Source organism: Actinophytocola sp. (genome assembly GCF_035634895.1).
GTDB lineage: Bacteria > Actinomycetota > Actinomycetes > Mycobacteriales > Pseudonocardiaceae > Actinophytocola.
Genome location: NZ_DASQCC010000189.1, coordinates 1 through 56831, shown reverse-complemented (window position 1 = coordinate 56831; position 56831 = coordinate 1). Strand labels below are relative to the sequence as shown.

55 protein-coding genes, 2 tRNA genes, 1 other RNA gene and 1 pseudogene (1 of these 59 running past the window's edge) are annotated in these 56831 nt (G+C 68.1%); 37 read left to right on the top strand and 22 right to left on the bottom strand.

Going from position 1 to position 56831, the window contains the following annotated elements; translation table 11 throughout:
• A protein-coding gene (locus VET29_RS27870) for an AfsR/SARP family transcriptional regulator (RefSeq protein ID WP_324925747.1) crosses the window boundary here: on the bottom strand, positions 1–1443 show its 5' end (the start). 1479 nt of this gene lie to the left of the window's left edge; only the first 1443 of its 2922 coding nucleotides appear in the window; it begins with the start codon at positions 1441–1443; its stop codon lies beyond the left edge, outside the window.
• Between the two features lie 62 nt (positions 1444–1505).
• Between VET29_RS27870 and VET29_RS27865 the strand changes: the two genes are divergently transcribed.
• The 5 genes from VET29_RS27865 to VET29_RS27845 all read left to right on the top strand — a co-directional run bounded on the left by VET29_RS27865 (position 1506) and on the right by VET29_RS27845 (position 5001).
• Entirely contained in the window at positions 1506–2162 is a 657-nt protein-coding gene (locus VET29_RS27865; protein ID WP_324925745.1) for a hypothetical protein, read from the top strand.
• Complete coding sequence (locus tag VET29_RS27860) at positions 2159–2986, top strand: protein phosphatase 2C domain-containing protein (RefSeq protein WP_324925743.1); 828 nt, start codon at positions 2159–2161, stop codon at positions 2984–2986. The genes VET29_RS27865 and VET29_RS27860 overlap by 4 nt, the downstream gene beginning before the upstream one ends.
• A complete protein-coding gene (locus tag VET29_RS27855) occupies positions 2983–3780 on the top strand; it encodes a hypothetical protein (RefSeq protein WP_324925741.1) in 798 nt (265 codons plus the stop codon). Before VET29_RS27860 ends, VET29_RS27855 begins: the two co-directional genes overlap by 4 nt.
• 133 nt (positions 3781–3913) lie before the next feature.
• Entirely contained in the window at positions 3914–4075 is a 162-nt protein-coding gene (locus tag VET29_RS27850; RefSeq protein ID WP_324925739.1) for a hypothetical protein, read from the top strand.
• Between the two features lie 71 nt (positions 4076–4146).
• Complete coding sequence (locus VET29_RS27845) at positions 4147–5001, top strand: hypothetical protein (protein WP_324925737.1); 855 nt, start codon at positions 4147–4149, stop codon at positions 4999–5001.
• 50 nt (positions 5002–5051) lie between these two features.
• Here VET29_RS27845 and VET29_RS27840 read toward each other — a convergent pair whose 3' ends face one another.
• Positions 5052–6068, bottom strand: coding sequence for a LacI family DNA-binding transcriptional regulator (locus tag VET29_RS27840; RefSeq protein ID WP_324925735.1), 1017 nt, complete (start codon positions 6066–6068; stop codon positions 5052–5054).
• Positions 6069–6548: 480 nt separating this feature from the next.
• Between VET29_RS27840 and VET29_RS27835 the strand changes: the two genes are divergently transcribed.
• The 4 genes from VET29_RS27835 (at position 6549) to VET29_RS27820 (ending at position 11423) form a co-directional block, all read left to right on the top strand.
• The gene (locus VET29_RS27835) at positions 6549–8756 is read left to right on the top strand and encodes a glycoside hydrolase family 3 N-terminal domain-containing protein (protein ID WP_324925733.1); all 2208 of its coding nucleotides are present in this window, start codon (positions 6549–6551) and stop codon (positions 8754–8756) included.
• 173 nt (positions 8757–8929) lie between these two features.
• Positions 8930–9451, top strand: coding sequence for a SigE family RNA polymerase sigma factor (locus VET29_RS27830; RefSeq protein WP_324925731.1), 522 nt, complete (start codon positions 8930–8932; stop codon positions 9449–9451).
• Positions 9448–10542 carry a hypothetical protein gene (locus VET29_RS27825; RefSeq protein WP_324925729.1) on the top strand — a complete coding sequence of 365 codons (1095 nt, stop codon included), beginning with the start codon at positions 9448–9450 and terminating at the stop codon, positions 10540–10542. The genes VET29_RS27830 and VET29_RS27825 overlap by 4 nt, the downstream gene beginning before the upstream one ends.
• Before the next feature lie 98 nt (positions 10543–10640).
• Positions 10641–11423 (top strand): helix-turn-helix transcriptional regulator, encoded by a 783-nt coding sequence (locus VET29_RS27820; RefSeq protein WP_324925727.1) that lies wholly within the window; start codon positions 10641–10643, stop codon positions 11421–11423.
• Between the two features lie 27 nt (positions 11424–11450).
• On the opposite strand, the gene pcaC is transcribed toward VET29_RS27820, so the two are convergent.
• The 3 genes and pseudogenes from pcaC to VET29_RS27805 all read right to left on the bottom strand — a co-directional run bounded on the left by pcaC (position 11451) and on the right by VET29_RS27805 (position 13345).
• Entirely contained in the window at positions 11451–11825 is a 375-nt protein-coding gene (gene pcaC, locus VET29_RS27815) for a 4-carboxymuconolactone decarboxylase (RefSeq protein WP_324925856.1), read from the bottom strand.
• Positions 11826–11861: 36 nt separating this feature from the next.
• Positions 11862–12575 (bottom strand): annotated as a pseudogene (gene pcaD, locus VET29_RS27810) (3-oxoadipate enol-lactonase); the annotation flags it as partial.
• Positions 12572–13345: a PIG-L family deacetylase gene (locus tag VET29_RS27805; RefSeq protein ID WP_324925725.1), complete on the bottom strand. Its 774-nt coding sequence runs from the start codon at positions 13343–13345 to the stop codon at positions 12572–12574. The gene VET29_RS27805 and the pseudogene pcaD, both read right to left, overlap by 4 nt.
• A 41-nt stretch (positions 13346–13386) precedes the next feature.
• Here VET29_RS27805 and VET29_RS27800 point away from each other — a divergent pair, with 41 nt between their 5' ends.
• The gene (locus VET29_RS27800; protein WP_324925723.1) at positions 13387–14583 is read left to right on the top strand and encodes a DUF4241 domain-containing protein; all 1197 of its coding nucleotides are present in this window, start codon (positions 13387–13389) and stop codon (positions 14581–14583) included.
• Positions 14584–14640: 57 nt separating this feature from the next.
• Here VET29_RS27800 and VET29_RS27795 read toward each other — a convergent pair whose 3' ends face one another.
• The 3 genes from VET29_RS27795 to VET29_RS27785 form a co-directional block, all read right to left on the bottom strand.
• On the bottom strand, positions 14641–15906 hold the full coding sequence (locus tag VET29_RS27795; protein WP_324925722.1) for an MFS transporter: 1266 nt from the start codon (positions 15904–15906) through the stop codon (positions 14641–14643).
• Between the two features lie 124 nt (positions 15907–16030).
• Positions 16031–17671, bottom strand: coding sequence for an ABC transporter permease (locus tag VET29_RS27790; RefSeq protein ID WP_324925720.1), 1641 nt, complete (start codon positions 17669–17671; stop codon positions 16031–16033).
• Positions 17668–18591, bottom strand: a complete 924-nt coding sequence (locus VET29_RS27785; protein ID WP_324925718.1) for an ABC transporter ATP-binding protein — start codon at positions 18589–18591, stop codon at positions 17668–17670. The genes VET29_RS27790 and VET29_RS27785 overlap by 4 nt, the downstream gene beginning before the upstream one ends.
• Positions 18592–18676: 85 nt before the next feature.
• Here VET29_RS27785 and VET29_RS27780 point away from each other — a divergent pair, with 85 nt between their 5' ends.
• A complete protein-coding gene (locus VET29_RS27780) occupies positions 18677–19171 on the top strand; it encodes a GbsR/MarR family transcriptional regulator (RefSeq protein WP_414636626.1) in 495 nt (164 codons plus the stop codon).
• 10 nt (positions 19172–19181) lie between these two features.
• Positions 19182–20831, top strand: coding sequence for a DUF885 domain-containing protein (locus VET29_RS27775; protein WP_324925714.1), 1650 nt, complete (start codon positions 19182–19184; stop codon positions 20829–20831).
• Between the two features lie 21 nt (positions 20832–20852).
• Here the strand turns inward: VET29_RS27775 and VET29_RS27770 are convergent, their stop codons facing one another.
• A complete protein-coding gene (locus VET29_RS27770; RefSeq protein ID WP_324925712.1) occupies positions 20853–21896 on the bottom strand; it encodes a hypothetical protein in 1044 nt (347 codons plus the stop codon).
• A 221-nt stretch (positions 21897–22117) separates the two neighbouring features.
• Between VET29_RS27770 and VET29_RS27765 the strand changes: the two genes are divergently transcribed.
• The 4 genes from VET29_RS27765 to VET29_RS27750 all read left to right on the top strand — a co-directional run bounded on the left by VET29_RS27765 (position 22118) and on the right by VET29_RS27750 (position 24474).
• Positions 22118–23323 carry a thioester domain-containing protein gene (locus VET29_RS27765; protein ID WP_324925710.1) on the top strand — a complete coding sequence of 402 codons (1206 nt, stop codon included), beginning with the start codon at positions 22118–22120 and terminating at the stop codon, positions 23321–23323.
• Between the two features lie 108 nt (positions 23324–23431).
• Complete coding sequence (locus VET29_RS27760) at positions 23432–23629, top strand: antitoxin (RefSeq protein WP_324925708.1); 198 nt, start codon at positions 23432–23434, stop codon at positions 23627–23629.
• A 2-nt stretch (positions 23630–23631) separates the two neighbouring features.
• Complete coding sequence (locus VET29_RS27755) at positions 23632–24216, top strand: putative glycolipid-binding domain-containing protein (protein ID WP_324925706.1); 585 nt, start codon at positions 23632–23634, stop codon at positions 24214–24216.
• A 72-nt stretch (positions 24217–24288) separates the two neighbouring features.
• Positions 24289–24474: a PspC domain-containing protein gene (locus VET29_RS27750; RefSeq protein WP_324925704.1), complete on the top strand. Its 186-nt coding sequence runs from the start codon at positions 24289–24291 to the stop codon at positions 24472–24474.
• Positions 24475–24685: 211 nt separating this feature from the next.
• Here the strand turns inward: VET29_RS27750 and VET29_RS27745 are convergent, their stop codons facing one another.
• Positions 24686–25120: a nucleoside deaminase gene (locus tag VET29_RS27745; protein WP_324925854.1), complete on the bottom strand. Its 435-nt coding sequence runs from the start codon at positions 25118–25120 to the stop codon at positions 24686–24688.
• A 10-nt stretch (positions 25121–25130) separates the two neighbouring features.
• A complete protein-coding gene (locus tag VET29_RS27740; protein WP_324925702.1) occupies positions 25131–25628 on the bottom strand; it encodes a tRNA adenosine deaminase-associated protein in 498 nt (165 codons plus the stop codon).
• A gap of 120 nt (positions 25629–25748) precedes the next feature.
• On the opposite strand from VET29_RS27740, the gene VET29_RS27735 reads away from it, so the two are divergent.
• Positions 25749–26969, top strand: a complete 1221-nt coding sequence (locus tag VET29_RS27735) for a M20 family metallopeptidase (protein ID WP_324925700.1) — start codon at positions 25749–25751, stop codon at positions 26967–26969.
• An 11-nt stretch (positions 26970–26980) separates the two neighbouring features.
• Positions 26981–27934 (top strand): prephenate dehydrogenase, encoded by a 954-nt coding sequence (locus tag VET29_RS27730; protein ID WP_324925698.1) that lies wholly within the window; start codon positions 26981–26983, stop codon positions 27932–27934.
• A 202-nt stretch (positions 27935–28136) separates the two neighbouring features.
• Here VET29_RS27730 and VET29_RS27725 read toward each other — a convergent pair whose 3' ends face one another.
• Complete coding sequence (locus tag VET29_RS27725) at positions 28137–29015, bottom strand: hypothetical protein (protein WP_324925697.1); 879 nt, start codon at positions 29013–29015, stop codon at positions 28137–28139.
• A gap of 970 nt (positions 29016–29985) precedes the next feature.
• Between VET29_RS27725 and VET29_RS27720 the strand changes: the two genes are divergently transcribed.
• Positions 29986–30186: a hypothetical protein gene (locus tag VET29_RS27720; RefSeq protein WP_324925695.1), complete on the top strand. Its 201-nt coding sequence runs from the start codon at positions 29986–29988 to the stop codon at positions 30184–30186.
• Between the two features lie 73 nt (positions 30187–30259).
• Positions 30260–30604: a PIN domain-containing protein gene (locus tag VET29_RS27715; RefSeq protein WP_324925851.1), complete on the top strand. Its 345-nt coding sequence runs from the start codon at positions 30260–30262 to the stop codon at positions 30602–30604.
• 104 nt (positions 30605–30708) lie between these two features.
• On the opposite strand, the gene VET29_RS27710 is transcribed toward VET29_RS27715, so the two are convergent.
• Positions 30709–31002 carry a hypothetical protein gene (locus tag VET29_RS27710; protein ID WP_324925693.1) on the bottom strand — a complete coding sequence of 98 codons (294 nt, stop codon included), beginning with the start codon at positions 31000–31002 and terminating at the stop codon, positions 30709–30711.
• 686 nt (positions 31003–31688) lie between these two features.
• Between VET29_RS27710 and VET29_RS44160 the strand changes: the two genes are divergently transcribed.
• The 3 genes from VET29_RS44160 to VET29_RS27700 all read left to right on the top strand — a co-directional run bounded on the left by VET29_RS44160 (position 31689) and on the right by VET29_RS27700 (position 34157).
• Positions 31689–31952: a helix-turn-helix domain-containing protein gene (locus VET29_RS44160; protein ID WP_414636625.1), complete on the top strand. Its 264-nt coding sequence runs from the start codon at positions 31689–31691 to the stop codon at positions 31950–31952.
• A 58-nt stretch (positions 31953–32010) separates the two neighbouring features.
• A complete protein-coding gene (locus VET29_RS27705; RefSeq protein WP_324925691.1) occupies positions 32011–32439 on the top strand; it encodes a hypothetical protein in 429 nt (142 codons plus the stop codon).
• Between the two features lie 452 nt (positions 32440–32891).
• The gene (locus tag VET29_RS27700; RefSeq protein WP_324925689.1) at positions 32892–34157 is read left to right on the top strand and encodes a helix-turn-helix transcriptional regulator; all 1266 of its coding nucleotides are present in this window, start codon (positions 32892–32894) and stop codon (positions 34155–34157) included.
• A gap of 251 nt (positions 34158–34408) precedes the next feature.
• Here the strand turns inward: VET29_RS27700 and VET29_RS27695 are convergent, their stop codons facing one another.
• The 3 genes from VET29_RS27695 to VET29_RS27685 form a co-directional block, all read right to left on the bottom strand.
• Positions 34409–34753 carry a hypothetical protein gene (locus tag VET29_RS27695; RefSeq protein ID WP_324925687.1) on the bottom strand — a complete coding sequence of 115 codons (345 nt, stop codon included), beginning with the start codon at positions 34751–34753 and terminating at the stop codon, positions 34409–34411.
• A 296-nt stretch (positions 34754–35049) separates the two neighbouring features.
• Positions 35050–35955: a phosphotransferase gene (locus VET29_RS27690; RefSeq protein WP_324925685.1), complete on the bottom strand. Its 906-nt coding sequence runs from the start codon at positions 35953–35955 to the stop codon at positions 35050–35052.
• A 398-nt stretch (positions 35956–36353) separates the two neighbouring features.
• The gene (locus tag VET29_RS27685; protein WP_324925683.1) at positions 36354–36839 is read right to left on the bottom strand and encodes an abortive infection family protein; all 486 of its coding nucleotides are present in this window, start codon (positions 36837–36839) and stop codon (positions 36354–36356) included.
• Positions 36840–37991: 1152 nt separating this feature from the next.
• Here VET29_RS27685 and VET29_RS27680 point away from each other — a divergent pair.
• Positions 37992–38117, top strand: coding sequence for a hypothetical protein (locus VET29_RS27680; protein ID WP_324925681.1), 126 nt, complete (start codon positions 37992–37994; stop codon positions 38115–38117).
• 308 nt (positions 38118–38425) lie between these two features.
• On the opposite strand, the gene VET29_RS27675 is transcribed toward VET29_RS27680, so the two are convergent.
• Positions 38426–38512: transfer RNA gene (locus VET29_RS27675), tRNA-Ser, on the bottom strand.
• 119 nt (positions 38513–38631) lie between these two features.
• On the opposite strand from VET29_RS27675, the gene VET29_RS27670 reads away from it, so the two are divergent.
• Entirely contained in the window at positions 38632–38769 is a 138-nt protein-coding gene (locus VET29_RS27670) for a hypothetical protein (protein ID WP_324925679.1), read from the top strand.
• An 802-nt stretch (positions 38770–39571) separates the two neighbouring features.
• Here the strand turns inward: VET29_RS27670 and VET29_RS27665 are convergent.
• Positions 39572–40840 (bottom strand): ISAs1 family transposase, encoded by a 1269-nt coding sequence (locus VET29_RS27665; RefSeq protein ID WP_324925677.1) that lies wholly within the window; start codon positions 40838–40840, stop codon positions 39572–39574.
• Between the two features lie 189 nt (positions 40841–41029).
• Between VET29_RS27665 and VET29_RS27660 the strand changes: the two genes are divergently transcribed.
• The 3 genes from VET29_RS27660 to VET29_RS27650 are packed head-to-tail and all read left to right on the top strand — an operon-like array spanning position 41030 to position 42830.
• A complete protein-coding gene (locus tag VET29_RS27660) occupies positions 41030–41323 on the top strand; it encodes a hypothetical protein (RefSeq protein ID WP_324925674.1) in 294 nt (97 codons plus the stop codon).
• Positions 41320–42510: an EndoU domain-containing protein gene (locus tag VET29_RS27655; protein ID WP_324925672.1), complete on the top strand. Its 1191-nt coding sequence runs from the start codon at positions 41320–41322 to the stop codon at positions 42508–42510. Before VET29_RS27660 ends, VET29_RS27655 begins: the two co-directional genes overlap by 4 nt.
• Positions 42510–42830, top strand: coding sequence for a hypothetical protein (locus tag VET29_RS27650; RefSeq protein WP_324925671.1), 321 nt, complete (start codon positions 42510–42512; stop codon positions 42828–42830). Before VET29_RS27655 ends, VET29_RS27650 begins: the two co-directional genes overlap by 1 nt.
• Positions 42831–43003: 173 nt before the next feature.
• Here the strand turns inward: VET29_RS27650 and VET29_RS27645 are convergent.
• From VET29_RS27645 to ffs, 3 genes are all read right to left on the bottom strand, one after another.
• A tRNA-Ser gene (locus tag VET29_RS27645) sits at positions 43004–43090 on the bottom strand.
• Between the two features lie 85 nt (positions 43091–43175).
• Positions 43176–45326: a terpene synthase family protein gene (locus VET29_RS27640; RefSeq protein WP_324925669.1), complete on the bottom strand. Its 2151-nt coding sequence runs from the start codon at positions 45324–45326 to the stop codon at positions 43176–43178.
• Between the two features lie 256 nt (positions 45327–45582).
• Positions 45583–45677: signal recognition particle sRNA small type (gene ffs, locus VET29_RS27635), an RNA gene on the bottom strand.
• Positions 45678–45751: 74 nt separating this feature from the next.
• Between ffs and VET29_RS27630 the strand changes: the two genes are divergently transcribed.
• On the top strand, positions 45752–47836 hold the full coding sequence (locus tag VET29_RS27630) for a DNA polymerase III subunit gamma and tau (protein WP_324925667.1): 2085 nt from the start codon (positions 45752–45754) through the stop codon (positions 47834–47836).
• Positions 47837–48549: 713 nt separating this feature from the next.
• On the opposite strand, the gene VET29_RS27625 is transcribed toward VET29_RS27630, so the two are convergent.
• The gene (locus tag VET29_RS27625) at positions 48550–49368 is read right to left on the bottom strand and encodes an N-acetylmuramoyl-L-alanine amidase (protein WP_324925665.1); all 819 of its coding nucleotides are present in this window, start codon (positions 49366–49368) and stop codon (positions 48550–48552) included.
• A 63-nt stretch (positions 49369–49431) separates the two neighbouring features.
• Between VET29_RS27625 and VET29_RS27620 the strand changes: the two genes are divergently transcribed.
• From VET29_RS27620 to VET29_RS27585, 8 genes are all read left to right on the top strand, one after another.
• Positions 49432–49773: a YbaB/EbfC family nucleoid-associated protein gene (locus VET29_RS27620; protein WP_324925663.1), complete on the top strand. Its 342-nt coding sequence runs from the start codon at positions 49432–49434 to the stop codon at positions 49771–49773.
• A gap of 3 nt (positions 49774–49776) precedes the next feature.
• Positions 49777–50373: a recombination mediator RecR gene (recR, locus tag VET29_RS27615; RefSeq protein ID WP_324925661.1), complete on the top strand. Its 597-nt coding sequence runs from the start codon at positions 49777–49779 to the stop codon at positions 50371–50373.
• Positions 50374–50387: 14 nt separating this feature from the next.
• Entirely contained in the window at positions 50388–50909 is a 522-nt protein-coding gene (locus VET29_RS27610) for a uridine kinase family protein (RefSeq protein ID WP_324925659.1), read from the top strand.
• Positions 50910–51090: 181 nt separating this feature from the next.
• The gene (locus VET29_RS27605; RefSeq protein WP_324925657.1) at positions 51091–52092 is read left to right on the top strand and encodes an ABC transporter permease; all 1002 of its coding nucleotides are present in this window, start codon (positions 51091–51093) and stop codon (positions 52090–52092) included.
• A 118-nt stretch (positions 52093–52210) separates the two neighbouring features.
• Positions 52211–53929 (top strand): ABC transporter substrate-binding protein, encoded by a 1719-nt coding sequence (locus VET29_RS27600; RefSeq protein WP_324925655.1) that lies wholly within the window; start codon positions 52211–52213, stop codon positions 53927–53929.
• A gap of 84 nt (positions 53930–54013) precedes the next feature.
• Positions 54014–55027, top strand: coding sequence for an ABC transporter permease (locus VET29_RS27595; RefSeq protein ID WP_324925653.1), 1014 nt, complete (start codon positions 54014–54016; stop codon positions 55025–55027).
• Positions 55024–56103: an ABC transporter ATP-binding protein gene (locus VET29_RS27590; RefSeq protein WP_324925651.1), complete on the top strand. Its 1080-nt coding sequence runs from the start codon at positions 55024–55026 to the stop codon at positions 56101–56103. The genes VET29_RS27595 and VET29_RS27590 overlap by 4 nt, the downstream gene beginning before the upstream one ends.
• Before the next feature lie 9 nt (positions 56104–56112).
• Positions 56113–56831 (top strand): ABC transporter ATP-binding protein (locus VET29_RS27585; protein ID WP_324925649.1); only part of this gene is annotated, 719 nt, incomplete at its 3' end.

The following is a 56831-nucleotide window of genomic DNA, read 5'->3' as shown; positions in this document are numbered from 1 at the left end:
GCACGCGACGTAGGCCTGCGCCGGGAACAACGCGTCCGGACTGACCGGCGACGCCTCCCGCAGCAGGTCGAGCAGGTGCGTCAGGGGCCACCGCAGGTGGCGGCGGAACTGCGCGGCGACCAGGTGGATCAGCAGCGGGACGTGCCCGCAGAGGCGGACGACCTCACGCACCTTGTCCGGATGGCCGTGTATCCGTTCCTGGGGCACGAGCCGCCGGAACAACTCGACCGCCTCGTGTGCGGACAGCGGTTCGAGGCGGATGTGGTCGGTGGGCACCAAGGCGCCCTGCTCACGGCTGGTGACCAGGGTGAACGTGGCGCCGAGCAGCGGTTCGACCTGTTCCTCGGACGCCGCGTTGTCCAGCACCACCAGCGTGCGGGTGTCGGCCAGCGCCGTCCGGTAGAGCTCGGCGCGGGCCGCCGTGGTCTGCGGGATGGCCTCCGGCGGGACGCCCAGGTCGGTGAGCAGGCGTTCCAGCGCGGACGCGGGCTCGGCGTGGGCGACGTTCGGCGTGAACCCGGTGAGGTCCACGAACAGGCGCGCGTCCGGGAACACGTCGGCCAGCCGGTGCGCGGCGCTGATCGCGAGTGCGGTCTTACCGACGCCGGGCATGCCGGAGATCCACAGCACCGCGGGACCGTCCTCCACCGCGGACGCGGCCACCGAGTCCACGAACGCCAGCTCGTCGGCGCGACCGCTGAACCGCGGCGGCCGGATCGGCAGCGAGGACAGCCGGTCCCCGTACTGCGCCAGCCGCATCATGTCCCGCAGCTCCCGGGACACGTCCATGCCGTGCTCGTCCAGCGCCTCGCGGGACTGGTGGTACACCTCGACCGCCCGGACGTGATCACCCGCGGCGATCAGCGCACGCATCAACGGGACCGCGAGCCGCTGCTGGGTGCGGTCCTCCTCCCACACCGCACGCAGCCGGTCCCGGATGTCCCGGTGCCGGCCCCCGGCCAGCTCCAGGTTCGCCAGATCCACCAACGCGTCGATCCGCTGGTCCTCGGGCGGGGCGACGGACGGGCCGCCGACGCGGTCGATGTCTATGTCGGACAGAAACGGGCCGCGCCACAGATCCAACGCGTCATAAAACAACTTCGGGTCTTTGTCGCGCCGCGCCTGGTCGGACAAACGGGTGAACCGGACTTTGTCGATCAAGTTCTCGTCGACGCGGAGTACGTAACCCGTCGGGGTTTTGTCGAAGGCGATGTCCTCGACTTCCTGGAAAACCTTCTTGAGCCGCGCGACGTAACTGGTCACAAGGTCTGACCGGGGTGTCTTCTGGCCCCGCCAGACGTATTCCTGCAGGTATTCCTTGGTCACCGTGTGGTTGGCGTGCAGCAGCAGGATCACCAGCACTAGGCGCTGCTGGTGGTCGCCGGGATCCAGCTGGCGGCCCTCGTGCCACACCTCGAACGGGCCGAACAACCTGAAGTCCATGTCTGATCCAGATCTGGTGCGGGGCACCGCGTCATCCTCCCCCCAGTAGGAGGAGACAAAGAATGCCAGAAGAAATACTGCCTTTCTACGTGGTGTGCGACCAGTCATATTCGATGGCCGATCACCTCGATGCGTTGAACGACGGGCTGGCGCAGCTGCACGCCGCGGTCGGCACCGATCCCGTGGTCGCCGACAAAACCAGATTCTGCCTCATCGGATTCTCCGGCGAGGCCGTCGTGCTGCAGGCGTTGTGCCGCCCGAGCGACGTCGTCGGCCTCACCGATCTCACCACCCATCCGGCCACCAGCTTCGGCGAGGCGTTCACCCTGCTACGCGAGACGATCGAGAACGACGTCGACGAACTGAAGGCGCGCGGCGACCAGGTGTACCGGCCGGCGGTCTTCTTCCTGTCCGACGGGCATCCGACCGACCACACGACCTGGGAAGCGGCCTACGAGCGGCTCGTCGACCCGGACTGGCCGGCCCGGCCGAACATCATCGCGTTCGGCATCGGGGACGCGGACGCCACGACCATCCGCCAGATCGGCACCGTCCAGGCGTTCATGAGCCAGGGCGGTGTCAGCCCGGCGGCCGCGCTGCACGGCTTCGCGCACGCGCTGACCACGTCGGTGGTCGGCGCCAACGACGAGGGTGACGTGGCGTTGCGGGTACCCACCCGGATCGACGGCTTCACCACGCTGCGGGTGGACCAGCTATGACGGCCATGAAGGAGTTCTGGGGGGACACCGGGGTCTTCCGGCCGCGCGAGCTGGGGCCGCCGTCGCGTACGGCCGGTGTGCCGTGGCGGCTGGACCCCGTGGCGGACGTGCCCGACACGGTCATCGACGCGGGACGGGTCGGTCAGCTGGAGATCCGCGCCGCCTCCGCCCGCGGCGCCACGCACCGCGAACGCGGCGAGGTCCGGCAGGACGTGTTCGGGGTGACCTCCGTCGGCGACCGGTACGTGCTCGCCGCGGTGGCGGACGGCCTGGGCGCGGCGTCCCACGCGCACCGCGGCGCGCAGCTCGCCGTCCGGCACGCGATCGGCTACCTCGCGTGGGCGCTGCCGGGGTCGGACCTCGACGTGGTGGACATGGTCAGCGCGCTGCGCAAGGCCGACGAGGCGGTGCGGAACGCCGGGCCGGCGCCGGAGTCCCGCTCGACCACGCTCACCATCGCGGCCATCGAGCTGGGCTGGGCCGGGCAGGGACACCGGTTCCGCGCCGTCCGGGTGGGGGACAGCCCGGCGCTGGTACTGACCGGCGGGACGTTCCTGCCGCTGTTCGTCAAGCGGACCCAGGCGGACGAGTGCCTGCCGTCGCCGCGCGGGCCGGCGGACGGGGCACGCGGCGTGTTGCATGCGGGGGAGGCACTGGTGCTCGCGACGAGCGGGATCGGCAGGCCGGTCCGGGAGACGACGGTCGGCACGTACCTGGCGCAGTCGTGGGCGGAGCCGCCGGGGCCGGTCGCGTACCTGCACCAGCTGCACTTCGACCTGCGTGGGTTCGACGAAGACAGGACGGCCGTGGTGGTCTGGGCATGACGGATGTGGCCCTGGCCGACCTGACCGCCTCGACCAGGGTCGCGGACGGCGGTCAGGGCACGGTGTTCCGGCTCGCCGACCCGCCCGGGATGATGCTGAAGCTGTACCACCCCGGGCTCGCGGTCCTGTCCGAAGAGCTGGGCCGGCTGATCGAGACGGGCCGCGGCGAGCTGCGTGCGGTGCCGGTCGCCTGGCCCAGTGGGCGGGTGTTCGACGGCGGCCGATGCGTCGGGCTGCTCATGCCGGAGGTGCCCGCGCGGTTCGCGACGTCGCTGGCCGGGCGGCGGCGGTTGCTGGAGCTGCAGTTCCTGCTCTACCCGCGGCGTGCGATGTGGGCGGACCTGGCGCTGCCGGACGCGGCGCAACGGCGGCGGATCGCGGCGGCGTATGTCGAGCTGTTCCAGGCACTGCACTCGGGCGAGGTCGTGGTCGGGGACGTGTCGATGCGCAACCTGCTGTGGACACTCGTCGGCGGGCCGTCGGTGTTCGCCATCGACTGTGACGGGTTCCGGCTGGCGGGCCGGCCGCCGGCGGTGCGGCCGGCCGGGACGGCGGGTTGGGTGGACCCGGCCGGGCCGAGCGAGGCGACGGTCGACACCGACCGGTACAAGCTCGCGCTGGTGACGTTGCGGGTGCTGCTCGGCGACCACGCGGTGACGCCGGAGGACGTGTGCCAGAAGGAGTCCCTGCGGCGGCGGCTCGACCCCGACCTGGTGGCACTCGCGCGGTACGCGGCCCTGCCAGGGCGGCGGCCACCGCCCGAATGCTGGCTCGGCGGGCTCGGGAACGCGTGATGTGGCTCGTAGGGGTGGTCACATCACGCGTTTCCCGTTTCCAATTCCGCGCGGCATCGGGGAACCGGTATTCAGGGGTGCGCGGGGAGCGCATTCTGGAATTCGGTACTCGGGATGTTTCGTGGAGGCTCCGATGAAGATTGTCGTCTCAGCCGCGGGAATGACGCGGTTGCTCACGCTCTGTTTCGTGCTCGGGATCGTGCTCGGGATGTACTTCGGCTTCGCGGGCGGCTCGCCGAACGTCGGGCCGCCCGTGGTGGACCACTCCGTGGGAGTCGACGCCACCGCGCCGTGAGTGGACACCGTTGGAACGTTTTGCCGCCGCAGGGCGACTGTCGAACTGAATTCGTTGTGGAGGAGTGCACGATGGCCGCACACGCCGAGTTGGTCAGTGACCTCAAGGCGTTGCGCAAGGGGCGTGGCCTGTACGTCAACAATGTCGGCGAGCGGGTCGGGCACACGCTGCGCGATCTTTGTGGGGTGACCGAAAAGGACGGTCCGGGGGAAATTCGGGTGCGGGTCGCGCAGCGGCTCGAGCACTTGGCGGTCGACCTGCCGGACGACCTGAGGATAGCGGTACTGGCGGCGATGGGGTTGATTCCCGCGGCCCGCCACCCGCTGTACCAGGAACGCGTCGGCTGGATCGCGGAGCGCATCGGCCGCGACCCGCGCACCGCCCGCCGCCGGATAGACGACGCGATTCACCAGCTCGCGCAGCTGGCATTCGCGACCATGCGGTTGCGTGGCGCGGCCGAGCCGGCGGCGGGGTGGCACACGGCGACGACACGGGTGTTCGTGACGCTGGAGGGACCGGTCACGGAGGCACTGGAGAACCACCGGATCGTCGCGGCTCACGACGGTCTGCGGGAGATCGAGCTGGCGACGGTGTTCGGTCAGCCCGCGGTGCTGAGCGGCGGCACGCTGCGCGGCGGGATGCTGGTGCTGCCGGCCCCGCTGCCCGCCGGCGAGTCGCACGACTTCTGGGTGCGGTCCCGCAATCCCGTGCGGCCACGGCAGTTCACGTACGTGCCCCGCCGCCGGTGCGACTACCTGGAGCTACGCGTCCACTTCGACTGCGACAGCCTGCCGCACACGGTGTCCCGCCTGCAGGGCCGCCCACCCCGCGACCGCGGCCGCGTCCCGCTCAACCACTCCGGCGAGGTCCAACTCGTCTTCCGCGACGCGGTCCGCGGCGTGGCCTACGGCGCCCGCTGGGACTAGGGGGAACCGAACGGCGCGCCCGGTGCACGGGACGCGCCGTTCGGCACGAGTCAGGGTGTGGTGTGTGGGGCTGTGCTGTTGCGGACGATGAGGTCCGTGGCCAGCTCGACGCGCGGACTCTCCGTCTCCTCTCCGCGCGACAGCCGCAGGAGCATCCGGGCCGCCAGGGTCCCCATCTCCGCAAGGGGTTGCCGGACCGTCGTGAGTGGTGGTGACGCCCACCGGGCCTCCGGCAGGTCGTCGAAGCCCACCACGCTCACGTCCTCCGGCACCCGCAGCCCGCGCTGCCGCAACCCCTCGTACACCCCGAACGCCATCTGGTCGCTCGACGCGAAGATGGCCGTCGGCGGGTCCGCGACGGTCATCAGCGACGACGCGCCCCGGAAGCCGGACTCGTGGTAGAAGTCGCCCGGCTGGATCAGCTCGTCCGACACCGGTAGGCCGGCCGCGTCCAGTGCCGCTCGGTAACCATCCATCCGTGCGCGGCTGCACAGCAGGGACGGCGGGCCCGCTATGAAGCCGATCCGCCGGTGTCCCAGCGACGTCAGGTGCTCCGTCGCCGCTCGGCCGCCCGCCCAGTTCGTCGCGCCGATCGTCGGAACTTCCAGGGCTGGCCCGCCGGCCGGGTCGATCACCACGGCCGGCACGTTCAACCGCTTCAGCTCCGCCTGGTGGGACGGCTGCAGCGTCGACGTCACCAGGATGACCCCGTCCGACTTGCGTGCCCGCAGGTTGTCCAGCCACTGCCTGGTCGCCGCCGAGTGGCGGTGGATGGCGCTCACGACCGTGCCCACCTGCGCCGCGTGCGCGACGTCCTCGACGCCGCGGATGATCTCCACGGCCCAGGGGCTGTCCAGGTCGTTGAACACCAGGTCGACCAGGCCGGCGTGCTCCCCGCGCCGCGACCCGCGCCGCTGGTACCCGTGTTGGGCCAGCAGCGCCTCGATCCTGGCGCGGGTCGTCGGGGACACGTCCGAACGGCCGTTCAGCACGCGGGACACGGTCGGCACCGACACGCCCGCCTCGGCCGCGATGACGTTGATCGTCACCTTGCGTTCTCTTGCCACAGTCGCTCCCGAGCCAGTTCCGAAAGTTCCGGAAAGTCTACTTGCTACCCATCTCGGCGAGCCCGCGATCAGCCATCGACGCGCCATCGGGTACAGCACGAACACCGGCCGCGCGGTCGGCGGCACCGCCATGATCGTTCCCGGCACGTTGCGCTGGAACTGGCTGGTCAGCGACAGTACCCGGGTGGACGGGACGGACACCGGGGCCCGGCGCGCGGAGCAAGCCGGGGAAGGACCTTCTGGGGAGCCGCTGGGGGACCATGGCCGTGCCTTTCGATTTACTGGCCCGCGCACAGAGGCTGGACACGAATCGCCCCAGTGCGATCGACATGTCGAAAGTTTCGGAATTCATCCGGTACTTAGGAGGGAGATTACGACGGGCGTTACCGTGGGGTCAATCCCTTGCTACCAGTAGTTCTCGCCGTTAGCTTGGGAAACGACCTAGTATGTGGGTCGAAACTTTCGGGATTGGAGTGCGGGATGCGCGACGAGCCGTGGCGCGATCCAGCGCGCCCCGCCGCCGAGCGGGTCGCCGACCTGGTTGGCCGGATGACGCTGCGGGAGAAGCTGGCGCAGCTGTACGGGGTGTGGCTCGGACAGTCCTCTTCGGACGGCGAGGACGACGTGGCGCCGTTCCAGCATGATCTGGTCGACGACGACCTGAACTGGCTGGAGCTGATCAAGAACGGGCTGGGGCAGCTGACCCGGCCGTTCGGCAGCGCGCCGATCGAGCCGGCCGCCGGCGCGGCCAGGCTCGCCCAGCTGCAGGCGGAGATCACGGCGGCGGGGCGGTTCGGCATCCCGGCCATCGCGCACGAGGAGTGCCTGACGGGGTTCATGACCCACTGCGCGACGGTCTACCCGACGCCGCTGGCATGGGGCGCCGCGTGGTCGCCCGACCTGGTCGAGGAGATGGCCGCGACGATCGGCGCCAGCATGTACGCGGTGGGGATCCACCAGGGGCTCGCGCCCGTGCTGGACGTGACGCGGGACGTGCGCTGGGGCCGCACCGAGGAGACCATCGGCGAGGACCCGCACCTGGTCGCGACCATCGGCACTGCCTACGTCCGCGGCCTGCGGTCGGCCGGGATCATGACCACTCTCAAGCACTTCGTTGGCTACTCGGCGTCCCGCGACGCCCGCAACTTCGGCCCGGTCGCGATCGGCCCGCGTGAGCTGGCGGACGTGCTGCTGCCGCCGTTCCTCGCGGCGGTGCGCGCGGGTGCGGAGTCGGTGATGCACTCGTACGCGGACGTCGACGGGGTGCCGCCGGCGGCCAACCGCGCGCTGCTGACCGAGCTCCTGCGGGAGAAGTGGGGATTCGACGGGACGGTCGTCTCGGACTACTTCGGCGTCACGTTCCTCGAGACTCAGCACAAGCTCGCGGCGAACCAGGGCCACGCGGCGGGGATCGCGCTCGCCGCCGGGCTGGACGTCGAGCTGCCGAACGTGCGCTGCTACGGCACCCCGCTGCTGGACGCGGTGCTGGCCGGCGACGTGCCGGAGTCCGATGTGGACATCGCGCTGACCAGGGTGCTGCGGCAGAAGTGCGAGCTCGGCCTGCTCGACCCCGGCTGGGAGTCGCCACAGCCGTCCGCCGTGGACTTCGACCCGCCGGCCGCCCGGGCGCTGGCCCGCCGGCTCGCCGAGGAGTCGGTGGTGCTGCTGTCGAACGACGGCGTGCTCCCGCTGCGGCCCGGGGTCCGGGTCGCGCTGGTCGGCGCGCAGGCGGACACCGCGTCGGCCATGCTCGGCTGCTACACGTTCCCGCAGCACATCCCGTCGGCCAAGGGCGGCGTCGCGATCCCCACCCTGCGGGAGTCACTCGACGTGACCTACGCCGAGGGTGGCGACGAGGCGGTCGCGGCGGCCAGGGACGCGGACGTGTGCGTGGTCGCCGTGGGTGACACGTCCGGGTTGTTCGGGCGCGGCACGTCCGGCGAGGGCACCGACGCCGCCAACCTGGTGCTGCCGGGCGCGGACCTGCTGGACGCGATGCTCGCGACGGGCACCCCGGTCGTGCTGGTGCTGCTGACCGGGCGCCCGTACGCGCTGGGGGCCTACCAGGACCGGTGCGCCGCGATCGTGCAGGCGTTCTTCCCGGGGGAGGAGGGCGGGCCAGCCGTCGCCGGGGTGCTGACCGGGCGTGTCTCCCCGAGCGGCCGGCTGCCCGTCAGCGTGCCGGCGGACCCGCACATGACGCCGACGTCCTACCTCACGCCGCCGCTCGGCCGCCTCAACGACGCGAGCTCGGTCGACCCGACGCCGGCCTTCCCGTTCGGGCACGGGCTTTCCTACACGAAGTTCGACTGGTCCGGCTTCGAGGGCGACGGGATGAACGTGGCGGTGACCGTGACCAACACCGGGCCGGTCGCCGGCGCGGAGGTCGTCCAGTTGTACCTGCACGACCCGGTCGCGCAGGTGGTCAGGCCGGTCGTGAAGCTGCTGGGGTACGCGAAGGTGCGGCTGGCGCCGGGGGAGTCCCGGCGGGTGTCGTTCACCGTGCCGCCGGAGGCGACCGCGTTCACCGGCCTGTCCGGCCGGCGGATCGTGGAGCCGGGCGAGGTGGAGCTGCGACTGGCCGCCTCCGCCGCGGACGTGCGGCAAACGTTTGCCGCGACCATTTCCGGTCCAGTGCGGGAGATCGGCCCGAGCGAGGAGCGCGACGTCTCGATCACCGTGAGGTGACCCCACCGGCGTCGACGCGCTGACGGCACCCGTGGCTGGCGCTGTGCCGCCACGACGGCAGTGGCCGCACGTCGACGCCGGTTTTCGTGGAACGCGTGCCAACAGTGGTCTTCACCCAACCGTGATGCAATGTCCCGGGCGGCCCGTGCGTGGGTACCACTGGAGGTGGTCGCATGGGGAACAGTGAGGATCCACCGGACTTCCAGTCCTGGGTCAGAACGCACGGCGACGCGTTGATGCGGTTCGCGTATCTGGTGATCGGTGACCGCGACCGTGCCGCCGACGCGGTACAGGACGCGCTGGTGTCCGCCTGTCAACGCTGGCAGCGCATCGTCACGCACGGCAGCCCGGACGCCTACCTGCGTCGGTGCGTCGTGAACGCGGACAACTCGCGCTGGCGGCGGTTCCTGCGCAGGGAGCGGCTGGAACCCGACCCGACGTTGTTCGCCCGTCCGAGCACGACGGTCGACACCGCCGGCCAGGTCGTCCTCGAGGACGCCATGTGGTCGTTGTGCCGGCAGCTCCCGCCCCGGCAACGCGCCGCGATCGTGCTGCGCTACTACGACGACCGAGCCGACGCGGAGATCGCGGCGATACTGGGATGTTCGGCGAACACCGTCCGTTCCCAGATCCACCGTGGCCTCGCCACCCTCCGCACCAGCATCCACGCAACCGAGGAGGCGGCCACGCCATGACCAGTCCAGACGACGAGTTGACAGCCGCACTGACGCACACGCTGCGGCACCACGCCGAGGAGGCACCGTCGACGGACGGCCTCCCCGAGAAGGCCATGGCGATCGCCACCCGGCGCCGCCGGCGCCGCGTCAACGCCTCCATCGCGGCGATCGTGGTGCTCGTGGTGGGCGTTCCGGTGGCGGTCATGCGGACGGTCGACGGCGGCAACGGCACCCCGTCGGGACCCGCCGTCGCGGCCAAAGCGGACCAGGCCGACCCGGGGCGGCGGTGGGAGTCCTACCACGGCGTCGAGGTCCAGGTGCCGGAGGACTGGGGGTACGGCATCTTTCAGCTGACCCCCTGTCTTTCACAGGAAACACGCGAGAAGTGGCATGCCCAGCCCGGCGTCGTCGGACGCCCAGGGCCCATCGCCGCAGTAGGGTGCACGATCGATTGGCGGCCTTCCGACTTCTGGGAGAACTGGCTCGTCTTCGCCGACAACGGCAAGGTCGGGAAAGACGAGTTCGAGGGCGGCTGGGTCAAGGAGACGCGCCGGATCAACGGGGTGTTCGTCAGCGTCTTCAGCAAGGACGCCGCGCTGCGCAAGTCGATCTTCGACACCGCTCGGCCCGTCGGGGGTATCGACGCGAACGGCTGCCCGAGTGATCATCCGGTCACCGCGGACCCGGGTTCCTACCGGCCTGACGCCGGAGGAGGGCTGCCCCCGACCGACACGGTCACCTCGATCTCCGTGTGCCGGTACGCACTGAAGTCGCTCTCCACGCCCTCGCTGCTGTCGTCCGGCCGCATCACCGGCAGGACGGCGGAAGAGGCCGTGGACGCCCTCCGGTCGGCACCCGAGGGGGTGGGTCCCGACTCCGAGAACGGCACCCCGGGCCGCTTCGGGGAAGAGATCTCCGTCGTGCGGCTCAACACCGCCGGCGGCACCCACGAGGTGGTCGTGCGTTACGGCAATGAGGTGGGGAACGGTTTCGACGACGGGACTACGAAGCGCAGGCTCACCGCCGACACACTCCGCCTACTGTTCAGCAAAGGCAACCACCCGGGGACATTCAACGTGTCCGTCGCCGACCTGATGCCGAGACAGTAGGAGTCCCGCGCCGGAGTCTCCGTAGTGGATGTACCGCCACTGCAGTTTCACGTACGTATCTGTGGGCGTTTCATCCGCTCTTGTCCCCTGTGGCCGACTTGACCGCACGTGACCTACGACGCGCCCTCGACCTGTTGCGACAGCTGAACTCCGACGACACCGACGACGAGGTGGCGCGCACGAGCCTGGCCGCCTTCGAGCGGCTGGTCGGCTGTGACATGTCCGGCGTGATCGGCAGCGACCACGTGTCCCGCCGGCTGACGACCGTCAGCATCACCCGGCCGGAACGCAACATGCTGGCCCGGCCGGGGTTCGCGGCCGCGGTCATGCAGCATCCCGGTTTCGCGGCCTACCGGTCCGGTCGCCTGTGGATGGGCAGCTCCGCCGCGCTCACCGACCTCACCGACCTGCGGACGCTGAGAAGTCTCCCGCTCTACGTCGACTTCTACCGTCCGGAAAGGACAGTCGACCAGCTGCTGTGCGTGGTGGGCCTCAGGGGCAGGCGCGGCAGCGTGCTCGTGTTCAACCGGTCCCGTCCCGGTTTCTCCCGCCGCGACAAGGCGGTCGTCGACCTGCTGGCACCGCATTTCTCGCAGGCCATGGCCCGCCGGGAGACGGTCGGCGCGCTGCTCGCGGCGGCGCGCCACGCCGAGCGGGACACGACACGGGCGGTCGGACTGGCCGACCTCACCTCGCGAGAGCTACAGGTCGCGGCGCGCGTCGCCGTCGGCGCGACCGACCAGGAGGCCGCACGCACGCTCGGCATCAGCGCGCGGACCGTCCACAAGCACCTCGAGCAGATCTACCGCAAGCTCGACCTCACCAGCCGGGCGGGCCTCACGGCGCTGGTCCACGGGACCGGTCCGGCTCAACGGAGCTGACGGTGTGTCGAGTGCGGATGCCGTGACCTACTCGGCTTCCTCCAGTGTCCGCTTGGCGATGGCGAACGCCGCGTTCCCCGCCGGCGCGCCGGCGTAGACCGCGGTGTGCAGCAGGATCTCGGCGATCTCCGCCTCCGACAACCCGTTGCGCCGGGCGGCGCGGATGTGCATCGGGAGCTCCTCGTGGGCACGCAACGCCGTCAGCGCGGCCAGGGTCACCGCACTGCGGGTCCGGCGGTCCAGGCCGGGGCGGGACCACACGCTGCCCCATGCGCCCTCGGTGACGTACTCCTGGAAGGGCCTGGTGAGCTCGGTCGTCCCGGCCACCGCGCGGTCGACGTGCGCGTCGCCGAGCACCGCGCGTCGTACGGACATGCCCGCGGCGCGCCGGTCCGGACGCAGGTGGTCGACGATCAGGCCGGTGAACGCCGCCGGCTGTTCCACATTGCCCAGGTGCGCCGCGCCCGGCACCACCACCAGCCGGGCGCCCGGCACCGCGTTCGCGATGCGCCGGCCGTGCTCCGGCGGGGTCGCCGGGTCGTCGGCGCCCACGATCACCAGCGTGGGCGCGGTGACCGTCGGCAGGTCGTCCACAATGGACATCTGTTCGATGGCCGTGCAGCACGACGCGTAGCCCTCGGGCGAGTGGCTCGTGAACATCTCCCGCAGCCACGCCACCGTCTCCGGATGGGACTCCGCGAACGCCGGGGTCACCCAGCGGCCGACCGCCGCTTCCGCCAGTGCGGACATCCCCTGCGTGCGGGCGTTCGCGGCCCGTTCCTGCCACATGGACGCCGGGCCCAACTCCGCGGACGTGCAGCACAGCACCAGCCGGTCCACCCGCGCCGGCTCGTGCTCCGCCAGCCACATCCCGACCATGCCGCCCAGCGACAGGCCCACCCACGACACCCGTGCGAGCCCCAGCCGGTCGAGCAGGGCGGCGGCGTCGGAAGCCAGGTCGGCCAGCGTGTACGGGCCGGCCGGCGCCGGGGAGCGGCCGTGTCCCCGGTGGTCGTACCGGATGACCCGGAAGCCCGCCGCCGCAAGGGTTTCCACCTGGGAGTCCCACATGCGCACGTCGCTGCCCAGCGAGTTGGACAGCACCACCGGCGGCCCGTCCGCCGGGCCGGTCAACTCGTGGTACAGGTTCATCCCAGCAGGTCCGTCTCCGTGATGCCCGGCCCCTGACCGGCGCGGATGAACCACTCCGTGCCGAACGCGAGCAGGAACGCCTCGTCCGGCATGGCCAGGAAGAACGACTGCTCGCTGATCTGGCTCGCGTGCGCGCGCATGGCCTGCCGCTTCTGCTCGGCGTACTTGGTCACGTCGACCGCGCAGGTGATCCCGGACTCGGGGGTGCCGAAGTCCTCGGGCATCTCCGGGGCCTCGATGCCGTTCTTCCGGTTGAACTCGCGCAGGCCGGCCAGCGCGCGGTCGCGGTTGATCGTCGCCTGGTACACGCGCGGGGTGCCGGCGAGCTCGGCCGCCCGCATGCCGACCCGGTGCACCTGGATGTGGTCGGGGTGGCCGTAGCCGCCGTGGTCGTCGTAGACCGTCAGGACGTCACAGCTCTCCTCGCGCAGGATGCCGGCGAGCTTCGCCGCCGCCTCCTCGACGTCCGCGGTCCAGAAGGTGCCGGGCTGGTCGTTCGTCGGCTCGCCCATCATCCCGGAGTCGGTGTAGCCGAGGTACTCGACGCGGTCGACGCCCAGAATGTCCGCGGATGCCTGGGTCTCGACGACCCGCCGCTGCCACAGCTCCTCTCCGTCGTCGAGCAGACCCTCGGGTATCTCGCCCAGCTCACCGCGGGTGGCGACCACCAGGACCACCCGGTGACCGTCCTCATGGGCCTTGCGGATCACCCCGCCGCACGCGATGCACTCGTCATCGGGGTGGGCGTGGAACGAGACCAGAGTCGCCATGCCCACGAACCTACGCGAAACCGGTGGTGCAGGATCGCACAGTGACCAATGAGCTGATCGCTGAAGTCGTCTACTGCGAAGGCTGGGACCCGGACTCCGGCCAGGTCGTGCGCCCGCTGCCGGAGGCCGTCGCACGCGAGCGGGACGCGGCCGGCGAGCAGTACGCCGTGGTGCTGCTCGCGGAGGACAGGCCGCTGGCGCTGATCGAGGTGTGCTGGCAGGCCGACCACGCGGCCGCGTGGCTGTTCGACGACGAGGGCCGGCGCGACCGGCTGGTGGAGCTGCGCCGGTTCCCGACCGCCGACGACACCGGCATGCTGGTGCTGCGGCTGGTCGAGGAGTGGGCGTACGAGGCGGGCCAGCCGGAGTTCGGCTCCGGCGTGCCGACGCGCACCGCGGAGTACACGACCGACGGCGAGTGCCACGAGTGGAGCAACGACTGGCCGGAGGCGTCCGAGGCGCTGGAGCCCGCGAAGACGTCCCGGCCGATGACCCGCTTCGGCGACTGGGTGACGCTCGCGTACCTGGACGAGCTGCTGCCGCCGTTGCGCCTCTCGGTGCGCCTGGTCGAGGACCCCGGGCCGGCGCCGGCCGAGCCGCCGTGGCACCCGCCGAGCCCCATGCGGCCGAAGTACCTCGACGAGACCTTTGTGGACGGTGGCAAGTGGCGCCTCGACGACGAGCGTGAGGTGACCGTCGAGGTGTCCGAGGGCGGGCGGCTGTGGCTGCCGAGCGGACAGCTGGTCGCGGCGGACCCCGACCCGTGGATGCACGAGCAGGACCCCTATGTGGACATCGTCGAGCCGGGCGAGTACCCGCTGCTCGTCTCGGTGATCCGCCTGGCCGACGACGAGACCAACACCCGGGTCGCGGCGGCGAAGCTGGTGATCTCCGACGAGCCGACCGTCCGCTGGGAACCGGCCCTCCGCGAGGGCGAGGACGCCCGCATGCTCGGCGACGACAGCTACTTCTCGGTAGGCGTCGACGGTGGCCGGTTGGCCCTGGTGGACCTGGACGTCGCGGAGGCCTACGAGGACACCATCGAGGACGCGTACGACGACATGACGACACAGGTCGTGGACGTCCCGGAGCCGGAGTCGGGCGCCAACCTCCTGGCCGTGGAAACCGGCTGGGGCGACGGCAGCTACCCGGCGTGGGTGGGACGCACGGAGAGCGGAAAGCCGACCAGCTTCGTGTTCGACTTCATGATCCTGCGCGACGCGACCCAGGTGAGCTGAGCTCCTACGGCCGGGCGGTGCTGCCGCCCGGCCGCTCACCGCCGGTCAGCCGACCCCCTACCGCCGAACGCCGGGGTCCGGCAGGCGGTCGTCACATCCCGGCAGTTCGGTCCCCACCGCCTCGGCGGGGGTGGGGTGTCGACGGCTTTCCTTGCCGGGCAACGTCTCCGGTGCGGTCACCCACCCCAGCGCCGCCAGCCCGCACAGCGAGCCCGTCACCGCGAACGCCGTCACGTACGACACGTTGTCCGCCAGCAGGCCGGCCACGATCGGCCCCAGGACGGACCCCAGGTCCGCCGCCATCTGGTACGTCGCCAGCGCCGGACCGCCCCGGCCCCGCGACCCGATCACGTCCGCGACCGTCGCCTGCATCGGCGGACCCAGCAGTCCCGCTCCGAGACCCGCCACGACCGTCGCCGTCAGGAACCACGGGACCGAGACCGTCAGGCCGACCCACACCGTCCCCGCGCCGGACACCAGCAGTCCCGCCAGGATCAGCGGTTTGCGCCCCCACGAGTCCGCCAGCCGCCCCGACACCATCAGCATCGCGACGTTCCCCGCCGCGAACACGCCCAGTGCCGTCCCCGCGAACGCCCCGTCCCGCCGCAGCACCTCCTCGACGAACAGCGGCACCAGCGACACCCGTACCCCGAACACCGCCCAGCCGTTCGCGAACGACGCGCCCAGCGTCGCCACGTACGACCGGTGCCGCAGCGCCGAGCGCAGGGTGAAGTCCGCCGACGTCTCGGTGACCGCCGCCGCCAGCGTCGAGTGCCGCAGGAACCACCACACGAAGACCACGACGACCAGCAACGCCCCCGCGTACACCATGAACGGCGCGCGCAGCGAGATCGTCAGCAGCCCGCCGCCGAACAGGGGACCGGCGACGCTCCCGGTCAGGAACCCGGTGCTCCACAGCCCCGCCGCCCGGCCACGCAGCGGCGCTGGTGTCAACCGGATCAGCAACGCGATGGCCGACACCGTGAACATGCTCGACCCGAACCCGCCCAGCGACCGGAACAGCAGCAGCTGCCAGTAGTTCGCCGCGAACGCGCACGCGCCGGTCGACACCACGACGATCGAGATGCCGGTCAGGTACACCCGCCGCTCGCCGAGCAGCGATACCAGCCGGCCGCTCGCCGGCGCGAACACCAGCCGTGCCACCGCGAACGCGCTCACCACGACCGATGCCGCGGTCACGCTGACGTCGAAGGCACGCGCGAACGTCGGCAGCGCGGGCGCCACCAGCCCGTACCCGACCGCGATGATGAAGTTCGCCGCCACCAGAACCCATACCTCACGGGGCAGGCGCGGCGTCGACACGCTGTACACACTCGCATGTCCCGGACACGAATCGCTCGGGTGGTGACTGCCCTCACCACGGTCCGAGCCCGCGACGGTCGTGCCGTCGCGGGCTCGGGGCGGCGGGCGGCGGGCGGCGGGCGGCTCAGCCGATGTCGCGGCGGCGGAAGCCCACCAGTCCCGCCGCGACCAGCGCGGCCGCGACCAGCGTCAGCGACACCAGCGGCAGCGCGGAGAGGTCACCGCCCGGCAGCTTCGGCGTGTGCGTGAACGGCGAGATGTCCATCGCCCACTGCGGCAGCTCCAGGATCGGCCCCAGCTGGCCGAGCAGCAGGAACGCCACCAGCGCGGCCCAGCCGGCCATGACCCAGGCCGGCGCGAGGCCGAACACCAGCACCGCGATGCCGGTGAGCACCCATGCCGCGGGCACCTGCACCACCGCCGCCCCCAGCACCGGGCCGAACCGGGACATGTCGCCGCTCGCCGCCCCGTGCGCGAAGCCGCCGAACACGCCGAATACGACCATCAGCAGCGTCGTCCCGGTCAGCGCGACCACCACGTGGCTCGCCGCCCAGCGCCACCGGCCGATCCGGGTCGCGAGGATCGGTTCGACGCGGAGCGCTGTCTCCTCGGCGCGCAGGCGCATGGCCGCGGAGATCCCGTACGCCGACACGAGGAGCCCGACGATCCCCATCTCCGCGGACAGGAAAGCGTCCACCAGCCCACGTTCGCCACCGAGCTTCATGATCATCTCGCGTGCGTTGGGGCTGTCGACGAACTCGCCGACCTGCGAGGCGATGCTGCCCATCATCAGGCCGCCGAGCGCCACGCCGACCCCCCAGCCGACGAGCCCGCCGCGCTGTAGCCGCACCGCGAGCCCGAGCGGGCTGGACAGCGACCGGGGCGCCCTGCGCCGGCCGGGCTTCTGCGCCAGGAGCCCGGCGCCGTGGTCGCGCCGCGCGACCAGCAGGTACGCCCCGACCGCCACCAGTCCCGCGAAGAACACCAGGTAGATCAGCACCCACCAGCGGTCCCCGGCGAACGGCCGGACCTGCTGTGCCCAGCCGATCGGCGACAGCCACGACAGCCAGAGCGAGTCGTGGTCGCCCGCGGCGTCCCCGGCCGCGCGCAGCAGGTACGCCGCGGCGAGCACGGCGGCCGCGAGGCCCCGCGCGGTCCGCGCGCCCTCGGTGACCTGCGCGGCCAGCGCGCCGACCGCCGCGAACGCGATCCCCGCGCCGGCCCACGACAGGCCGAACGCGAACGCGCCGGACGCCGGCAGGCCGGTGCCCGCCAGGCTCAGCGCGGTCAGCACCGCGAGCACGAGCGAGATGCCGGTCGACAGCAGCAGCGCCGCGGTCAGCTGTGCGTACCGCCCGACCACCGCCGCGCCGAGCAGCTCGGACCGGCCGGCCTCCTCCTCGGCGCGGGTGTGCCGGATGACCGTGAAGATCGCGACCAGCGCGACGAGCGCCGCCCCCATCGCGCCGAGCTTGAACACGGAGACGGCACCCAGCGAGGTCGGGTCGAACACCCGGCCGTACAGCGCGAGTGTCGCCGGGGTGCCGTTGACGCCGTTCGCGGCCCGCACGCGGGACTCGACCGTCGTGTAGAGGTCCTGCGAGGCCGACGACGAGCTGGCGGCCATGATCACGAACAGCAGGATCCAGACGGGGGCGACGACCCGGTCGCGCCGCAGCGCCAGGCGCAGCAGCGCGCCGGTGCCGGCGAGGCCGTCCCGCTGCCCGGTCGCGGCGGCCGCCGGACGGGCGAGGGTCGTGGTCATTTCGCCACCGCCACGTGCGCGCCGTTCTCCTTGGCCAGGTCGGCCTCGTAGTGGCGGAGGAACAGCTCCTCGAGCGTCGGGGGCTGGCTGGTCAGGCTGCGTACCCCGACCTGGGTCAGCTGCCGCAGCACGGCGTCCAGCTCCTTGGTGTCCACGTCGAAGTGGACGTGTGTGCCGTCGACCTTCAGGTCGTGCACGCCGGGGTGGCCGGCGAGGCCGTTCGGCGCGGCGGCCAGCTCCGCGGTGATGGACGTGCGGGTCAGGTGTCGCAGCTCGGTGAGCGTGCCGGTCTCGACCGTGCGCCCCAGCCGGATGATGCTCACCCGCTCGCACAGCGACTCCACCTCGGCGAGGATGTGGCTCGACAGCAGCACGGTGCGGCCACGCTCGCGCTCCTCGGTGACGCAGTCCTGGAAGACGGCCTCCATCAACGGGTCCAGCCCCGAGGTCGGCTCGTCCAGGATCAGCAGTTCGACGTTCGACGCGAGCGCGGCGACCAGCGCGACCTTCTGCCGGTTGCCCTTGGAGTAGGTCCGGCCCTTCTTGGTCGGGTCTAGGTCGAACCGCTCCAGCAGCTCGGCCCTGCGCTTCTCGTCGAGGCCGCCACGCAGCCGGCCGAGGAGGTCGATGACCTCGCCGCCGGACAGGTTCGGCCACAGCGACACGTCACCCGGCACGTAGGCGAGGCGGCGGTGGAGGGAGGTGGCGTCGGCCCACGGGTCGCCACCGAGCAGGCGGATCTCGCCCTCGTCGGCGCGGAGCAGGCCGAGCAGCACCCTGATGGTGGTCGACTTGCCCGACCCGTTGGGTCCGAGGAAGCCGTGCACCTCCCCGGTGCGCACCGTCAGATCGAGACCGTCGAGCGCGCGTGTCTGGCCGAAGGTCTTGACCAGGCCGGACACGGAGATTGCGGTTGTCATGGTTCGGAACGTAGTGTGTTTTCACAAAGTTGTGAAGTTAAGAAAGCATATAAATCTGACGGGAGTCACACGCGCGGAGGAGAGGATGCGGAACGTGACGAGCAACCAAGGCGGCCGGCCCGGCGACGTGGAGCGGTTCGTGGAGCGGTTCGCACTGCTCCTGGCGGACGCGGGCCTGGCGAGGATGCCCGCGCGGGTGTTCTCCGCGTTGCTCGTGACCGAGGAGGGAAAGCTGACCGCGAGTGAGATAGCGGACACCCTCAAGGTGAGCCCGGCAGCGGTCTCGGGCGCGGTGCGGTACCTCATCCAGGTCGAGCTGATCGTCCGGCGCCGCGACCCCGGCGAGCGCCGCGACCACTACGAGGTCACCGACGACATGTGGTACGAGGCCTACGCCAACCGCGACAAGCAGATGGAGCAGTGGGCACAGGCCATGGCCGAGGGCGTGGCCGCGGTCGGCCCCGAGACGAAGGCCGGCTGGCGGCTGGACACGAGCCGGCGGTTCTTCGAGTTCCTCCGTGAGCAGATCCCCGACCTGCTGCGCAAGTGGCGTGAGTACCAGCAGAATTCGCCCAGGTAGCGTGGCGGGTGTGACGAACGTGCTGCCACTCGCCGACGAGCTTGTCCAGCTGTACTTCGAGTCCAACCCGCTGTACGCGACGATCCTGGGCATCCCGGGGTACGGCAGGACGCTGGCCGACCCGTCGCCGGCCGCCGAGGCTGAGCTGCGGACCCGCGTCCAGGACCTCGCGGCCCGAGCGACCGGTGTCGACCCGGCCGGCCTGACCACGGACGACGTGGTCACCCGGGCCATGATCATCCACCACGCCGGTGAGATGGCCGACTGGCTCGACTCCCGGCAGATCGAGTTCACGGTCAGCGACCTGTTCGTCGCGCCGGCCGCCGACCTGATCATGACGCTGCCGATGCTGGCGCTGCCCACGCCGGAGAGCCAGGACGACTACCTGGCCCGGCTGCGTGCGATACCCGCGTACCTGTCCGTGGTCGCCGACCGCCACCGAGCCGGCGTGGCCGCCGGCCGGGTGCCGGTCGCGAGCCTGGTCGAGAAGGCCGTCGCGCACCTCGACCGCTACCTCGCCGCGCCCAAGACGGATCCGCTGGCCCGCCAGGAGGTCCCGCCGGAGTTCGCCGCCCGCCGCGAGGAGGTGCTGGCGTCGGTGGTGCGCCCGGCGTTCGCCGCCTACCGCCAGGTCCTGGCCGACGAGCTGGTCCCGGCCGGGCGGCCGGACGACCGGGTCGGCGTGTGCTGGCTGCCGGACGGCGAGGACCTGTACCGCCGGCTCGCCCGCGTGCACACGACCACCGACCGCACGCCGGACGAGCTGCACCGGACGGGCCTGGACATCATCGCGGCGCTGACCGACGAGTACGCGACGCTCGGCGCCCGGGTGTTCGGCACCTCGGACCGGACCGAGATCTTCGCCCGCATGACCAGCGACCCGGCCATGCGCTGGCGCGACGAGGAGGAACTGCTCGCCACCGCCCGCGACGCCGTGGTCAGGGCCGAGGCCGCCGCACCCGGCTGGTTCGGCCTGCTCGCCTCGCAGCAGTGCAAGATCGAGCCGGTGCCCGCGACCGACGCACCCGGCGCCCCGCAGGCGTTCTACGTGTGGCCGTCGATGGACGGCACCCGGCCGGGCATCTACTTCGCGAACACGCACAAGGTCGAGGAGCGCGACAAGTTCGTCTCCGAGGTGACGGCGTTCCACGAGGCCGTGCCGGGCCACCACTTCCAGATCACGATCGCGCAGGAGCTGACCCACCTGCCGATGCTGCGCCGCGTGGTGAACCCGAACGCCTATGCCGAGGGCTGGGGCCTGTACACCGAGCGCCTCGCCGACGAGATGGGCCTGTACACGAGCGACGTGTACCGCCTCGGCATGTTGGCGATGGACTCGATGCGTGCCGGCCGGCTCGTCGTGGACACGGGCATGCACGCGAAGGGCTGGAGCCGCGAGCAGGCCATCGCCTACCTGCGCGAGAACACCCCGATGGCCGGCCTGGACATCCAGAACGAGGTCGACCGGTACATCGCCTACCCGGGGCAGGCGCTGTCGTACATGGTCGGCCGCCTGGAGATCCAGCGCATGCGGCGCGCGGCGGAGCAGGCTCGGGGTGACGAGTTCGACATCCGCGCGTTCCACGACCAGGTCCTCGGCAACGGCCCACTCCCGCTCGCCGTCCTGGACGACGTCGTCACCCGCTGGTCCCACAGCTGACCACCGGCTTCGGGCCGGCGGTCAGCCGGCCTTGACGGTGCCGAGGATGTCCTGCGTGACCGAGGTGTCCAGGGTCTTCGGGTCGGGCGGGCCGCCCTTCAGGTCGTTGACCACCACGAGCATGGCCACGCCCTTCGGCTGTCCCTTGGCCTGCACCGGCACGCCGACGATCCCGACCTCGGCCTCGGTGGCCTGGCAGTTGGGCTTGGTGGCGGTGACCGTGACCTTGGCGGTCAGCATCATGCCGGTCCTGTCGCCGATCTTGACCTCGGTCGGCTTCGGGACGTCCACCTTCACGCCGTCGCCGTAGCCGACGGTGGCGAACGCCTCGGCGAAGTCCTCCACCGTCGTGGCGAGGTCGAGGTCCTTGCCGTTCTTGCCCTGCACGTCGCCGCTGGCCGCGAACGTGCGGGTGTAGTTGCCGCCCTCGCAGTCGTAGATCCCGTAGGCGCCGACACCGGTGAACTTGATGCCCTTGCCGTCGATCGAGGCGTCCGACCGCTGCCAGTCCGGCGGGACCTGGTAGCTCAGCGTGGAGTCCGCGGTGTTGTCGATGGCGATCCAGTCACCGTGGTCCCCGCCGCCGCTGGTCGACGTGGTGGGCTTCTTCCCCGACGACGAGGGGTCCTTGCTCGGGGCCGGTGACGAGCTGCTCTTGTCGCCGTCCTGCGCGGCCGGCTGGCTGCCGCCCCGGTTGACGAGGACGATCGCCACGACCGCGCCGACGATGATCACGATCGCGACGAGGCTGAGGATCATCGGCAGCTTGGAGCGCTTGGGCGGCTGTGGCGGCGGGCCGTAGCCCTGCGTGGGAAAACCACCCGTCGGCGGGTACTGCGGCTGCTGGTGCGGAGGCTGCTGGTACTGCCCGTAGGCGCCCGCGTAGGGGTCGGTGCCGTGGGGGTACTGGTCCTGGAGGCCTGGGTAGGGATCCGAGCCGTAGTTGTACGGGTCCTGCTGGTTCGCGTACGGGTCGTTGTACCTGTTGGTCTGCGCCTCGGGACCGAACGACTGGTTCGGGTTCCAGCCGCCCTGGTCGCCACCACCCGACTGCCATCCGGTCACAGCCAGGACGATAGCCGGAACTCATCGCCGGCGGGCAATTTCCCGGCAGAACGGTCCATCACACAAGATCGCTATTGGGTGACACCCATGTGGTTTCGGTACCCCCAGTAATTGATGAATTACTGCGCTGAGTAAAGTGCCGCATCGCCTGATCGACTTCCCCACTCACTCAGATCGGTGAGAAGCCGGGACAGTTCGTCGTTCGGACGAAAAGGAGAGTCATGGCCAGACGGTTCAAGCTCGCCCGCGCCGGGGCGGCTGTCGCGGGTGCCTCAATCGCAGTGATGTTGTCGGCGGCCATCCCCGCCGGCGCCGAGCCGGTGAAGGGCAGCGTCGACCCGGACGGGTACACCAACGGACTGCACGTCAACGTCGGTGCCAACTACGACGACATGAGCACGAGCCTGATCAGCATCAAGCTCGAGGACGGCACCAGGCTCCAGATGTACTGCGTCCAGATCGACCAGCGCATCGACACGAAGCACGGCATGACCGAGGTGCCGTGGGACCGGTACCCGATCAAGGGCTCGCCGTTCCACACCAACCGCGCCAACATCAACTGGATCCTGCACAACGGGTTCCCGGTCGTCGGCACCGACGCGCTCGGCAAGAAGCTGACCGAGCAGGGCGTCAAGCTGACCAACGGCCTCAGCGACAAGGAAGCCATCGCGGCCACGCAGGCCGCCGTGTGGCACTACAGCGACGGCAGGAACCTGAACGAGGGCAACCCGCTGCCGAAGGGTCCGCAGGACGCCAAGGCCGACGTGGTCGCGCTCTACAAGTACCTGACCGGCAAGGACAATGTCGGCATCGGCGACCAGCCCACGCCGGCGCTCGCGATCTCCCCGACCGACGCCTCCGGTACCGCGGGCGAGCGGATCGGCCCGTTCACCGTCAGCACCACGGGGCAGATCGACAAGCTGACCACGAAGCTGCCCGAGGGCGTCAAGATCACTGACGCGAACGGCACCGAGCTGTCGGCCGGCGACATCAAGGACGGCACCCAGCTGTTCCTCGACGTCCCGAAGGACCTCGCGGAGGGCAACGGCACGTTCGAGCTGACCGCCACCGCGGGTGTCGACACGGGTCGCCTGTTCGTGAGCGAGAACTACGCGCAGAAGCCGACCCAGTCGCTGATCGTGGCGAAGGCGGAGAAGAGCGAGATCGTCGCGCAGGCCGGCGGCAAGTGGACCGAGGCGGCCCCGCCGACGACCACGACCACCACGACCACCACGACCACGTCGGAGACCGCGCCGACGACCCCGACGACCACCTCGTCGGCCGCTCCCGCCCCGCAGCCGAAGAACACCTCCGGCAACCTGGCGGAGACCGGCGCGTCGATCTTCGTCCCGGTCGTGATCGGCGTCGTGCTGCTGGCCGCGGGCGTCGGCTCGCTGCTGTTCCTGCGTCACCGCAGGCGCGTCTGATCAACCAGCCGTATCGTCGTCCATGAGCGGTGGCCTTCCCGATTCGCCGGGGAGGCCACCGCTCATGGCGTAGTAGGTTGACACGAGGTGCGTGAAGGGAGTGCTGGCGTGGGCATCGACTTCGATGGCTTGAAGAACAAGGCCGCGGAACTGGTCGAGAAGCACGGCGAGAGGATCGAGGAGAGCGTCGAGAAGGCTGGCGACCTCGCGAAGAAGCGGTTCGGCCATGACGAGCAGGTGGACAAGGTCGTGGACAAGATCCAGCACGCCATCCCGAACAAGCCGAGCGACCCGGGCGACAGGTGACGATGACGCCGCCCGGCTCGCGCAAACCGATCGTCGTGACCTGGCAGGGCACCGCCAGGACCAGCCTGGAACAGGTACGCCTGTTCGTACGTGATGGCCGGCTACGCGCGTCCGGGCGGATCGTGGTCGCCTCGGAGGCGCCGTACAGCGCCTCCTTCGACTTCTCCGCCGCCCGATCGGGTGATGTGGGCCGCGGCCTGCTGCGCACCACGGCCGCGGACACGGAACGGCAGGTCTCCGTCCGCCGCACGGAGGACGGCATCTGGCTGATCGACCGCGGCGATGGCGTGGAACGCAGCGAGTTCGACGGCGCCACCGACGTGGACGTGGCGGGCTCGGTGACGTTCACGGCGTTACCCATCCGCCGCCTGGGCTTACATCGCAAACCGGGCGAGGCGGAACTCTCGGTCCTCTACATCTCGACCCCGGACCTGACCGTCACACGCGTCCGCCAGACCTACCGGACGGTGGAGATCACCGACCAGGGCGCCGTCATCAACTACAAGGACGCCCACCGCGACGCGAACATCGTCGTCGACACGGATGGCCTGCCCGTGACCTACCCGGACGTGGCGGAGCGCCTTTAGGGGTCGCGTCTAAGGGGTAATCCCAGGGTTACCAACGATGCCGCATGTGCACGGACCCTGGATGGTGAAGGTATGACCACGTTGACCAGGCCCCAGAGCAAGAAGATGATCGCCGGCGTCTGCGCCGGCATAGCCGACCGCTACGGCTGGCGCACCAGCCGGGTACGACTGGTGTTCGTCCTCTCCTGCCTGCTACCGGGCCCCCAGTTCGTCGCCTACCTCATCCTGTGGTGGCTGATGCCCAAGAGCGCCTACTGATAGTCACCAAAATCTGTCCACAACCGCCCCGGTTATCCACAGTCAAGATCCACAACCCCCGCCCCGTCACCCCCTCCCGGTAGACTGGCAAGCGGGGTGCCCCCGGGATCGGGTGGGGGCTGCCTAGTCTCCACTTCGGGGCGATTTCGGCGAAATTTCGTTTCCGCAGGTCAGGGCATCGCGAGCGGCGGCGCTTGGGACGTGCGAAGTGCTAATCCGGTCGGTGCGTCGCGAAGAACGCGTTCAACAGCGCCGCGCACTCGGCCTCCAGCACGCCCCCGACCACCTCGGGCCGGTGCGTCAACCGCCTGTCCCGCACCACGTCCCACAACGACCCGACCGCACCCGTCCGCGGTTCCCACGCCCCGAACACCACGCGCGCCACGCGCGCCAACACCAACGCCCCCGCACACATCGTGCACGGCTCGACCGTCACGACCAGCGTGCATCCGCCCAGCCGCCACCCGTCCCCGAACCGCGCGGCGGCGGCCCGCAACGCCAGCACCTCAGCGTGCGCCGTCGGATCCCCCGACGCCTCCCGCGCGTTGCAGGCCGACGCCAACACCTCACCGGACGGCGCCACCACGAGCGCACCGACCGGCACGTCGGAACCGGCCTCGGCGGCCACGGCAAGAGCCGACCGCATCAGCTCGGCGTCACTGCGCAATGCTGTCCAGACTGTCCAGCAGCCGCGCGAACTCGTCCGCGAACCCGCACCGCCGGGCGATGATCTGCAACTGCTCGTCCGGGTACAGGTCCACCTCGCCCGCGATCACCTGCATCTCCGGTGCCGGCAGCCCGAGGTCGGCGAGGATGTCCAGCGTGCCCTCCGGCCACACCTCGTCGTCGTCCTCGGAGGGCGGGTCCACGCGCAGCAGGTCGAGCGCGTCCGCGGCGACGTCGTAGTCCAGTGCCGCGGCCGCGTCGGACACGAACAGCTGCACGCCACCCGGTCCCGGCCGCAGCACGAGAAAGAACTGGTCGTCGACGTCCAGGAGCCCGAAGACGGCGCCGGTGGACCTGATCTTGCGCAGCTCGGTGATCGCCGCGTCCAGCTCGCGCAGAGCGTCGCCCGCCATGGCGGTGCACCGCCACTTGCCTTCTTCGCGCACGACCGCGACCGCGAAGCCCCCTACCGGGTCCTGCTCTGACATGTGGACACGGTATTCCTCTCCTTCCCCCGCAGGAAGAAGCAGGTGCCGGAGTGTTGCGTACCGGCGCTACCCCCCGTGATAAACCCTCACGCAGGGTCGGATAGGTGCGATCATCGACGGATGACAACCGCATCGCTGGTCGACGACCCCCGGTTCACCGGCCTGCTCGACGCCGCTCGCGCGCTCCAGCCACGAACGGTGTCGCTGCGCCGGCAGCTGCACAAGCACCCCGAACTGGGCCTCGACCTCCCGAAGACGCAGGCGGCGGTGCGGCACGCTCTCGACGGCCTCGGCCTGCACGTCAGTATCGGTGAGTCGTGCACGTCGGTGATCGCGGTGCTCAACGGCGACCAGCCGGGCCCGACAGTCCTGCTGCGCGGCGACATGGACGCGTTGCCACTGAAGGAGGACTCCGGCCTCGCGTTCTCCTCGGAGGAGGACGGCCGGATGCACGCCTGCGGCCACGACACCCACACGGCAATGCTCGTCTCCGCGGCCCGTCTGCTCCAGACCCGGAAGGCGGCGCTCACCGGCAGGGTCATCTTCATGTTCCAACCCGGGGAGGAGGGCGACCACGGCGCGCGGTACATGCTGGACGAGGGCGTCCTCGGGGCCGCCGGCCGGCCGGCGGAGCAGGCGTTCGCCCTGCACATCACGTCGACCGCGCAGTCCGGCGTCGTGATGTGCCGCCCGGGCCCGATGATGGCGAGCGCCGACGCGTGGACCGTGACCATCACCGGAAAGGGCGGCCACGGCGCGATGCCCGACCGCGCGGTCGACCCGGTGCCGGCCGCGGCGGCGATCGTCGGCGCGCTGCAGACGATGATCACGCGGCGGTTCAGCGTGTTCGACCCCGCGGTGCTGACGGTCGGCCGGATCACCGCCGGCACGACGTCCAACATCATCCCGGAGACCGCGGAGCTGCAGGGGACTGTGCGGACGCTGTCCGACCGCAGCCGCGCGCTCGTCCAGTCGGAGATCCCGAAGGTGTGCGAGCACGTCGCGGCGGCATACGGGTGCACGAGCGCGTTCCGGATCGACACCGGCTACCCGCCCACGAACAACGACGCGTCGGTCGCGCCGCGGGTGCTCGACCTGGCGAGCGCGGTGCTGGGGCAGAAGAACAGCGCGCTGATGCCCGAGCCGCTGATGGCGGCCGAGGACTTCTCGTACGTGCTGCAGCAGGTGCCGGGCGCAATGGCGTTCCTTGGCGCGTGCCCGCCCGGCGTCACCCCGGAGGAGGCGGCGCCGAACCACTCGAATCGCGTGCACTTCGACGAGTCCGCGTTCGCACATGGCGTAGCCCTGTACGCCGCGTTCGCGTTGGACGCGCTGCGGTGAAAGATGTCCCCGTGCAGCGACCAGTGTGTGTGATCGGGCTCGGGCTGATCGGCGGTTCGGTGCTGCGTGCGGCGGCCCGTGCTGGCCGGGACGTGTTCGGCGCGGCGGACGTCCAGGTGGCCGACCCACGCGTCGAGCCGACGGTGGCCGCGGCGCTGGCCCGGGCCGCACGCGAGGACGCGCTGATCGTGGTGGCCGTGCCGTTGCCCGCCGTCGACGAGGTGCTGCGGCTGGTGGCGGAGCACGCGCCGTCGTGCCTGCTCACCGATGTCGTGAGCGTGAAGGAACCGGTGCTGGCGGCGGTCGAGCACCGGCTGCCCGGCGCCCGGTTCGCGGGCGGCCACCCCATGGCGGGCAGGTCCGTGTCCGGGTGGGAGGCAGGCGCGGCGGACCTGTTCGACGGCGCGGCATGGGTGGTCACGACGGAGGAGGACACGCCGGCGGACGCGTGGCGCGCGGCGGTCGAGCTGGCACTTGACTGCGGCGCGCAGGTGGTCCCGACCACGGCGCGGGAGCATGACGCGGCGGTGGCACGGATCTCGCACCTGCCGCACCTGCTGGCCGCGGTGCTGGCGGCAACTGGCGCGGAGGGCGGCTCACTGGCGCTGTCGCTTGCGGCGGGCTCGTTCGCCGACGGCACCCGGGTGATGGGGACCCGGCCCGAGCTGGTGCTGGCGATGTGCGAGGGCAACCGGGGGCCGTTGCTGGCGGCGGTGGACGAGGCACTGGGCAGACTGGGCGCGGCGCGGGGCTCGCTGGCGTCGACGGGCGGACTGGCGGCGACCGTCCGCGCTGGTCACGAGGCGAGGCTGGCGCTGGAGGACCTGCGTGGCGCCGACAGCGAGGAGATCCCGGTCGACCTGACCGATCCCGAGGCGTTCGAGACCCTGCGGGACCTGGGCACGGCCGGCGGTCGGGTGCTGAGGTTGGACGGCGACACGGCGATCGGTGCGCTACCCGCGTGACGGTCGGTCGTCGTGCCGCAACGGCCATTCGGCGCTGTCAAATGCCCAAAAGAGTGACCTAGCTTGCGACTTTTGATCTTTCTCAAATAACTTCTCCGGCAGTCGCCGCAATGAATGCGGCCCGATATAGGAGAAGTGGAATGGGTGGCAGCGAGGGCGACGACTGAGTCGCGCTTGGTCGGTGTAGTTCGTCTCGGGCGGACTACACCAATTCCAGCCGCATTCCCACCGAATGACGCGTCGGCAGCCGCGAGGCCCGGCAGACGACGACCCGGCGGCCCTCGGTGTCGGTGTAGAGGTCGATGCTGGTGTGTTCGTCCGGTTCGGTGAATCCAATGGGCTTATGGGCGACATCGAAGCCAAGGGGCAGGATGACCTGGTACTCGAACTGGCGAATCCGAAGAAGCTCGGTAGTACGCACGAAGAAGTCCTCCGGAACGCCATGCCGCATCATCGGCTGGCATTTGGCAGGCCAGATCCGCACCATTTCCAGCCGCACTTCCTCACCGCGACGAACCGGTGACCGGAAGTGCACGATCGACTTCAGCTTGGCATCCGACAACCAGGTGTTGGTGACATTCCACTGTGGACCGATGATCCCGTCGACCCCCACCCCCCGAGCGCGAATGGTGACGTTGCGCCGGTGTTCCTCGGGCTGGTCCCAGTCGCTGCCAAGGTGGAACCGCAGAAAGTGCACCTCGTCCCGCAACGCGACGGCCTTGATCATGGCGACCTCGCGCACGTCCCCATTGGCCTGCACGTACACCTTCTGATGCCACGTCTCGATGGAGACGAGCGGCACCATCTTGTTGTCGATGACGAAGTCGCAGTAGCGAGCCAGCAACTGCCGATGGGTGTCATGCCCAACCTGCAACCGATACCGATCGGCAAGCAGGATGCTCAACCCGGAAACCCCGAGCACGGCCACCCCGACAATTGCCGACACCTGAATGCCCGGATCATCGAACAGAACCCCAACAACCCCGACAACTGCCATCAGAACGACAGCCACCCGCAACACCACCGCCGGTTCTTTCCCCGAGATGTAGGAGTCCAGCCAGGCGATGAAGTTCCTGAACATGAATCCCCATTCCTCCAATCAGACGACATGCGACCGCCTGCCGGTTTCGCCGGCACGGCAGGCGGCCACTAACAGAATAAATGCTCCCCAACAAGCCCAAACAAGGTCCATTCAGGTACATTCCAAAAATTTCCCAACCCCACCCCAACAACGATCAAGCCCAACCCCACCCCCAACAACCCCACCACAAGAAGCACCCCGAAAGGAACCAAACCCCCCACCATCCAGCCGAAACCAACATCAACAAAACAAGATCCCCCACCCCCCAACAAGCCAACCCCCACGAAGATGCCCCACACAACAAGCCAACCACACGAAATGCCCCCACAGAGACGCCGAACCCAACCGCACGAAGGAACCCAGCGACGGGAAGTAGCCCAACGACAGGAAGGACCCTGATCACGGAAAGGACCCCGGCCGCAGGAAGGACCCCGACGACAGGAAGGACCCCGACGACAGGAAGGAACCCGGCCACAGGAAGGAACCCGACGACAGGATGGAGTCCGACCGCAGGAAGAAACCCGATCACAGAAAGGAACCTGGCGACGGAACGAACTGACCACCGGACGAACCTGGCCGTAGCAAGGAACCCGGCCACAGGAGGGGGGTCCGGGGGGCGAAGCCCCGTCGGGCGGGGTTTGGGGGTTGCACCCCCAAAGAAGTGGCGAGGCGACATGGTCCGCGCTCTCCGCGGACACACGTCGCCCATCGCCGAGCGGTAGCGGTGGGATTTGAACCCACGGAAGGCGTGAACCTTCACGCGCTTTCGAGGTCTGTGACCGGCCGTTCAGCGCGTGTCGTCAGAGGTGTTTTGGCTGGTCAGTCGCCTACTGGTGATCACCCGTACGACCTTGAACGCGGGTGAATGAGACTAGAACTGAGACTACGGCCAGCGGCCCGCAGGAGCCGTCCGACCAGGCAGGATGACGCCTACCCGCCGCCGTGCGACACTGGGGACGAGGAGGTGTTGATGACCACGAGCAGCGACCACGCGGACCACATGCCTGCCCGTCCGTCCGGCCGGGTGTCTCTCGACGAGCTGGCGCGCCGCAAGGGCATACGGCCGATCCAGTCGATGGATGACCTCGCATGCGACGTGTTCGACACCGACGAGGAGCTGGACGAGTTCCTCCGCGACACCTACGCCGCTCGCCGCGCCGACCTCGGGTAGCCCGTGAGCTTCGTCGTCCTGGACACCGACGTCACGTCCAACGCGTTCAAGCGCCGCGACCCTACCACCCGCCATCGTTGAGGCCATCCTTCACAACCAGCTGTGCATCACGTTCGTCACGCTGGCGGAGCTGACCAAGTGGTCCGTCAATCGCCAGTGGGGCCTTGCCTACCGTCGCCGCCTGGACGCCTGGCTGAGCAACGTTCTGGTCCTGCCGTACAACGACGAGATCCAGGACATCGCTCGCACCTGGGGTGCCATTGCCGCGCACGCTCGTCGGCGTGGCCGACCCCGCCCGCAGAATGACATGTGGGTAGGCGCGTGCTGCCTGTACTACGACCTGCCCTTGGCCACCCTGAATGTCAAGGACTTCAAAGATTTCGCTGACCATGAAGGTCTCAAGCTAGTTGGAACTTAACGACCTCTGTGCGGTTGTCAGGTCATTCCGGCTGTCGATAGCCGATCCTGAACTTGAAGATCGATGATCGAGCAACGCTCGAGTCAGAGACTACCCAGTCGCGGCTACAGGAACCGTACCGTCGGTACCGGTGCGCTGGCGATCCGAACAGCGCAGTCCGAGTACGGCAGGGTGATGACCGCGTGGTTCGCTAGGCCGATACGGATAAGGTCGCCGAAGACGGATCCGTGTCGGTTGAACAGTCCGGCTACTGGTTGCCGAGTGGCCGGATCCCACGGCAGCACACCGGCCTCCTGATCCACGCCGAAAGCTACGGCAACCAGCATGCGATCGGCCAGCGGGAGCAGGGCCGGCGCGCTGATCGAGATGTCCAGCTCGCTGTGGGCCAGCCGGTTCACGGCGCCGAGACCCCCACAGTTCGAGACCCGACCGGCCGCTACCGCGAGCCCATGGGTGACCGTTCTCACCTGGCAGATGGACTATCCGCGGCCCGCATGGAACATGTCGCGCCAGTGTGTCAGTGTCAAGTCAGTGTTCTGGCATAAAGGCGGTCCCCTTGCGCCAACAAGGGGACCTGGATCCCGATGCTTCGTCCGGAGTTGGGCGGTGCTTCGGGAGTGATGGCGTCGGTGGCCATCGCCGACAAGGATGCCTGGATTCCCCGGTCTGAGCTAGGTGTTTCCCGTTTCCTCTTGCTCGCGGAAACGGGAAACATGTAGCGCTCGCCCAGTGGGTAGGCAGGTGCTCAAAGATCGGCGGGACGATCGCGCGGCGTCCGTCGCTCATGATCATCTGAGACGACGAGCGGGGCCGGCCCGCTGGCTGGTTTGTTGCCGATGAGGCCGACGCCCTTGGCGGGTATCCGACTTGGCTGGATGATGGTCGCAGCCAGTGACGAAGGGCCCTGATGGGCGGCGCCAAACGCTCACCTGGATGCGCTGGCTACCAAAGGATCACGAGCTTCGTCCGGAGTCGAGTCGGAAGGGTCGGTGCCTTATGTTAGGCCAGCAACGATCTACGTCATTCTCCTTAACCTGCTGGTTGGCGGTTGTCAAGCAGGCGGTTGGACCGCGAAGGACGGGCTATGTCCCGGCCTGAGAAGGCGATCGATGGCACCGGCTCGATCGCCAGATTCGCACAGGAGCTTCGTGCGCTGAAGCAACGCGCCGGTCTGACCTATCGCGGTCTATCAGCGAGGGCGCATGTATGCCCGTCGGCCCTGTCGAGAGCCGCTAGCGGGCGGAAGCGGCCAAGCTGGGAGGTTACCCGGGCGTTCGTTGAGGGTTGCGGCGGCGACGTCTTGGCGTGGCAGGTGCGATGGGAATCGCTTCCTGGAGGCGCTTCATGACCGACGCCGGCTCGCAGCCAGGCCTTATGCGGCCGCCCGCCCTGTCGGAGATGGTGCTATGACCGTGTTCGTAAGCTACGCGCGCTGCGATAACGACATGGCCGTTCTTCAGGATATCGAGGACCTGCTTTCCAGGCAACCCAAGCGAATTTTGAAGATGCTTACAGTTCGCGCCCGTCGTCATTTCGATGCATTATATTCACCGCTTGTCGATCCATATATAGACGACTTGCATCATCGCCGCTACGGCACCGACAGGCATGAAGCGGTCGCAGCCGCTCTCTTGAGTGCGACGTCTCTCCTTGCTGTGCAGTCGGCAATGTATGGAAAGACTTTCTGGACCGCAAAAGAATTTAACTATGCTTCTAATCAGGGGATGAAAATATTCATCTTGGCGTTCGACAAAACGACGATTGACCTGTGTGCACCGGAGGAGGCGTCAAGTTTCGGTATTCAAGTGGAGCCGCACGCCCCGGAGTTGGTGTGAACACAAATGATGATCTTGCGGTCGCGCGGAACATGTACGTATCGGCTGCGCCCAACAAGGTGACGAAGAGCACCAATCTCTCCGTCGAAGGACCGGAACGCCATGATGCCGTCACTAGAAGGTCCCACGCTAGCCATTCAGGTGATTGTCGCCCTGATTGTGCTGCTTGTCCTCGTTGCCCTCGTCACCCATGATCCTCGACGGCGACAGGTTGCGTTGGACATCCTACGGATGTTCCTTCGTTCGAACAGCCCGCACAAGCCAGAACAGGAAGACGATCCCCCCATACCATTTGAGCCAAACGGGACATTACCTAAACCGACGCTGCCAAAGTCAGACGCACCTGAAAACTCGAACGACCGACTCGATGATCACAATCAGAGCCCGGGAACGGATATCCACCGTAACCCATAAAGACACTTCCTCATCCTGACTCACGGCAGGAGACGCTGATGGTCGACAGTTTTGGCGCATTGCTACGGAAGTGCCGGCTCGATGCCGGTATCTCGCTGGGGGAGCTGTCCCGCCGCATCAACTACAGCAAGGGTCAGGTCAGCAAGATCGAGAACGGGTACAAGCGGCCGCATCCCATGTTCGCCAAGCTCTGCGACCGCGCGCTCGGCACTGACGGGGTTCTGGCTGCCGCGCTCCCACCGGAGTCGACCGGCACCCCTTTGGCCGACACTGCGGTGACCTCGCCAGACGAGGTGTGGGTGCTGGAATTGGAGGACGGCTCGTTGCGGTTCACCGAGCTTCCTCGTCGTCAGGTCCTTACTGGCGCCGGCGCCCTGCTGGGGTTCGCCGTCGCCCGTACCGCCCGACCGGTCGTGGACGACGACATTCTCGGCGTCCTGCGGTCCTCGTTCGACCAGTACCGTGCTCTCGGCCGGATGACCAGCCCGTCCGTGGTGTTAGCTCAGGTCATCGCGCAGGTGCACACCCTGCGTAGCCTCGCCGTCGACAACCCGGAGCCGATGCGTTCTGACCTGCTTCTGCTCGCCGGCCGGGTTGCCGAGTTCGCCGGGTGGATGTGCCAGGAGGCCGGCCAGGAGTCCGGCGCGTCGCACTGGACCGATCAGGCCGTGAAGCTCACCGCCGGCCGGGACCCGCACATGGCGAGCTTCGCGTTGTTCCGGCACGCGGAGATCGCCTTGTACCGGCACGACGCCCGTCAGACCGTCGACTTGGCTCAGCGCGCGCAGCAGGACCAGGGCGCCAGCCCACGGATCCTGGGCCTTGCCGCGCGTTGTGAGGCCCAGGGGCACGCGCTCGCCGGTGACCTGCGCGGTTACCAGGAGGCGCTCGACCGGGCGGCCGCCCTGCTCGCCATCCCTCAGCAGACCAGCGGGCCCGTCCTGGGTTCCTCGACCGCCCCGGACGAGGTGGCGTTGACGCGTGCGTGGGCGCTCTACGAGCTTGGCCGTCCCGGCGACGCCGCCGAGTTGCTCGACCAGCAGTTGGCCGATTTTCCCGTGTCCGCGTGCCGGTCGCGTGCCCGGTTCGGCGTCCGCCGCGCGCTCGCGCACGCCCAGAGCGGTGAGATCGACCAGGCCTGCGTCGCCGCCCGCGAGGTGCTGGACGACGCGGCGCGGGTCGACTCCGCGACCATCCGGCTCGACCTGCGTGAGCTCTCCCGCACCCTCAGCCGGTGGCACACCCACCGCGCGGTCGCCGACCTGCGCCAGGAGTTGGCCCCCATGCTCAAAGTCCCTGGCTGACGCAGCCTCCTGGAAGATTGACGTCCGCCGCAGCTCACATCTGAGTCTTAAGGCGAACGGTGAAATGCCGTAGCGCACGCGTACGTGCACACAGAACCTTGCTTTCCCGCTTCCCGGAATCGGTGTCTTTCGGCTGGCTCCGGGGTGGGTAAAGTTTGACGTCACGAGCAACGCCGCATCTGCATCGACAAGATGGCTGAGCGTGTCGAATGCGGCCGTCGTTGACAGATCGCAGACGCGGAACCCTTGTTTCAGGACTCGTGCACCGTTGTGTCCGTCGTCTGGGGCGGTCCCCATACCTGCGTGACGGTCTTGACCACCTCGGTCGCCGGTCCGTGAACCGTCAACGGTGTCACGTTGTGTCCGTGGCGATGCGCATAGGCAGTGGTCCCCGTGCCCTCGTCGTCATGCGGGTCGTGCGCGACGAGGACGTCTACCGTGCCGTCCCCCCATGTTTTGGTGGCCACGCACAAATGTGCATCACCGAACTGGCCGGTCTGTCCCTCCCAGGAGTCATCCCACAGCGGTGCGCCCCATCCGCTGTCGTCGTCGGATTGCGCGGGATCGGTCGTGTTGTTGGTGCTGTCTTCCGACATGAACCCATCTCTCTTGAACCGTGTTCAATTGATACTTGAGGAGCTGGCGGAAGTCAGGCAGGTTCGTCATGCGGGTCCACGACCTGCCTGACTTCCGTTGTGCTCGTATCGCAGGTTCCGCATCAGGCCGGTTGGTGAGTGCCATAGTGCACGCGAGCGCGCACGCAAAACCTTGCTTTCCGTCTCCGGGGGATGAAGAGTTGCGTCCAGGACGGTGATTTTAACGATCCCGAGCACGCCGTACCCGCGTGTCGACGAGAAAGGTTGCGGAGACGTCAGCAACCCCGTCGAGGGAATTACGGATACGGAACCCTCGACTGTGTCTCCACTCGATAATTCGCCCACTGACGAGCCGCGAGCGTCGGCCCTTCTCGGATCGGTCGCGGGTCGGTGTGCCGTAGATATTCCCACATGCCGTATATCTGGACCGCCAGCGCGGATACCGACCCCGGAGGCGTGTCGCGCCACACCGCGCTACCGGCCACACAGGCCTCGGCCTGCTCCGGTGTATGGCCGGCTGCGATCAGCCGGATGACGAGATGACTCATATCCACCCACGGTGCGGCCAGTTTCGCCCACGCCCAGTCCAGCAGCCGCGCTTCCCGATCGATCAGGATGTTCAACTCATGAACATCGGTGTGCGCGAGAGTCCGTCCCGAGGCCAGCTCGACCGCGGCGGGTTCCTGCCCGGCAAATCTGGAGAGGTGGTGGCGAGTCCAAGGATCGAGGGCAACCGGTGGATCGTCACGCAGGTTCCGCCACGGTTCGACCCGGGCGATCACCTCGCCCAACGAGGGAAGCGACTCGATCGGGCTCGGCGTCAGCAGCACAGCACACTCGGTGAGCGCGTCAACCACCAGCGGGATGTCCGGTGAGCCAGGCGAGAACTCAGCACGGCGCCCATGGACGTAGTCGAACGCGAGCACCAGCCACCCGGCGACCTCGATCTCCCACCGCAACCGAGGTACGCGAACGGGTAAGTACGGCCCGACGCGCGCCTCCACTCGCAACATCCCCGCCGCGTTGCTGTCGACGCGCACACCCTTACAGAAAGCCCGGTCACCGAACGGAAGCTCCAGCGCTGCGGCGAAGTTCGAGTTGCGCCCGTCCTCGACAGGGCGCACCTCAAGGACATCGCCGCACCGGTCGCGCACCGCCGCACGAACCGGTTCAGGTAGCTCGTCCCACTGGTGACGCTGCACCGGCCACATACCCTTTCGTATGAATCAAACGCCGCTGGGCGAGTCGCTGCAGCCTTGGTGGCACTGCGAGCAGGTCGGACCCGCAGGCTGCCACCTCCGAAGCGCGCCAATACGCGAGCGTCGATCGACCTCGCGGAATCGCGAAGGAATGTCATGGCCACAGGTTCTTAAGACGTTAAGTTTTAACCCGGCGCACGTCGCGGTGCCAACGCGGCCCAGGCGGTGATAGCGCCCTGATCGCAGCGGTGACCGACTCGGACAGCGGCTCGCTGTAATCCGTCTCGATGCACTCTCATTGAAAGCGCCAGGTGTCGGCGAAATCATTGATACGATGGCTGCACTCCTCGCGCGTTGATCTATGTAGAAACGTTGGATATTCAACGTATTCTGTTTTAACGCTAGATTACCTTCAGCTCCTGCAGTGTTAGAACTAGAAATCGCACGTAGGTATCTGCGATGTCTATTGCAAGCTGTGCGTGCCGAGTCGAAAGTGCAGTAGGATTTCGACGGCGTCCATGGCCTACTCCCAGTTCATTTCGCAGCTCTGCCAGGGCTTGCTCGATATTTACGAAACCAAGTTGCATCAGTTCGAGACTGCGGGCCGATTTTGCAGTCGGCGATGCCGGCGCTCGCTGGCTTATCTCCTTCCTTAGTCGCTTTCCCAGAACTAGAAAATCCGCACCGTCGGCGCTAGACCCCATATCTTCAAGAGCTGCTCTCGCGCACGCCTCTACAATTTCTTTCGCCGCCCCAATAGTGTCGCTGATTCCAGCCTTCGTGTTCAGACGCGACATGCGCCGAACATATGAATTGAGAACTGTCTCCTCAATGAGCGCTGAGTTGCGCAGTTCAATAAATCGATCCTCATTGGTCTTTCGTTCCACGGAGCGAACTGGTGGTACCTTGTTAAGAACTCTCTCTAGCTCCGATTTCGAGTATTGAATGTGATGCAAGTATTGATCCGCTATCGCGATAGCGTCATCGTCCCGTGGATATCTCCATCCTTGCTGCAGATAAGACGTTGTCGCGCTGCCAAGGTATTTTCGCAAGAGGGAGCTATTGCTTCGTGTCCATCTTGCGAATGCTGGCTGGAATTCCTCCAAAACGCTATGCTGTAGCAGGTAGACGTGCAGACCTGCAGTGTTAGGTGGAATCGATTCGATTATAGAGCGTGCGGCATCTAGTTGCTCGATCAACTCATCGCTCCGCTTTATGTTCCGTCGCAGCGCGTCGCGAAATTTCGCCTCGTCGCCGTATACATGTAGTCGACGCCCGGTCACTGGTCCTTACCTTGTGCTCGCTCCATCATTTTGCCCGAGCATAAGTCATGGTGTCCTCTGTGCATGGACACCGCACCATGTCGATCTGCATGTCTTGTTTGTATCGCCGCTGACTGCAGAACTTGGCTCCATGGGATCAAGGCGCGCGCCGGTGGCGGCGCGCCGTGCCCGTCGCGTTGGCGACGTCGCCTACATCCATCGCGGGACGGGCGGCTTCCGCGCCGCTCGCGCTGACACCGCCGACCCAGGGCTACGTGACGGCCTGTACGAGGGAGCCAGAGGGAGTGTGGAGCGGAACGTCGATGGCCTGTCTGGCGACGTAGCGAGCATGGTTCAGACGTTGCTCACGGCGGCAGGGACGGTCTTGTCCCTGGTCGGCAGTGCCTGTGCCGTCGTCGCCTACCAGGGGACCTGGCAGGAGCATGGTGACGGTCCGCTGTACCCGCGGATCGCTTCTTGGCTGGCTCGCGCCCGGTTCCGCGTTCGTCGGATCTTCGGCAGGTCACCGGGCGTTGTTGTGAGAGTGGGTGCAGCGGTGGCTGCGGCGGCGTCAGCCTCCGGACGCATGAGGGTCACCGGTCCTGCGATTCGCTCGGATGCCGACCTGGACCGCAAGGTCGAGCTACTGATCCGGCGGGTCGAGAACATCGGGCGTGAAGCCGCCGACGACAGGAGCCACCAGGCGTGCGAGGCAATGGCGTTGCGCGAGGCGATCGACAAGACGTCTTCGAAAAGACGTCTTCGAACGCGGCTCAGATGGCGGCTGAGATCGAGGCCAAGGCTAAGTTCATGGTCCTGGGCTCCATCCGGTTGCAGCTGTTCGGCCTGGGACTCGTCGGCGCTGGCACCGTGCTTTTGTCGCTGGCTGGGTTCGTGGCCTAACCGGTTTCAAGATCAGGTCGTCTCCGGGCCGTCAGAGGTTGGGGAGCGGCGAGAGTCGACGAGAAACGTCGAGCAACGTTCACGCAGATCAGCGGCATGATCGGGCTGCGGCTTCGGGGACGGCCCGGCCCTGCCGTCAGAACTGGTTAGTACCGGAAGGGTTGAAGGTGCCCGTAGCTACCAGGATGCGGCGTACAGCACAGGCGGCAAGCGATGCCTTGGCAGGCTAACTGAGACTGAAACTGAGACGGAGCGCGAAACGTCGGAGGAGTCACGATCGACTCATCCGACGTTTCACCTAGTCAGAGCGGTAGCGGTGGGATTTGAACCCACGGAGGGCGTGAACCCTCACGCGCTTTCGAGGCGCGCTCCTTCGGCCGCTCGGACACGCTACCGAGAGGAACGATACCCGACGCCCCGAGAGGGGGACTCAAGACCCACTGGTACCCCGCAACCCACATCGGAGGATGCGCGATACTGCCTGGGCTGACGTGGGAGAAACGAGGAGGACGTCATGCCTGACCAGGAAGAAGACCGACCGAAGGAAGGCCGCCACGCCGCTCCGGACGGCGCGGAACCGCACCCGCTGATCGACCTGAACCGGGACCCAACCCCAGGCAAAGCGGACCACGCCGCCCCCGAGGAGGAGTAACCGGGGGGTGGGGCAGGGGGGCGCACCACCAGGGTCCGGCGCACCCCCACACACCGCCAGAGCGCGCGAAGCTGCGCCGTCACGAAGGAAGCCGGAGTCGTCGCCCGCCGAGAGCTGGCGCATGAGGGACCCAGCCTCGACGTTCGGAGCTACCCGCGCAATCCCGACCAGCGCGCGGCACTCGTATGGCGGTGAAGCCGCGATCGCGGATGACATGACGAAACGCCCGACACCCAAGATCACGGGGGCCGGGCGTTTTGTCTGTTCAGAGCGCGGAAGATGTGGATCTGAACCCGTGAGGGCTATCACACCCAACACGATTCACGCCCGACACACGGTCGCGACCGTGCTCCTCGTGCTCAAGATGCCGCTGCCGGGCTGGAGTGGTCGACGCCTCGATCGCGAGGCGCTACATGCATGTCCCGACTGAGTTCACTTCGAGGGTTCTGCGAAGCCCGTTGCACTATCAGCATCGTGGCAGCCGTGTGCCGGGCGTCGTGTAGTCGGGCGTCTCGCACCTGAGCTCTGCCGAGCAGAGCCTCCAGTATCCGGCTGTGCTCCTCGACGGCGTCATGCAACTCGTAGGCACGGTCTTGCATACGCGCGTGCCAGCGTCCTCGCGAATGCAACGAAGTGTAAAGAACTGATACGAGGCGCACCTTTCAGGTGATCTATTTGCGAATGCATGGTCTTACCATTATCAGGTTTTCTTCAACGTGAGCTTCGACGTGCGAAGACCTTGGTCTTTGGAGGAAACGTCCAGTCTTGCCCCATCGGACAGGGCTGAGGCAAAGTCGTGATCTCAGCTGGTCAGGACGAGTGTGATGGCCAGTTTCGGGTTTCGTGCGTTGTGGCGTAGTGCTTTGGCGATGTTGGTGTGGCCGGCGAGGCGGAGCAGGCTGATGGCGAGGTTGCGGATTCCGGCCATGATGCGGGGTCCTGCGCCGGTGGTGATCTGTGAGGCGTCTTCGCCCATGGTGACGTCGCGGACCCAGTGCAGTTTGTTCTCCACGTGCCAGTGGCCGCGGATGTAGCGGGCCAGTTCGGCGGGTGAGACTTGCTCGGCGGTCAGCGAGGTGATGGCGTAGACGGTCTCGCGCTGGGTCCGTCGGGAGCCGCGCTTGTTCTTGCTTTTGGGTTTGCGGGTGCGGGTGGTCTGGACGGCTTGGGCGGCGTGCGGGAAGAGGATTCCGGCGGCGATGGTGATGACCTTGTAGGTGCGGGTGACCGTGCGCCCGTGGCTGGTGTCGGTCTCGCGGTGTCCGACCGGGACGTCTTTCCACGGCTGGCCGGCCAACTGTCGACGCAGACTCTGCTGGTTGCCCTTGACGGTGAGGACGTAGTGCGCGTCTCGGCGGTGGAGGTATTCGGCGTGTTCGCGCTGGGCGTGGAGGGCATCTGCGGTGACGACCACGTCGGTGAGGTCGTCGATCTGGTCGAGCAGGGTGGAGAACATGGGGATTTCGTTGGTCTTCTCGCTGATCTCGACCTGGCCGAGTGTGACTCCTGCGTTGTGGTCCAGGCAGGCCATGAGCATCCGCGCCGGATTATCCGCGTCGACACCGCTGGTTCGCGAGCCGCGCAACACCTTGCCATCGACCGCGATCGCGTGACGCCGCATCCGCCTGCCTGCCCCGGCCCCGCCCGCTGCGTCGGCCTTGACTGTGGCCGCGGTGGCTCTGTCCGCAGCAAGGCGGCCGGTCAGGAAACCGCCGATCGCGATGTCGAACCCATCACCGGACAACGTCGAGAGCGCCCGCCGGATCGTGGACGCGTCCGGCGCGCCGATCCCCATCCCGCTCAGCGTGTCCTCGACCGCGTCTGCGGCCCATTCGGCGATTGCAGCGAACGAACGGGCACCAGAGACTACCGCGCACACCGACACGAACAGGATCGCCGCGAACCGATGCCGCACACCCCGTTTCTTGCGTGGGTCCGGCACCGACTCCAACACCTCCAGCAAACCGGCCCGCGCCGGCGGCGCCACCTCGCCCAGTGGGGCCAACTGGCGCGACAGGACAGTGATGGGAGACGATGACACAGCAGGCACGGCGCAGGCTCCGAAGGTCACGATGGCGTAGGAACCTTCATGATCAACGGTCCCGCCGTGCCTGCACCCCAACCCCCGGAACTTCGGTGTGTCGCCGCACAAATCAGCCGGTCAAGCCACCGACAGCCGACTTTGCCTCAGCCCTGCCCCATCGGATAGTCAAGTTCAGTAAAGTATCGAGCGCTGAGAAGTTCTTGAACTGGAGGCTCGGTGGGGTCGGACGGGTTCGGCGTCGATCTTGGTGCGCTGAGTGCGGCGCACGACCGTATGGAACGGCTGGCTGCTGAACTTGCCAAGCCGCTTCGTGATGTTCCCAGCGCCGTGGCGGTTGGACACGAGCGACTACATAGCGCGGTCACTGATTTCGCCGATAGAGAAAGGCGAGGGTTGGCGATGCTTTCCGATGAGGCGGAATCTATTCGCTATCGCCTTGCGGAGACGATCAGGACTTATCGCGAGCGGGATGAAGATGCCGCCGGCCGGTTCGGAGATATTGAGCCATGAGTTCGAAAACCGTCGAAGAGTTGGTGCCTGGAGATCCGGAGGAGATCTGGCGGCATGCGGACTACTACAACCGGATGGCTCTCATCTGTGAAGATATGGGCCACGGCTTTCGTTCGATAGACTTGGGCATCTGGTTTGGAGAGGCCGCCGAGTCGTTTCATGCTAGGTTCGAGCGGCAGCCGAAGCGATTCATATCGCAGGCAGATTGCTACCTGACGGCCGCTGTTGCACTTGACACTTATGCATCAACTCTTGCCTGGACCCAACGTCAGGCGGGCGAAGTAATCGCCTTCTCTCGTACAGAAGAGTTATCGCCCGGACCAACCAAATCGGATGTTCCTGCTCTGACGTTGCGGGAGCAGGCGGAATTCACGGGAGTGATCACCGGATCTGATCGGTCGGAACCAGAGTCGATCAATATCGATCAACGAGCACTGGCTCTCGACACCTATCGTCGCGCAATTGCCACACTCCACACGGTCGGTAACGAGTCCGCCGCCGCAATCTTGGCTGCGGCAGAAATGATGCCTGGCCCATTGACGAATTTGAATGCTGTCAATTCGGTATCCCCTCGAATCGCAACCGATTCTTTCTCATCGGCAACTTCGGGTCTGGTATTACATGGCGTGATACCTGCGCCGTCAGCCCCGGTCCGGGTCATCCCGCTGGTCCCGCACAACGACCTGCAGGACTGGGTCGTCAGTATCAAAGAAATTCGCAGACGGCTACGTTGGAATAGCCTGGACCGTTTGTCTCCGCGTCTAATCCAACACATCTTTGAGGGCCACTTTAATCCAGGCGGTTACTCCGGCTATCATCATCGTGAAGGTGGCGTCGATCAGGGCATGCAGCGCATTGTTCGCATGCTCAATGGACCGGACCGGTATGGCGTCTACGAGGCCGAATGGTCTGGGCCTCGTACGGTGTCAACGAGCACTAAGGCGAGTACGTTTTTTCCTGACGCCTGGTCCCGCGCAGAGGTTCTCCTAGCTGTGCGTCACGTCTTCCTCGACGCAATGAGGGAGAAGGACACTCACTATGATCCCGATAACCGAAAATTCCGCGGGATATACAAGGGTGTTAGGATCGAGGGCTATGTCAAACGCGGCGCGGTTCAACCCCGATTATGTGACATCCGAACGGCATATCCGCGCGGCAAGTGGAGAACGGGACGGCGGAAACCGTGATGGACAACGCGATAGCTCAGGTTCACTTCGCCATCGTTGACGACGAGCTGGAGGTGTCCGTTCCACCTGCTTTGAAGCCTCTCAACGACTTTATCGAGACCGAGATCGGCACAAGCGATGTCAAGCTCGACCTGATCGAGCACCACCTCCACCACGACCGCGAGTGGCAGTTCAGTGGTGATTCGTATCACCTACGTCTCAGCAGCGATAGAGCCACTGTCAAGAATAGCTACAACGGTGCCAGCGTCAGCCTCACTCGCGCCGAGCTCCGCACCCTCCTTGCTGAGCTCCGCGCTCTCCTTGTCGAACAGTACGGCTGATCCAGTTACGCGTGGGCTCCGCGGCAGGGCCGTCCCATGGACAGGCTCGCTGTGGCCTCGTATGAACCCGGCGCTCCGATGAGTGAGCCCGAACTGAGACCCGAGGGTTGCCCAAGCGACGAACGCCCGGCACCCAAGATCACGGGTGCCGGGCGTTTGGCCTGTTCAGAGCGCGGAGGATGCGGGATTTGAACCCGCGAGGGCTATCACACCCAACACGATTTCCAATCGTGCGCACTAGGCCACTATGCGAATCCTCCGTGGGAGAGGGTACCGGAGGTGGGTCTGACCTCCCAAAACGGGTGGTAGCGGGCTCGACCGGCAGGGTTCACGCTGTTCGGAGGGTCAGGGCCGGCTCGCCAAGAGTTGGACTTGTCTTGCCGCCGAGGTGCCGAGGCCCGCCGGGGTGCTGACGCGTGCCGGCGTCGCCTTCGCGGTCAGGGCGGTGTCCCGGTAGCGGTGACACTCGCGGTGCCAGTGCAGGGTTCCGGCCATCCAGTCGCGCAGTTCCTGCACGTACCTGCCCAGCGCCGCCGCGTCCAGGGACAGGTCCGTCACCAGCGTGGGCAGCTCCCGCTCGATCACATGCTCGAACTGCCGCATCCGCGCCGTCAGCAGGTCGTTCACCACCTCGAACGCCCGATCCTGTGTACAGCCCAGGAAGTTGCGCACGACCAACACCGCGTTGTGCACCTCGCCCTCGAGCTCGATCTCCTTGCGGTACGAGAACATGTCGTTCAGCAGGCAGGCGCAGTCGGCGATCGAGCTCTCCAACGACTGCATCGGCCTCGTCCGGAACGCGGCCGCCGGCAGGGTGCGCAGGTGGGTGATCCGGGCCAGGCTCATCGTCAGGTTCGAGCCGGACGTGCGGCGCCGCATCTCGACGTAGTCGACCGGGTCCGGGATGCGGTTCAGCCGGTGGTTGTCCAGCTCCCACAGCCGGCTGTCCAGCATCTGCTCGACGGCATGGCGGAACCGCCGACGCGCGTCCGCCTCCATCGGGCCGGCCGTGCGCGTCCACAGGTCGGCGAGGCCGCGTTCGAGCGCGTTCGCCGGCACCACCGTCGGCACGGTCATCAACGCCTTCAGCCGTGCGGTCGCCACCCGGGCGCCGGCCTGGTCGTGGACGTACACGCGCGGGTAGAGATCGTCGCCGTACGTACCCCACGCGAGCCACGCCGACCCCAGGTCCAGCTCGCCGGACGATGCCTCCGGTTGACGTCCGGCCGCCCACAGCGCCAGGTCGTAGCCACGCAGCGCCTGCTCGTCCCAGATGCCCTCGGACAGGATGCCCACCGAGTGTGACCAGGTCACGAGGTTCTCACGGGCCGTGGCCAGGTGGGGGGACAGGCGTAGCTCGAACGGCACATACATCTCGGGCACGGTGACCGGCCCGACCTTCTCGAACGGCACATGCGTGTACGCGCGCAGACGCTGGGGCGCGGTGCCCACCAGCGACCGGACGATCCGCGCGGCCGACATCCCGTCGAAGCGGCGTGCCTTCTCGTTCATGTACCGCGACGACCGCAGGTGCCACTCGTGCCCGCCGGACTGCCAGTCCTGCAGTCCCTTCACGTACGCGGCCACCCCTGACTGCGCCGCCGGGTCGATGCCGTGCTCGGCGAACAGCGCCGGCACCTCGGTCAGCGCGGTGTGCTCGAACTGGTGCAGGCGGGAGGTCAACAGATCGTTGACCGAGTCCGCCGCCTCCTGCGTCGTGACGCCCAGGAACTTCTCGAACACCAGGACCCCGTTGGACAGCTCGCCCTCATCAAGCACCTCACGCGCGTACGAGAAGATGTCGTTGCGCAGGTGGACGGCGTCGGCGAACGTGTCCCGCAGAACAGTCATCGGCCGACTCGCCGCGACCTCCGCCGGCACCTCCGCACCGACCGCGTGCTCGATGAGGTTCGCCGACCACGGCGCGCCGCCAACCTTCCGCCGCATCTCGATGTACTCGATCGGGTTGGCCACCCGCCCCTCGTTGATGTTCGCCAGCTCCCACAGAGACTCATCTAGCAGATGCTTCGTGCTCTCCGCGAACCGCCGCCGAAAGTCCACGGAGTGGCTCGGCACCGTACGACTCCACAGGTCGGCCAGGCCACGCTCCACCGGGTTCTCCGGCGTCTCACTGATCTCGCCACCAACCGGCATGAACGCCGTCAGCCGGTCGAGGTACCCACGGGCCGCCAGCAGGTCGCGGGACCGCTTGAACAACTCAAGAAAGTGGTCGTCGAAGTAAAAGACCCACACATACCAGTCAGTGATGAGCTCCAGGTCCGGGGCAGCACAGTCCGGATGGGTGTACGCACACAACAGCGCGTAGTCATGCGACTCGAAGTCATGCTCGTCCCAGATCCTGGTGCCGTGCTGAGGGACGTCAATCATGTCCAGCCCATAGGCCCAAGCCCGACTGTGCAAACGGGCCCGTTCGAGGTGAGGGTTAAGACGTGCCGGCCAAGGCAGGTAGAACGCGGGAAGCTCGAACGGCTGCATACAAGCAGGCAACCAACAACCGTCTGACCAGCCAACACCTGTAGAAGCCGAAGCACACGATCGTGGCATCGGGTTCGCCCGCTCGGCCCAACAAAAACGCAGAGAGACGACGCTGAGACTCAGCCGACAGATGCCGAAGCCCCACCGCCGATGGGGGCCCGGGGGCAAGCCCCCGGCGGGGTGTGGGGCCCGGCCCCACAAGAAACGACGAAGACCGACCCTGCGAAGGTGCGAGCACCGAGCAGGGTCGGCCGAGGTCGAGGGATCCCACGCACCCGTCAGAGCCCGCTTATCCTTGCTGCCTTCCGGCCCTGGGGAGGTTCACGAGATGGACGCCGCATGGGATCCACTGTCCAGTGTAGCGGGGCCGCCGGGACGGGGCCGTGGGTGGCCGGGCTGTCGGTGATGGCGGGTAAGGTCGCGGCGTGGCGCTCGCCCTTTACCGCAAGTACCGTCCGGCAACCTTCGCCGAGGTCGTCGGGCAGGAACACGTCACCGAACCGCTCCGCACGGCACTGCAGGCCAAGCGGGTCAACCACGCTTACCTGTTCTCCGGGCCGCGTGGTTGCGGCAAGACGTCGTCCGCGCGCATTCTCGCCCGCTCGCTGAACTGCGAGCAGGGGCCCACGCCCGACCCGTGCGGCGTGTGTGACTCGTGTATCTCGCTCGCGCCGGAGGGGTCCGGCAACGTCGACGTGGTCGAGCTCGACGCGGCCAGCCACGGTGGTGTCGACGACGCCCGTGAGCTGCGGGACCGTGCGTTCTACGCGCCGGCGTCGTCGCGGTACCGGGTGTTCATCATCGACGAGGCCCACATGGTCACGACGCAGGGCTTCAACGCTCTGCTGAAGATCGTGGAGGAGCCGCCGGAGCACCTGGTCTTCATCTTCGCGACCACCGAGCCGGAGAAGGTCCTGGGGACCATCCGGTCGCGCACGCACCACTACCCCTTCCGGCTGATTCCGCCGAGCGCGATGCGTGAGCTGCTGGAGCGCAACGTCGCCGCGGAGGGTGTCCCGGTCGCGCCTGCGGTGCTCCCGCTGGTCATCCGTGCCGGCGGTGGTTCGGCCCGTGACACGCAGTCGGTGCTGGACCAGTTGCTGGCCGGCGCGGGCCCCGAAGGTGTGACCTACGAACGAGCGGTGGCGCTGCTCGGCGTCACCGACGTCGCGTTGATCGACGACATGGTCGGTGGCCTGGCCGCCGGCGACGCGAGTGCGGTGTACGGCACGGTCGACCGGCTGGTCGAGGCAGGTCACGACCCCCGCCGGTTCGCCGCCGACCTGCTGGACCGGTTGCGGGACCTGGTGTTGCTGCGTGCCCTGCCGGACGCGGGGTCACGCGGGCTGGTCAACGCGCCGGCGGACGAGCTGGACCGGATGGTGGCGCAGGCCGAACAGCTGGGGCCCGCGACGCTGACCAGGTTCGCCGAGATCGTCCACACCGGACTGATCGACATGCGCGGGGCGACCGCGCCGCGCCTGCTGCTGGAACTGCTGTGCGCGCGGATGCTGCTGCCGGGCGCGGTCCCGACGGACGCGGCCGCCGACTCGGCCGTGCTGCAACGCCTGGAACGCATCGAACGCCGGGTGACGGTGGGCCAGGTGGGTGCGGAGGCGCCCGCCTCTCCCGCGGACGCACGAACGCCCGTCACCGGAGTGACCCCCGCCCAGACCACCAACGGGTCCGCCGCCTCGCCGCCCGCCGGCCGAGGTGCGGCTGGGGACGATCGGCCGGCGGCCGCCCCGAGCTCTCCCGCGCCTGTCTCTGAACCGCTGCCCGCCGTACGGACCGCACCCACCCAGCCCGCTGACACGGGCTGGCCGGCCACGGCGCCTGCCGCCTCGGGTCAAGGTCCAACCGGTGCGGAACGTCCGGCAACCGGTCCGGCCGAGGGGCCTGCGTCCGAGGGCACCTCCGCCGCCCCGTCACCCGCCGCCGCCGTGAGCGGGGCGATCGACGCGGCCGGCCTGCGACGGCTGTGGTCGGACCTTCTGGCCGCGGTGCGCAAGAACAGCCGCAGCACCGAGGCGATGCTCACCAACGCGATGGTGCAGTCGGTGGAGGGCGACACGGTCGTGATCGCCCACCCCGCCGCCCCGCTCGCCAGGCGGCTGGCCGAGCCACGCAACGCGGACGCGATCGCGAAGGCACTGGGCGAGGTGCTGCCCGGGCACTGGCAGGTGAAGTGCGTACACGCGACGCAGAACGCGGCGGCCACCCAGTCGGTCGCGCAGAAGCCACGGTCCGACCCACCGACGTTCAAGCGGCCGACCCAGCCGACACAGCCGGCGGAGCCACAGCCGTCGCCGGAGCCACCGCCCGCAGCCGCCGCACGGCCCGCACCGGCCGCGCCGCCGGCCGACGAGCCACCCCCACCCGAGCCCCCGGACGACGACTACTTCGAGGACGTCGCCGCGGAGCCACCCGTGGCGCCCCCGAGTGACCCCGAAGCGGATGTGGTCAAGCTGCTGACCGACAAGCTGGGCGCCCGCGCGATCGACCGCTGAACCTCGACTCGAGGAGCGTCCCACGGGCTGCGACGCCCAGCAGGGCCTGCGTGTTCAGTGCCTGGTCGCGGAGGTTGCCGTCCGCACACGAATGTCCCATTCGTTCGCACTCACCGGGTGAACGTTATCCACAGCCCCCGCTGACCAGGGGTTTCGTCAGTGCCAGCCGGTAGAATGGGCATCGGGGCCGCCCCCGGGTTCGGGTGGGGGCTGCCTACGCAACCATCTGTGTTGGCGTTGATCAAGAAAATGAAGCTTGGACTTCGCGTGGTGTGCGGAGCACGTGGGGTTCGGCTTGTGTGGCATGTTCGGTGATCGGGGCCATTGCCACGGGCAGGGCCGCGCGTCGGTAGTAGACGAGCCAGCGCCAGAAGGACAGAGGGCTCGCGGGAGCGGCGCAGGGCTCGCCAGGCACACCGCCACAGTGGGAAGTTCAGCACGTTCACGGTGTCGGCCGCCCGTAGCCGCACGGGTAGCACGTCGTACGGTCCGAGGTCGCCGTCGAGGATCCAGCGGTCCGTGGTGATCAGGTCGCGTCGGACGGGCTGCCCACCGGTCCTTGGACATCGGGGTCAGGTCGGGTGGCCAGAAGTGCGTGTCCAGCTCGATCACCGGCAGGTCCAGGGCGGCGCCGAGGCGGCTCGCGAGCGTCGACTTGCCCGCGCCGCCGCGACCGAGCACGACCACCCGCCGCATGTACCACCCACCGCATGTCAGGCCAGGTAGGCCAGGATGCCTGACGCGATGGCCGCGGCGTAGGACTGGCGGCCGGTCGGGCCGCTGAAAGCCGCCGCCTCAGTCGCGTTGCGCATGTTGCCGCACTCGACCAGTACCGCCGGGCGTTCGGACAGGTTCAGGCCGCCCAGGTCGTCGCGGGGGGACAGGCCGTTCGAGCCGACGTAGGTCGAGGTCGGGAAACCCGCGGACACCATCGCGTCGCGGAGGGTGCCTGCCAGGCGGGTCGACGGCTCGCCCTGTGCCTCGTTCAGCGGCGGCGACGAGTACGCCACGTGGAAGCCGTGTGCCGACGTGTTCGTCGAGCCGTCGGCGTGGATCGAGACCACCGCCGCCGCGCCCGACTGGTTGCCGATCGCCGCTCTCTGGTCGACGCACGGGCCTACGCCGTTGTCGTCCTGCCTCGTCATGATCACCTGGATCCCTTGTGCGGCAAGCAGATCGCGGACTCGCACCGCGACGTCCCAGGTGAACGAGTGCTCGGGGTAGCCGGCGTTGGTGGCCGTACCGGTCGTGTTGCACGGTTTCATCCGGCCGCGGCCCGCGGGCACCTGGCGGTTGATCTCCGCCGCGTGGGTTGCGTTGGCGCCGTTGTGGCCCGGGTCCAGCACGACGACCTGCTTCGGCCTCGGCTTGGTCGTCGTCGTGGTGGTCGTCGTGGTGGTCGTCGTCGGTGCGGACGAACTGGTCGTGGTCGGCGGTGTCGAGGCGGAACTCGACGTGGAGACTTCCGCCGGAGCGCCGCCACAGCCGGTCAGCGACAACAAAACCATCACCGTGAGTAGAGGTCTCCGCACGTCCTCACCCTGCCACACGCCATCCCGACTACGCTGGAAGGCAACCGACGAGAGGGAACCGCGATGCAACCCGGTGGTGGCATGCCCGACATGCAGCAGATCCTGCAGCAGGCCCAGGCGATGCAGGAACAGCTCATGTCAGCGCAGGAGGAGCTGGCCAACGCGGAGGCGACTGGCTCCGCGGGTGGTGGCCTGGTCACCGCGGTCGTCTCGGGCACCGGCGAGCTGAAGTCGGTCACCATCGACCCCAAGGTCGTGGATCCGGAGGACGTGGAGACGCTCGCCGACCTCATCGTCGCGGCCGTGCGGGACGCGGGCGGCAAGGCGAACAAGCTCGCCAGTGAGGCCATGGGACCGCTGGCGGGTGGGCTCGGCGGTGGCGGGCTCGGCCTGCCCGGCATGTAACCCATGTACGAAGGACCGGTCCAGGACCTGATCGACGAGCTGGGGCGGCTTCCGGGCGTCGGTCCGAAGAGCGCGCAGCGCATCGCCTTCCACATCCTCGGCGCCGACCCCGCCGACATCGTCCGGCTGCAGCAGGCGCTGCAGAAGGTCAAGGACGGCGTGGTCTTCTGCGACATCTGCGGCAACGTCTCCGAGCAGCCCACCTGCCGGATCTGCCGGGACGCGCGCCGCGACCCCTCGGCAGTCTGCGTGGTCGAGGAGCCCAAGGACGTCCTCGCGATCGAGAAGACCCGCGAGTTCAAGGGCCGCTACCACGTGCTGGGTGGCGCCCTCGACCCGCTGTCCGGCATCGGCCCCGACCAGCTGCGCGTGCGTGAGCTGCTGCAACGCATCGGGGCCGAGGAGATCACCGAGGTCATCCTCGCCACCGACCCCAACACCGAGGGCGAGGCGACCGCCACCTACCTGGTGCGGATGCTGCGGGACTTCCCGGGCCTCACCGTCACCCGCCTCGCCTCGGGCCTGCCGATGGGTGGTGACCTGGAGTTCGCCGACGAGCTGACGCTGGGCCGCGCGCTGACCGGCCGCCGTTCCGTGTGAGTGTCGAACACAGTGTGATCAACGACATCCTCGCCGCACCGGCCCGCCTGGGCCCGGTGCGGCTGGTGGCGGTCGACGGCCCCTCCGGCTCCGGCAAGTCCTCGTTCGCCGACCGGCTCCTCGCGGAGCTGCCGGACGCGGAGCTGGTCCGCACCGACGACTTCGCGACCTGGGACGACCCGGTCGCCTGGTGGCCACGTCTGGTCGACGGCGTGCTCACCCCGCTCCAGCGGGGCCGGCCGGGTCGCTACCGGCGCACTGTCTGGTCCGGGGGTGTGCCACGGTCGGGTGATCACGTCACCGTACGAGTGCCGCACGTTCTTCTGGTGGAGGGCGTCTCGTCCGGTCGGCGGGTGGTTCGCCCCCGATTGTCCTACCTTGTCTGGTGTGAGGTTTTCGACCGAGCTGAGCGGCTCGCCCGCGCGGTCGCGCGGGACGGCGAGGAGTGCCGGCAACCGCTCCTGACCTGGCAGGCCTTCGAGACCGGCTGGTTCGCCGTGGACGGGACCCGGGACGCCGCCCAACACAGACGGTGACGATCTAGACCTTCTCGGCTGTCAAAAGGCAACCGTGTGTTCCCGGATCGTAACCTCACCCGGTTCGTTCTCGGTGGGGGTAAGGGTTAATGTCTGCGACCAAATACTGGGACCAATCCAAGCCCCTGGAGGATGCTGACATGCCCTTCCCGTCGTTGGTGTGCCCCCGACAGGTTGTGGCATGAGTGCACCGCTCGAGACCACGGGTTCCGCCGCCGAGGCGCCGCCGGAGGTCACCCTCGAGGGAGCGAGCAGGAAGGCCATCGAGGGTCGTTCGCTGAGCCAGATCGCCTGGTCGCGCCTCAAGCGGGACAAGGTGGCCATCGGCGGCGGCATCGTCATCATCTTCCTGATCCTGGTCGCGATCTGCGCGCCCCTGATCGTCAAGCTGTTCGGTCACCCGCCGAACGACTTCAACTACGACCAGGTCAACCCGGACACCTCGCTGCCCTACGGCGGCTGGGGCGGCATCAGCGGGAGCTTCCTCTTCGGCGTCGAGCCGATCAACGGGCGCGACCTGTTCAGCCGGGTCGTCTACGGCGCCCAGGTCTCGCTGCTCATCGCGTTCCTCGCCACCCTGCTCGCGGTCGTGATCGGCGTGGTCATGGGCGTGGTCGCCGGCTACTTCGGCGGCTGGGTGGACGCGGTCATCAGCCGGCTGATGGACATCTTCCTGGCGTTCCCGATCCTGCTGTTCGCCCTCGCGCTCGTCGGCGCCATGCCGAACGAGGTGTTCGGGCTCACGGGGTACTGGCTGCGGGTGGCGATCATCGTGTTCGTCATCGGCTTCTTCAACTGGCCCTACATCGGCCGAATAGTTCGTGGGCAGGCGATGTCGCTGCGTGAGCGTGAGTTCGTCGACGCCGCACGCAGCCTCGGCGCCCGGTCGCCGTACATCCTGGCCAAGGAGCTGCTGCCGAACCTCGTGGCGCCGATCCTGGTGTACTCGACGCTGCTGATCCCGACCAACATCCTGTTCGAGGCGGCGCTGTCGTTCCTGGGCGTCGGCGTGCCGGCGCCGACGGCCACCTGGGGCGGCATGCTCAACGACGCCACCAAGTGGTACACGGTTGACCCCGAGTTCATGTTCCCGCCAGGCTTGGCGATCTTCGTGACCGTGCTGGCCTTCAACCTTTTCGGCGACGGGCTCCGTGACGCGCTCGATCCTCGGGGGCGGCGTTAGACCCCACCAACAGCTTGTCGACCGTCGGGGAGTCATCAGGCTCCGACCAACACAAAGGGTGCATCTGGATATGAGGAAAACAAGAGTTACCGCGATCGCCGCAGGAGCGGCGCTCGCAATGGCCCTGTCGGCCTGCGGAAGCGGGAGCGGCGACAAGGACGGTGACGGCGGGGGCAGCACCAGCACGCCCGCGTTCAACGCGGCGGTCGGCCACGTCTACAACCCGTCCGACACCAAGGGCGGCACGCTGAAGATGGCCAACGACTCCGACTGGGACTCGTTGGACGGCGGCGACAGCTACTACGGCTACGGCTGGAACTTCGGCCGCCTGTACATGCGGTCGCTGGTGACCTTCAAGTCCGCGCCGGGCGCGGAGGCGAACCAGCTGGTGCCCGACCTCGCGGAGAGCCTCGGCAAGGCGAGCGCGGACGCCAAGACCTGGACCTACAAGCTGCGCAAGGGCCTGAAGTACGAGGACGGCACGCCGATCACCTCGACGGACGTCAAGTACGCGGTCGCGCGCTCGCTCGACAAGGACGTCCTGGTCAACGGCCCGACGTACTTCAGCGACTTCCTCGACCTGCAGGGCTACGCCGGTCCGTACAAGGACCACGACCTCACGATGGCCAACTTCAAGGCCGTCGACACACCGGATGAGCAGACGATCGTCTTCCACCTGAAGAAGCCGTTCGCCGGGTTCGACTACCTGGCCATGCTGCCGGCCACCGCTCCCGTGCCGCCCGCGAAGGACACCGGCACGAAGTACAAGGAGCACGTGATCGCGTCCGGGCCGTACATGTTCAAGACCAACGAGCTCGGCAAGCGCTTCGTCCTGGTCCGGAACCCGAACTACGACGCGAAGACCGACCCGGACACCGGCCGCAAGTCCCTTCCGGACGAGATCGACGTCGACCTGAACGTGAACCAGGCCGACATCGACAAGCGGCTGCTGAACAACGACCTCGACGTCGCCGTGTCCGCTCTCGGTGTCACCGCGGAGACCCGCGCGCAGGTGGTCAACGACCCGAACCTGAAGAAGTTCGCGGACTCGTCCCCGCAGCCGCGCACGTGGTTCACCGCGCTGAACGCGGACGTCGCGCCGTTCGACAACGAGCACTGCCGCAAGGCGGTCATGTACGCCGCGGACAAGGAGGGTTACCTGCGCTCCTACGGTGGCGCCAACGGTGGCGAGATCGCGACCAACATGATGCCGAAGATGATCCCGGGCTTCCGGCAGGTCGACCTGTACGGGACGAAGTCCAAGCCGAACGGTGACATCGACAAAGCCAAGTCGGAGCTGAAGGCGTGCGGCAAGCCGGACGGGTTCAGCACCAACATCTCCTACCGCGCCGAGCGCGCCGCGGAGAAGGCGACCGCCGAGTCGCTGCAGCAGTCGCTCGCCAAGGTCGGCATCAAGACCGAGCTGAAGGCCTACCCGCAGAGCGACTACGGCAAGCTCTACGCCGGCAACGTCGCCTTCGCGAAGAACAACGGCCTGGGCCTGCGGGTCTACGGCTGGGGTGCGGACTGGAACGACGGGTTCGGCTTCCTCAGCCAGATCGTGGACAGCCGGGCCATCCGGGCCGCCGGCAACACGAACTTCGGCGTCAAGGACCCGAAGATCGACAGCATGCTGGACGACGCCCTCGAGGAGCTCGACGAGGGCAAGCGCAACAAGATTTGGGGCAACATCGACGAGCAGGTCATGAAGGACGCCTACTACCTGCCCGGTGTCTGGGCGTCGACCCTCTTCTACCGTCCGGAGCGGCTGACGAACGTGTTCATCAGTGACGCGTACAACACGTACGACTACACGACGCTCGGCGTGCAGAAGTAGCCCGAAAGTAGGTGAAGGCGCCGGTTCACCGGTGGGGCCGCGGGTGACAAACCCGCGGCCCCACCGGCTACCACAGCCCCCCACGTGGTTGTTTACATTTTTCGGCGGCTGATCGCGGCTGTCCTGCTGCTGTTCGTGGTCACCGCCATCACGTTCCTGATCTTCTTCGGCGTTCCCCGCCTCGGTGGCGCGACCGCGGACGATCTCGCGTCCCGTTATGTCGGGAAGACGGCGAGTGGGCAGCAGATCCACGACACGGCGGAGAAGCTCGGGTTCACCGACCCGCTCTACGAGCAGTACGGCCGCTTCGTGAAGGGGCTGTTCGCCGGCGCCGACTACGACACCGGGGTCAGCATCGACCACTGCCCGGCGCCGTGTCTCGGCTACTCGTTCATCACCCACAACCCGGTGCTGCCCGACCTGCTCGACCGTCTGCCGGTGACCCTGTCGCTGGCCTCGGGCGCCGCGGTGCTCTGGTTACTCGGCGGCGTCGCCACCGGTGTGGTGTCGGCGCTGAAACGGGGCAGCTTCTTCGACCGAGCGTCGATGAGCGTGGCGCTGGCAGGTGTGTCACTGCCCATCTTCTTCACCGGTCTGCTGTCGCTGTCGATCTTCAGCTACGCGCTGGAGTGGACACCGCCAGGCGGTACCAACCCGGTCGACGCGGACAACCCGTTCGACTGGGCCGCCGCGCTGATCCTGCCGTGGATCACGCTCGCGCTGCTGTACGCGGCGCAGTACGCGCGGCTGACCAGGGCCGGCATGCTGGAGACCATGGAGGAGGACTTCATCCGCACCGCGCGGGCGAAGGGTCTGCGGGAGCGCACGGTGGTGGTCAAGCACGGCCTGCGGTCCGCGCTCACCCCGATCCTCACGATCTTCGGTCTGGACCTCGGCCTGCTGCTCGGCGGCGCGATCCTGACCGAGACGACCTACTCGCTGCCCGGCATCGGGCAGTACGCGGTCATCGCGATCACCAACCAGGACCTGCCCAAGGTGCTCGGGGTGACGCTGGTCGGCGCCATCTTCATCATCCTGGCCAACCTGGTCGTTGACCTGCTGTACGCCGTCGTCGACCCGAGGGTGCGCAACTCATGAGCTCGCAGACTGAGGACTACCTGGACGCCCCGGAGCCCCGGCCCGAGCAGGTCGGCGGGGAGACGTTCCTCGAGGTACGCGACCTGAAGGTGCACTTCCCGACCGACGACGGCGTCGTGAAGTCGGTCGACGGGCTGTCGTTCCAGCTGGAACGCGGCAAGACGCTCGGCATCGTGGGGGAGTCCGGCTCCGGCAAGAGCGTGACCAGCCTGTCGATCATGGGGCTGCACAAGGCCGGCACGGCCAAGGTCTCCGGTGAGATCCTGCTCAACGGGCGGAACCTGATCGGCGCCAGCCGTGAGGAGGTCCGTCAGCTGCGCGGCAAGAACATGGCGATGATCTTCCAGGACCCGCTGTCGGCCATGCACCCGTACTACACGGTCGGCCACCAGATCATCGAGGCGTACCGGATCCACCACAACGTGAGCAAGGCGGTGGCGCGCAAGCACGCCATCGACATGCTCGACCGGGTGGGCATCCCGAACCCCAAGGGCCGGGCGGACGACTACCCGCACCAGTTCTCCGGCGGTATGCGCCAGCGCGCCATGATCGCGATGGCGCTGTCGTGCGACCCCGAGCTGCTGATCGCGGACGAGCCGACGACCGCGCTGGACGTGACCGTCCAGGCGCAGATCCTCGACCTGATCCGGGACCTGCAGCAGGAGTTCAACTCGGCGGTCATCATCATCACCCACGACCTCGGGGTGGTCGCCGAGCTGGCGGACGACATCCTGGTGATGTACGCGGGCCGCTGCATCGAGTACGGCAACGCCGACGACATCTTCCGCGAGCCGCAGCACCCGTACACCTGGGGTCTGCTCGGGTCCATGCCACGGCTGGACCGGGACCGGACCGACCGCCTGCTGCCGATCAAGGGCACGCCGCCGAGCCTGATCAACGTGCCGTCCGGTTGCCCGTTCCACCCGCGCTGCTCGTTCAGCCAGCTCAACGGCGGCTCGAGCGAGACGGAGGTCCCCGAGCTGCGTGACGTCGGCGGCGGCCACCAGGTCGCGTGCCACCTGAGCGCGGACGACCGCCTGCGGGTGTGGACCACCGAGATCAAGCCGAAGCTCTGAGAGGACATCGTGACAGCGGATGTGAGCGAGGCCGGGACCGAGCAGCCCACGCAGGAGGAGCTGCTGTCGGTCACCGGTCTGCAGAAGCACTTCCCGATCCGCCGCGGGCTGCTGCAGCGCAAGGTCGGCGCGGTGCAGGCGGTCGACGGGCTGGACTTCTCGGTCGTGAAGGGCGAGACGCTGTCGCTGGTCGGGGAGTCGGGCTGCGGCAAGACGACCACGGGCCGGCTGCTCACCCGGCTGCTCGAGCCGACGGCCGGGCGGATCGTGTTCGAGGGCAAGGACATCAGCCACGTCTCGATGGCCCAGATGCGCCCGCTGCGCCGCGACATCCAGATGATCTTCCAGGATCCGTACTCCTCGCTGAACCCCCGGCAGACCGTCGGCACCATCATCTCCGGCCCCATGGAGATCAACGGCATCAATCCGCCGGGCGGCCGCGAGGCCCGGGTGCGCGAACTGCTGGAGATCGTGGGGCTCAACCCCGAGCACTACAACCGCTTCCCGCACGAGTTCTCCGGCGGCCAGCGCCAGCGCATCGGCGTGGCCCGCGCGCTCGCCCTGGAACCCAAGCTGATCGTGGCCGACGAGCCGGTCTCCGCGCTCGACGTGTCCATCCAGGCGCAGGTCGTCAACCTGCTCCAGAAGGTGCAGCGGGACCTGGGCATCGCGTTCGTCTTCATCGCCCACGACCTGGCGATCGTGCGCCACTTCTGCCCGCAGATCGC

Excerpts from the sequence above, each read along its gene's own strand:
- VET29_RS27865 (WP_324925745.1), top strand. The coding sequence starts at position 1,506 with ATGCCAGAAGAAATACTGCCTTTCTACGTGGTGTGCGACCAGTCATAT.
- VET29_RS27860 (WP_324925743.1), top strand. The coding sequence starts at position 2,159 with ATGACGGCCATGAAGGAGTTCTGGGGGGACACCGGGGTCTTCCGGCCG.
- VET29_RS27855 (WP_324925741.1), top strand. The coding sequence starts at position 2,983 with ATGACGGATGTGGCCCTGGCCGACCTGACCGCCTCGACCAGGGTCGCG.
- VET29_RS27850 (WP_324925739.1), top strand. The coding sequence starts at position 3,914 with ATGAAGATTGTCGTCTCAGCCGCGGGAATGACGCGGTTGCTCACGCTC.
- VET29_RS27845 (WP_324925737.1), top strand. The coding sequence starts at position 4,147 with ATGGCCGCACACGCCGAGTTGGTCAGTGACCTCAAGGCGTTGCGCAAG.
- VET29_RS27835 (WP_324925733.1), top strand. The coding sequence starts at position 6,549 with ATGCGCGACGAGCCGTGGCGCGATCCAGCGCGCCCCGCCGCCGAGCGG.
- VET29_RS27830 (WP_324925731.1), top strand. The coding sequence starts at position 8,930 with ATGGGGAACAGTGAGGATCCACCGGACTTCCAGTCCTGGGTCAGAACG.
- VET29_RS27825 (WP_324925729.1), top strand. The coding sequence starts at position 9,448 with ATGACCAGTCCAGACGACGAGTTGACAGCCGCACTGACGCACACGCTG.
- VET29_RS27805 (WP_324925725.1), bottom strand. The coding sequence starts at position 13,345 with ATGGCGACTCTGGTCTCGTTCCACGCCCACCCCGATGACGAGTGCATC.
- VET29_RS27790 (WP_324925720.1), bottom strand. The coding sequence starts at position 17,671 with ATGACCACGACCCTCGCCCGTCCGGCGGCCGCCGCGACCGGGCAGCGG.
- VET29_RS27785 (WP_324925718.1), bottom strand. The coding sequence starts at position 18,591 with ATGACAACCGCAATCTCCGTGTCCGGCCTGGTCAAGACCTTCGGCCAG.
- VET29_RS27780 (WP_414636626.1), top strand. The coding sequence starts at position 18,677 with ATGCGGAACGTGACGAGCAACCAAGGCGGCCGGCCCGGCGACGTGGAG.
- VET29_RS27765 (WP_324925710.1), top strand. The coding sequence starts at position 22,118 with ATGGCCAGACGGTTCAAGCTCGCCCGCGCCGGGGCGGCTGTCGCGGGT.
- VET29_RS27755 (WP_324925706.1), top strand. The coding sequence starts at position 23,632 with ATGACGCCGCCCGGCTCGCGCAAACCGATCGTCGTGACCTGGCAGGGC.
- VET29_RS27750 (WP_324925704.1), top strand. The coding sequence starts at position 24,289 with ATGACCACGTTGACCAGGCCCCAGAGCAAGAAGATGATCGCCGGCGTC.
- VET29_RS27745 (WP_324925854.1), bottom strand. The coding sequence starts at position 25,120 with ATGCGGTCGGCTCTTGCCGTGGCCGCCGAGGCCGGTTCCGACGTGCCG.
- VET29_RS27740 (WP_324925702.1), bottom strand. The coding sequence starts at position 25,628 with ATGTCAGAGCAGGACCCGGTAGGGGGCTTCGCGGTCGCGGTCGTGCGC.
- VET29_RS27735 (WP_324925700.1), top strand. The coding sequence starts at position 25,749 with ATGACAACCGCATCGCTGGTCGACGACCCCCGGTTCACCGGCCTGCTC.
- VET29_RS27725 (WP_324925697.1), bottom strand. The coding sequence starts at position 29,015 with ATGTTCAGGAACTTCATCGCCTGGCTGGACTCCTACATCTCGGGGAAA.
- VET29_RS27720 (WP_324925695.1), top strand. The coding sequence starts at position 29,986 with ATGACCACGAGCAGCGACCACGCGGACCACATGCCTGCCCGTCCGTCC.
- VET29_RS44160 (WP_414636625.1), top strand. The coding sequence starts at position 31,689 with ATGTCCCGGCCTGAGAAGGCGATCGATGGCACCGGCTCGATCGCCAGA.
- VET29_RS27705 (WP_324925691.1), top strand. The coding sequence starts at position 32,011 with ATGACCGTGTTCGTAAGCTACGCGCGCTGCGATAACGACATGGCCGTT.
- VET29_RS27700 (WP_324925689.1), top strand. The coding sequence starts at position 32,892 with ATGGTCGACAGTTTTGGCGCATTGCTACGGAAGTGCCGGCTCGATGCC.
- VET29_RS27695 (WP_324925687.1), bottom strand. The coding sequence starts at position 34,753 with ATGTCGGAAGACAGCACCAACAACACGACCGATCCCGCGCAATCCGAC.
- VET29_RS27680 (WP_324925681.1), top strand. The coding sequence starts at position 37,992 with ATGGCGGCTGAGATCGAGGCCAAGGCTAAGTTCATGGTCCTGGGCTCC.
- VET29_RS27670 (WP_324925679.1), top strand. The coding sequence starts at position 38,632 with ATGCCTGACCAGGAAGAAGACCGACCGAAGGAAGGCCGCCACGCCGCT.
- VET29_RS27655 (WP_324925672.1), top strand. The coding sequence starts at position 41,320 with ATGAGTTCGAAAACCGTCGAAGAGTTGGTGCCTGGAGATCCGGAGGAG.
- VET29_RS27650 (WP_324925671.1), top strand. The coding sequence starts at position 42,510 with ATGGACAACGCGATAGCTCAGGTTCACTTCGCCATCGTTGACGACGAG.
- VET29_RS27640 (WP_324925669.1), bottom strand. The coding sequence starts at position 45,326 with ATGCAGCCGTTCGAGCTTCCCGCGTTCTACCTGCCTTGGCCGGCACGT.
- VET29_RS27620 (WP_324925663.1), top strand. The coding sequence starts at position 49,432 with ATGCAACCCGGTGGTGGCATGCCCGACATGCAGCAGATCCTGCAGCAG.
- recR (WP_324925661.1), top strand. The coding sequence starts at position 49,777 with ATGTACGAAGGACCGGTCCAGGACCTGATCGACGAGCTGGGGCGGCTT.
- VET29_RS27605 (WP_324925657.1), top strand. The coding sequence starts at position 51,091 with ATGAGTGCACCGCTCGAGACCACGGGTTCCGCCGCCGAGGCGCCGCCG.
- VET29_RS27600 (WP_324925655.1), top strand. The coding sequence starts at position 52,211 with ATGGCCCTGTCGGCCTGCGGAAGCGGGAGCGGCGACAAGGACGGTGAC.
- VET29_RS27590 (WP_324925651.1), top strand. The coding sequence starts at position 55,024 with ATGAGCTCGCAGACTGAGGACTACCTGGACGCCCCGGAGCCCCGGCCC.